Genomic DNA, 55,807 nt, shown 5'->3' with positions numbered 1-55,807 from the left:
CGTCGGGGCGGCCCCGGCCAAGGCGCTGCCGGCCATGGCCGCCCCCGCTGTGCCGCCCGCCAAGGCGCCCCCTTCCCTATTCGTCACGCTAGACATGGTGTTGCTCCTTATCGCAAACCGGCGCTCAGGCCCTGACCTTGAAACCGTCGGCGTAGGCCGCCGGATTGCTGCCGTCCCACACCACGCCGTCGATCAGCTTCGAACTGCGCGTCTCGCTGGCGGGCAGCGCAATGCCCGCGGCCTGGGCGGCCTGCTTGTAGATATCGATGCGGTTGACCTGGCGCGCCGTGGCCAGGTAGTCGGGATGGTCCTTGAGAAGGCCCCAGCGCTTGTGCTGGGTCAGGAACCACATGCCGTCGCTCAGGTACGGGAAGTTGGCCGCGCCATCGCCCGAGAAGCGCATCGCATGCTCGTCGTTCCACTGCTTGCCCAGGCCGTCTTCATACTGGCCCAGCATGCGGCCCACGATGGCGCTGGCGTCGGTGTTGACGTAGGACTTGGCGGCGATGGTCTCGGCGGTCTTCTGGCGGTTGGCGGGCGAGGCATCGATCCACTTGCCGGCTTCCAGGATGGCGGCGGTCACGGCGCGCGCCGTGTTGGGGTTGCGCGCCACGAAGTCGGCGCTGGTGCCCAGCACCTTTTCGGGGTGATCGGTCCAGATGGCCTGGGTGGTCACGGCCGTGAAGCCGATCTTGTCGAGGATGGCGCGGGCGCCCCACGGCTCGCCCACGCAATAGCCATCCATATTGCCCACGCGCATGTTGGCCACCATCTGCGGCGGCGGCACGGTGATGACCTTGGCGTCCTTCATCGGGTCGATGCCGTACGCGGCCAGCCAGTAATACAGCCACATCGCATGCGTGCCGGTCGGAAACGTCTGGGCGAAGGTGTATTCGCGCTTGTCGGACGCCATGACCTTGGCCAGCGATTCGCCATCGCGCGCGCCGGCTTGCAGCAGCTTGTTCGACAGCGTGATGGCCTGGCCGTTCTGGTTCAGGTTCATCAGCACGGCCATGTCCTTCTTCGCCCCGCCCACGCCCATCTGCACGCCATAGATCAGGCCGTACAGCACGTGGGCCATGTCCAGTTCGCCATTGAGCAGCTTGTCGCGCACCGCCGCCCACGACGCTTCCTTGGACGGCGTGATGGTGACGCCATGCTTCTTGTCGATGCCCAGCACCGAGGCCATGACGACCGAGGCGCAATCGGTCAGCGGAATGAAGCCGATCTTGACCTCGGGCTTCTCGGGCGCATCGCTGCCCGCCGCCCAGGCGCCGGCCCGCACCAGGGGATCGACCAGCGACAAAAGGCTGGCGCCCGCCACCGCGCGCGCGGTGCCCGCCAGCCATTGGCGGCGGCCGCTGCTGGCGGGACCGGCCGAAGCGGAAGCGGCGTCGGACAGAAGGGGTTTCACAGGCGTCTTCGGTTGCGTCATACGGGGCTCCTGGCAAAAAAAAACGTCCCGCGCGCCCTGCGGGAACAACCCGTCGGCGCTGCGGAACGTCGTTGTTCCCTGCCGCGAATCGCGGCGCTTGGCGTGGGCGGGCCGCACGCGGCGCCCCCATGAACCCTTAAGCAATCGCTGTGCCAGCCTGATTGCGCCGCTGCCTGGCCCACCGCCAGCCCGCGCCGATACTGGTTTTGCGGGCGGCAGGCGGCAAATCCGCGGCCGCCACGCAACGGGCCCGGCCGCCTCCGATGGTCCACTTTGGTGCAACACACCCTGCGGCGGCGCACCATCGACGTGCGGTTTTTCGCGCCGCGACCTGCCGTTGCCCGAGCCGAGCTCGCGCCCGGCGGCCGGCATGGAACTTGCGTCACTAGCCAGGCAGGCGCGCCCGACGGGCCTGCCAAATAAGTTATGGATATATGGATTCAAGAAATCAGAAGTTGTGGGGATGAAACCCCATCCCTATGATCGACTGACCTTCTGCCGGGTGCGCCCGAGGCTGCGTGATGAAGCTTTTCCCGATTTTTGCCGATCTGAAAGACCGGCCCGTGCTGGTCGTGGGCGGCGGCGCCGTGGCCGAGCGCAAGACGCTCGCCTTGCTGCAAGCGCACGCCGACGTGGCCGTCGGCGCGCCGGACCTGACCCCCGCCCTGGCGGATCTGCTGGCCCAGGGCCGCATCCGCCACCTGCCCGGCCCGTTCGACCCGGCGTGGCTCGACGGGGTGTGGCTGGTGGTTGCGGCCACCGACGACCGCAGCGTCAATGCCGCCGTGTCCGACGCCGCCCAGGCCCGCCGGATTTTCAGCAACGTGGTGGACGACCCCGAACTGTCGTCGTTCCAGGTCCCGTCCATCGTCGACCGCTCGCCGGTCATCGTCGCCATCTCGTCGTCCGGCGTGGCCCCGGTGCTGGCGCGGCGCCTGCGCGAACGCATCGAATCCCTGTTCGACCACACCCTGGGCCACCTGGCCGGGCTGGCCGAACGCTACCGCCAACGCATCCGCGCCGGCCACCCCGACCTGGGCGCGCGCCGCCGCTTCTATGACTGGCTGCTGGACGGCCCCGTAGCCGGCCTGCTGCGCCAGCAGCAGCCCGACGCGGCCGAGGCCGCCCTGGCGGCGGCGCTGGCCCAGCCGCTGGCGCCCGCCGAAGGCAGCGTGGTCCTGGTGGGCGCCGGCCCCGGCGACCCCGGCCTGTTGACACTGAAGGCGCTGCGCGCGCTGAACGAAGCCGACGTGATTCTGTACGACCGCCTGGTCAGCGATGACATCATGTCGCTGGCGCGCCGCGACGCCGAACGCGTTTCGGTGGGCAAGCTGCCCGGTGAAGACCACCACGCCACCCAGGCGCGCATTCACGCGCTGCTGGTCGAACACGCCCGCGCCGGCCGCAGGGTGGTGCGCCTGAAAGGCGGCGACGCGTTCATTTTCGGCCGGGGCGGCGAAGAACTGGAACACCTGCGCGCCCACGGCGTGCGCTACGAGGTCGTGCCCGGCATCACCGCCGCACTGGCCTGTGCGGCCTACGCCGGCATTCCGCTGACGCACCGCGAACATGCCCAGTCGGTTCGACTGGTGACGGCGCACTGCCGCGAAGACGAAGACAACCTGGATTGGCCGGCACTGGCCCGCGAAAAACAGACCCTGGCCTTCTATATGGGAGTGGGTCAGCTCGAATTGCTGACGCAGCGCCTGATACGCCACGGCCGTGCGCCGCAGACGCCGTTCGCACTGGTCGAAAACGGCAGCCGCCCCGAACAGCGGGTGCTGTCGGGTTCGTTGCAGGACTTGCCGCAACTGGCGCGCGCCCATGCCATCCGGTCCCCCGCCCTCTTGATCGTGGGCGAAGTGGCCGGACTGGCTCAGTCATTGCATTGGTTTGGCGAGCACCTGGAAGGGGCGCCGCAGCGGCTGGCGGCCTAGGGCCCCGTCCATGAAAGCGGGCCGGGGCCACGGCGAACGGGCCCCGGACAGACGGCATCAGTCCGTCTTTTGCGTGGTGCCGAAAATGCGGTCGCCCGCGTCACCCAGGCCCGGCATGATGTAGCCGTGCTCGTTCAGGCCGTCGTCGATGGACGCCGTGTAGATATGCACATCCGGGTGCTTGGACAGCACCGCGTCGATGCCGACCGGCGCGGCCACCAGCACCAGCGCACGAATTTCCTTGCAGCCGGCGCGCTTGAGCAGGTCGATCGCGGCGACCATCGAGCCGCCGGTCGCCAGCATCGGGTCGACGATCAGGGCCAGGCGCTGGTCCAGTTCACCCACCAGGCGTTCCAGGTAGGTGTGCGCTTCCAGGGTTTCTTCGTTGCGGGCCACGCCCACCACGCTGACCTTGGCGCCGGGGATCAGGCTGAGCACGCCGTCCAGCATGCCGATGCCGGCGCGCAGGATGGGCACCACGGTGACTTTCTTGCCGGCGATCTTCTCGACCTGCACCGAGCCACACCAGCCTTCGACGGTGGCGGGCGCCAGCGGCAGGTCCTTGGACGCCTCATAAGTGAGCAGCGCGCCCACTTCCTGCGACAGTTCACGGAAGCTCTTGGTACTGAGGTCGGCGCGACGCATGATCCCGAGCTTGTGGCGGATCAGCGGATGGCGGATTTCGTGCACGGGCATGTGCGTAAATCTCCAGAATTATTGATAGACAGGGTATTTCGCCTCAGGCGCCACCGCCACGCGGTGCACGCCAGAGAATCGTAATCGGTTTAAGGGAAAAGCGGCGGATGGGCGCGCCGCGACGCGCCCATCCTGCCCGCCCTATTGTTCGGCCAGCCAGGCGATCAGCGCGTCGTCGAACGCCCGCACGGCGCCCGCCTGTTCGTGGTTGACGATGCTGACCACGACAAAGCGCTTGCCGCTGGCGCCCAGCACGTAACCGGCGATCGAGCGCACGTCGCGCAGCGATCCGGTTTTCAGGTGGGCCATGCCGGCGGTGCCGTCGCCCTTCAGGCGGCGACGCACCGTGCCATCGACGCCGGCGATTGCCAAGGACGAAATGTACTCGGGCATGACCGGCGAATTCCAGGCCACGGTCAGCATCGACGCCAGACTGTCGGCCGACACCCGGGCCTCGCGCGACAGGCCGGCGCCGTTGTCGATCACCAGTTCCGGCATGTCCAGGCCCTGCCTGGCCAAGAGGCCCTTGGCCACGGTCTCGCTGCTGGCCACCGTAGCCGGCCGGCGGCCCCGCTCGGCGCCCAGGGTCAACAGCAAGGTGCGCGCCATGACGTTGTTGCTGCGCTTGTTGATCTGGCGGATCACTTCGGCCAGGGTCGGCGAATCATGCGAAGCCAGCACCACGGCATCGCCGGGCACCACGCCCGTGCGGACCTGGCCCTTGAAGGTGCCTCCCAGCTCCTTCCAGAGCATGCGGAAGACTTCGGTGGCGTAGTCGTTCTGCGACAGCGCCAGGCGGTACAGGCTGAATTCACCGCAGGATCCGGCCACCTTGCCGCTGACGCGCAGGGTCACGCCCTGCTGGGTGATGACGGGGTCGGTCTGGACCACCGGCGCGCCGGGGCATCGCACGTCGCTCCAGTCGACCTTGCCTTCGATCTTCAGGCCGGGCAGCGGCGGGTCGATCAGGGGCACCCATTTATTGGCGGCCGGATCGGGGCTGAACAGGATGCGCACGGCGCCAAAACCCACCATCAGCGCGTCGGGGCTGGCGTTATAGGCGCGGTCGGGCGCGCCGTCGAAGGCGCCGGGGTCGGTCGCCACCTGGCCGAAGATGCTGCGGTCGATCACCAGGTCATTGATCTGCTTGACCCCGCGCAGGCGCAATTCGCGCAGCAGCGCCCACAGGTCCTGCATCAGGAATTGCGGGTCGCCGCCAGCGCGCAGGTACAGCGGACCGGGCAACACGCCGCGGGCGTCCGGCCGCGCGCCCGGCTCGGTCATGAAATCGGTGCGCCAGACGTAATTGGGCCCCAGCTCGGACAGCGCGGCCCAGGTGGTGACCAGTTTCATCACCGATGCCGGGTTGCGGGCTTCCTTGGCGTTCAGGGTCGCCAGCCGCGGGCCGCCGACCTCTTGCACCACCAGGGACAGGGCGCTGTCGGGCAGCTTGGTGGCCTTCCAGGCGTTGACCACGCTGGGCGGCAGGCCGGGCACCTGCGCGCAGGCATTGCCCGCAGCCAGGGCCAGCAACCCGCCAGCCAGCCACCGCGCCGGCCCGCTCCACCGCTTTTTCCCTGATCCTGTCATGCCCTGTCCACCTGGTTGCCTGTCCCGCGAAACCGAGAGCATACAAAACCTGCGACGGTTACGGGTGGCGGTGGGTCGATGCCTCGCGCCAAGCCGCCCCGTTCGGGACGATTCCGCGGCATCCGGGCGGCCCGGGTCGCCGACCGGCCGGTCAACGGCAGGCAGCTACTGCAGTTTCCATTTGCCGCCCGCCACGGTCGCCATGACCAGTGCGCGCTCGTCCAGGCCGTTGTGGTCGGTGGCGCTCATGTTGACCACGCCAGTGGCCGTCGGCAGGTTCTTCACGTTTTCCAGCGCCTCACGCAGCGCCGCCCGGAATTCCGGCGTGCCCGGCTTGGCCGACTTGAGCGCCACGGGGATCGCCTGCTGCAACAACAAGCCCACGTCCCAGGTATAGGCGGCGAACAGGGACACGCTGCCCGGGCCGTTGGCCGCCTCGTACTTCTTGGCGAAGGCCTGCGCCGTGGCCTTGACCGGATGGCTCTCGGGCAGCAGGTCGGCCACCATCACCGGCCCCACCGGCACCCAGGCGCCATCGCAGGCCGCCCCGCACACCCGCAGGAAATCATTGTTGGCCACGCCGTGGTTGAAATAGATCTTGCCCGGGTAGCCACGCTCGCGCAGCGCCCGGGCCGGCATCGCGGCCGGCGTGCCGGACGCGCCCACCACCACCGCATCCGGGGCGGCGCCCACCAGCTTCAGGGTCTGCGCCACGGCCGAGGTGTCGGTGGGCGCGAAACTCTCGCGGCCCACGATCTCGATGCCGTGCTGCCTGGCCGCCTTTTCCACTTCCACCCAGAAGGTCTCGCCCAGGGCGTTGTTGAAGCCGATGAAGGCCAGCTTCTTGACGCCGTTGGCGGCGGCATGGCGGGCAATGCCCTCAGCCATCAGGGAATCGGAATGCGGCGTCTTGAAGACCCAGCGGCGCTTGTCGTCCACCGGGTCGATCAGACGGGCCGACGACGCCAGCGTGATCACCGGCGTGGCGCCGCTGGCCACGGTATCCAGCATGGCCATGGTGTTGGGGGTGGTGGTCGAGCCGACGATCAGGTCGACCTTGTTCTCGGAAATCAGCTTGTGCGAATTGCTGACCGCCCGGGTGGTGTCGGACGCGTCGTCCAGCACCATGTATTCCACTTTCACGCCGCCGATCTCGGTGGGCAGCAGGCTGATGGTGTTGCGTTCGGGAATGCCCAGCGAGGCCTGGGGGCCGGTGGTGGACAGGGTGGCGCCGATCTTCACCTGCGCCAGCGCGGGTGCGGCGGCCGCGACCAGCAGGGCCGCCAACGCGGCCTTCAATGTGCAACGGGGGGTCATGCGTCGTCTCCTTTGGGGTGCGGATATCGTTATGCGTCTTGCCGATCCGCTACGGCGTCAAAAGCGTTATACGACGGGAACCTCAGCCTGCGGCAGGAAAGCGCCCTTATGGAAAACCAGTGCTCCGCCGTCATCGTCCGGGGCGTGCAGGCGCAGCACTTCGCCGATCAGCACGGCGTGGTCGCCCACTTCCAGCACCTGGCGGGTGGCGCACTCGAAGCGCGCGGCGCAGGCATCGAACACGGGAATGCCGTCCTGCCCCACATACCAGTCCAGCCCGGCGTAACGATCGGCCACCGGCTGCGAAAATACGCGCGCCAGGTCGCGTTGCGGCGCCCCCAGCACATGGATGGCAAAGCCGCCCTGTGCCATGAAATCGGCGTAGTGCATGCTGGCGCGGCGCAGGCTCCAGAGCACCAGCGGCGGGTCCAGCGACACCGGGGCGAAGGAATTGACCGTCAGGCCGATGGGCCCCTGGGCGCCCGCGGCGGTCACGACCGTGACGCCGGTGGCATAGCGCCCCAGCGCCTGCCGCAGGCGCATCGGGCTGAGATCAAGGCTGGCGCAGGTCATGGAAGGCTCCGGCGGGTCGACGATGCGGGGCGGGCAGGACAGGACGGCGCGTGCCGGCAGGCAGGCACGCGTATTGCCGTCAGGCCGGCACGGCCGCGGAGGGGCGCACGCCCGACAGCGGCACGGCCTCGTCCATCAGGCGCTGCATCGAATCCAGCACCCGGTCCTGCGGCATCAGGCCGAAATTGTGCAGGCTCATCACATGGTCCAGGCCCATGTCCGCCAGCCGCGCCAGCTTGTCGGCCACGGTGCGGGGCGAACCGAACAGCGACAGGCCGCTGGCGATGATGTCGTCGTAGACCTGCCTGCGGGCATACAGGCGCGTTTCCACATACAGGTCGAAAGCGCGGGCGGCGCGTTCGCGGGCCTCGTCGTCGGTGGCTGCCACGTGGGTATGCAGCGCCACGGCCGCCATGCCGGACGCGTCCTCGATGCCGGCTTCGGCCAGGCCGCGGCGGTAGTCCTGCATCATCAGGCCGATCTCTTCGAAGTTGTCCACCGCCGCGTAAGGCACGAACAGCATGCGGCGCCCCTGGCGGCCCACGTGGTAGGCCGCCTCGCGGCGCAGGATGGCCACATAGACGGGCACCGGCTGCTGCACCGGCTGCACGTTCAGCCGGACCTCGCGGATGGTATTGAACTTGCCTTCGTGGCTGACCCGTTCGCCGGACAGCAGGCGCTCGACCAGCATCAGGTTTTCATCGAAGCGCTCGCGCTTGATGGCCGGGTCGACGTTGTAGCCCTCGAACTCGTGCTTCAGATAGCCCGACCCCACGCCCAGCGACAGCCTGCCTTGCGAAAGCTGGTCCACCAAGGCATAGTTTTCCGCCACCGTCAGGGGGTTGTGGAAGGTCAGGATCGAAATCGCGGTCCCCAGCCTCAGGCGCGTCGTCTGCTGCGACAGGGCCGCCAGGAACACCGCCGGATTGGGTACCGCGCCGTATTCATGAAAGTGATGCTCGGCCACCCAGAAGGTGTCGTACCCCCACTGTTCGGCCTGGCGGGCCTGCTCCAGCACCTGGCTGTACAACTGGCCCAGGCTGCGGGGCTGGTCGGGGTAATGGTCCTGTACCGAGAAGATGGACAGCTTCATGGGTTGTCTCCGTATTTGTCCGCGGCGGCGCGCTGATGTATTTTTTAGTGATACACGTATTCTAATAAGAGACGAACTGATGTCAACAGAGAGCAGCACCGGAATCCAGTCCGCCGAAATCGCCCTGGACGTCCTGACCCGGCTGGCCGAACTGGGCGGCGCCGTGTCGGTGTCGGAACTGGGCCGAAGCCTGGACATGCCGCGCGCCAAGGCGCACCGCTACCTGGTGTCGCTGGAACGGCGCGGCTACGTCGAGCAGGACCCTGCCAGCGCCCGCTACCGGCTGGGGCCCCAGGCCCTGCACACGGGCCTGGCGGCGCTGGCCGAGGTGGATTTCGTGAAGCTGGCGGCCGGTTGCCTGGAAGACCTGAGCGCCGCCATCGGCCAGACCGTCTTCATCTCCGTCTGGGGCCAGCACGGCCCCACCATCGTGCAGTGGCGCGACGCCCGCCTGCCCGTCACGGTGAACGTGCGGGTCGGCTCGGTGCTGCCGCTGCTCAACAGCGCCACCGGGCGCGTGTTCGCGGCCTGGCTGCCCGAAGCGCTGGCGCTGTCACGCGCCCTGGCGGAATGGGAGGCGGCGCAACGCCAGGGCGCCGACCCGGCGAGCCTGCTGGGCGATCCCGCCGGCCCGGACCTGCCGGCTGCCACCGTGGCGGACCCTGCCGGGGTCCTGCGGCGACGCTGGCTCGCCACCCGCGAACGCGGCTATGCCAGTGTCAGCGGCCATCTGCTGCACGGCATCGACTCGGCCGCGCTGCCGGTGCTGGACGCCCAGGGCCAACTGGCCGGGGCCATCACCGGCCTGGGCCTGCACGGCGGCTTCGACCTGTCGCCAGACGGCGCGCCGCTGCGCGCGCTGGCGGCGGCAGCGGCCGACTGCTCGCGCCGGTTGGGCTGGCGCGGCGGACGCTGAATCGGCCGTGCCCCGGCCCGGCCAGCCGCCCTTTTTCCCAGCCCCTTTACAATACCGAGTTGCCCCCGAGCCGGCCCCCGGGCCGGGCTCGTATTTTTGCCGCCCCATTGCCGGCGGCCCGGCGCCCTTGCTGCGACCCTCGCCACGCCCGCCCCCTGATACCGATATCCCGTGCACGCCCTTACCGTTTCCGACTTCGACTACGAGCTGCCCCCCGAGCTCATCGCGCAGACGCCCGCCGCCCAGCGCACGGGCAGCCGGCTGCTGCACCTGGACGGCGCCAGCCAGCTGCATGACCGCCGCTTCGCCGACCTGGAAGGGCTGCTGCGCCCCGGCGACCTGCTCGTGTTCAACGACACGCGCGTGATCAAGGCGCGCCTGGCCGGCCACAAGGCCACCGGCGGCAAGATCGAAGTCCTGGTCGAACGCATCACCGACACCAACCGCGCCCTGGCGCACGTGCGGGCCAGCAAATCGCCCGGCCCCGGCATGGTGCTGCGCCTGGCCGACGCCTTCGACGCCACCGTGCTGGGCCGCGAAGGCGAGCTGTTCGACATCCGCTTTCCCGGCCCCGTGCTGGACCTGCTGGACGCCCACGGCGCCACGCCGCTGCCGCCCTACATCACGCACGAAGCCGACGCCGGCGACGACGACCGCTACCAGACCGTCTACGCCCGCGAACCCGGCGCCGTCGCCGCCCCCACCGCCGGCCTGCACTTTGACCAGCCCACGCTCGACCGCCTGGCCGCGCTGGGCGTGGACCGCGCCTTCGTCACCCTGCACGTGGGCGCCGGCACCTTCCAGCCCGTGCGCGTGGACAACCTGGCCGACCACATCATGCACGCCGAGTGGTTCACCGTGCCGCAAGCCGCGGTGGACGCCATCGCCGCGGCCCGCGCCAAGGGCGGCCGCGTCATCGCGGTGGGCACCACCAGCGTGCGCGCCCTGGAATCCGCCGCCGCGCAGACCGAAGGCCGCACCGCCCCCGGGCTGCCACTGGCCGCGGCCCAGGGCGACACCCGCCTGTTCATCACCCCCGGCTACCAGTACCGCGTCGTCGACGCCCTGGTCACCAACTTCCACCTGCCCCAGTCGACCTTGCTGATGCTGGTGTCGGCGCTGGCCGGCGTCGAGCCGATCCGCCGCGCCTATGCCCACGCCGTGGCCCAGCGCTACCGCTTCTTCAGCTATGGCGACGCCATGTTCATCGAATCCCCTGCCCCATGACCGGACTGAATTTCGAACTGCTCGCCACCGATGGCGGCGCCCGCCGCGGCCGCATCACGCTGAACCACGGCGTGGTGGAAACGCCCATCTTCATGCCCGTGGGCACCTATGGCAGCGTCAAGGCCATGATGCCGCACGAGCTCAAGGAAATCGGCTCGCAGATCGTGCTGGGCAACACCTTCCACCTGTGGCTGCGCCCGGGCACGGAAATCATGGAAAAGCACGGCGGCCTGCATGGCTTCATGCAGTGGGACAAGCCCATCCTGACGGATTCGGGCGGCTTTCAGGTGTTCAGCCTGCAAGGCATGCGCAAGATCACCGAGGAAGGCGTCAAGTTCGCCTCGCCCATCGATGGCGCGCGCCTGTTCCTGACACCCGAAGAATCCATGCGCATCCAGCGTTCGCTCAATTCGGACATCGTCATGGTGTTCGACGAGTGCACGCCGTATGAAATCGACGGCCGGCCCGCCACCGTCGAAGAGGCCGCCCGGTCCATGCGCATGTCGCTGCGCTGGGCGCGCCGTTCGCGCGAGGAATTCGACCGCCTGGAAAACCCGAACGCGCTGTTCGGCATCGTCCAGGGCGGCATGTACGAGGCGCTGCGCGACGAGTCCCTGGCCGGCCTGCAGGACATCGGCTTTCATGGCTACGCCATCGGCGGCCTGTCGGTGGGCGAGCCCAAGGAAGACATGATGCGCATCCTGGCGCATGTCACGCCCAAGCTGCCGGCCCAGGCGCCGCGCTACCTGATGGGCGTGGGCACGCCGGAAGACCTGGTCGAGGGCGTGAGCCGCGGCGTGGACATGTTCGACTGCGTCATGCCGACCCGCAACGCGCGCAACGGCTGGCTGTTCACCCGCTTTGGCGACGTCAAGATCCGCAACGCCAAGTACCGCGACGACACCCGCCCGCTGGACCCCAGCTGCGAATGCCACACCTGCGCGCACTTTTCGCGCGCCTACCTGCACCACCTGCAGCGCGCCAACGAAATCACCGGCGCGCGCCTGAACACCCTGCACAACCTGCACTTCTACCTGACCATCATGAAGGAAATGCGGGAAGCCATCGCCGAAGGCCGCTTCGACGCCTGGCGCGCCCAATTTGCCGCCGATCGGGCGCGCGGGGTGGAATAGGGCCGCCGGCGCAGGTCGGCGACCCTAGTGAAAACCACGAGGCCATGGGGGCTTTTTATTTGGCGATCCGCCCCCATCACTGCGCACAGGCCGTGACAGGTAGCCGGGAATAACCTCGCTACAATAGTCGGCTTGCCCTATCCATGGCTCGCGCGGGGATGGGCGCAGAACAAGATCGACGACAGCTCGATACAAACAAACCCAAACAGACTATACGCAGGAGAATTACATGTCCGCTATCGATACCGCCAGCCTCGTCGTGGCCCAGGCAGCCCCCGAAGGCAACGCGCTGATGGGCATGCTGCCCATCATCCTGATGTTCGTGATCCTCTACTTCCTGATGATCCGTCCCCAGATGAAGCGCCAGAAGGAACACCGCAATCTGATCGCCGCCCTCGCCAAGGGCGACGAAGTCGTCACCGCCGGCGGCATGCTGGGCAAGGTCACCAAGGTGAACGACAGCTACGTTACCGTCGAAGTGTCCGAACTGGCCGACAAGCCGGTCGAGATCATCATGCAGAAGTCGTCGGTCTCGACCGTTCTGCCCAAGGGAACCATCAAGGCCCTGTAAGCGTCCCATAGGAGCGCCGCCGGGCCCCAGGGTTCGGCGGCGCCGCTCCGCCGCCCGCCGCGCCCGTCGCCCGGGCGGCCCTTTCATCACTCTTACATGAAGTAGCCGGCAATGAACCGCTATCCCCTCTGGAAGTACATTACGGTCCTGATTGCGGTCTTTATTGGCCTGCTCTATACGCTTCCCAATTTCTACGGCGAGTCCCCCGCCGTCCAGGTTTCCAGCGCCAAGGCCACCATCAAGGTGGATACGGCCATGCTGAGCCGGGTCGAGCAGGTACTTGCCGATGCCAAGATCCCCAACGAAGGGGTGTACTACGAACAGAATGGCACGCTCGGCACCGTGCGCGCCCGCTTCACGTCGACCGACCTGCAACTGCAGGCGCGCGACCTGATCGACAAGTCCCTCAATACCATCCCGGGCGACCCCCACTACACCGTGGCGCTGAACCTGTTGCCCGCGTCGCCCACCTGGATGCGCGCGATGGGCTGGTTCGCCCCCAAGCCCATGTACCTGGGCCTGGACCTGCGCGGCGGCGTGCACTTCCTGCTGCAAGTGGACATGCAGGGCGCCCTGACCGCCCGCTACGATTCCCTGGCCGCCGACGTGCGCTCGGTGCTGCGCGACCAGAAGGTCAACGTGGCCGGCGTCGAACGCTCGGGCATGGGCGTGGCCGCCACCTTCGCCAACTCGCAGGACCGCGACCGCGCCATCTCGACGCTGCGCACCCGCCTGCCTGACCTGGAATTCACCGAAAGCGAAGAAAACGGCAAGCTGCTGCTGCTCGGCGCGCTGAACCCGGCCGCGGTCACCCGCGTGCAGGACTCGGCCCTGAAGCAGAACATCAACACGCTGCACAACCGGATCAACGAACTGGGCGTGGCCGAACCGGTCATCCAGCAACAGGGTTCGGACCGCATCGTGGTGCAGCTGCCCGGCGTGCAGGACGTGGCCAAGGCCAAGGAACTGCTGGGCCGCACCGCCACGCTGGAAATCCGCATGGTCGACGACTCCCCCGCCGCGCAAGCCGCGCTGCTGGGCGGCTCGGTGCCCTTCGGCCTGGAACGCTATTCCGACCGTGACGGTCGCCCCATCCTGGTGCGCCGCCAGGTCATCCTGACCGGTGAAAACCTGCAGGATGCCCAGCCCGGCCGCGACTCGCAGACCCAGCAGGCCGCCGTGCACCTGACGCTCGATTCCAAGGGCGCCCGCATCTTCCGCGACGTCACCCGCGACAACATCAACAAGCGCATGGCCATCCTGCTGTTCGAGAACGGCAAGGGCGAAGTCGTGACGGCCCCGGTCATCCGCAGCGAAATCGCCGGCGGCCAGGTGCAGATCTCGGGCAGCATGAGCTCGGAAGAAGCCGCCGACACTGCCCTGCTGCTGCGCGCCGGCGCGCTGGCCGCACCGATGTCGATCATCGAAGAACGCACCATCGGCCCGAGCCTGGGCGCCGACAACATCTCGAAGGGCTTCCATTCGACGCTGTACGGCTTCCTGGCCATCGCCGTCTTCATCATCCTCTACTACCACCTGTTCGGCGTGTTCTCCACCGTCGGCCTGACCCTGAACGTGCTGCTGCTGCTGGCCCTGCTCTCGATGCTGCAGGCCACGCTGACGCTGCCGGGCATCGCGGCTATCGCGCTGACACTGGGCATGGCCATCGACTCGAACGTGCTGATCAACGAGCGGATACGGGAAGAACTGCGCGCCGGGGCGTCGCCACAACAGGCGATCCACCAAGGGTTCGAACGCGCGTGGGGCACCATTCTCGACTCCAACCTCACCACGCTGATTGTCGGCCTGGCCCTGCTGGCATTCGGTTCCGGTCCCATCCGCGGCTTCGCGGTGGTGCATTGCCTGGGCATCCTGACCTCGATGTTCTCGTCCGTCGTGGGCGTGCGCGCGCTGGCCAACCTCTGGTATGGCCGCAAGAAGAAGCTCACGTCGATTTCCATCGGCGAAGTCTGGAAGCCGAAGACCAACTGAACATGAGTGCGGGCGGCCACGCCGCCCGCCACCGACAAGCCAGGGCAAAAAATGGAATTTTTCCGGATTCACCGCACCATCCCGTTCATGCGCCACGCGCTGGTGCTGAACATCATCAGCCTCGTCACCTTCGTGGCGGCGGTCTTCTTCATTCTCACGCGCGGCTTTCACCTGTCGATCGAATTCACCGGCGGCACGGTCATGGAAGTCAACTACGCCCAGACGGCGCAGCTTGAAAACGTACGCGGCGTGGTCTCCAAGCTGGGCTACACCGACTTCCAGGTGCAGAACTTCGGCACCTCGCACGACGTCATGATCCGCCTGCCCCTGCAGGAAGGCCAGACGTCCGCCACCCAGAGCGAAACCGTCATGGCCGCCCTGAAGACCGCGGACCAGGGCGTGGAATTGCGCCGGGTCGAGTTCGTGGGCCCGCAGGTGGGCCAGGAACTGCTGCACAACGGCCTGATGGCGCTGCTGGTCGTGGTCATCGGCATCATGGTGTACCTGGGCTTTCGCTTCGAATGGAAGTTCGCCGTCGCCGGCGTGATCGCCAACCTGCACGACGTGGTGATCATCCTGGGCTTCTTCGCCTTTTTCCAGTGGGAATTCTCGCTGTCGGTGCTGGCGGGCGTGCTGGCGGTGCTGGGCTACTCGGTGAACGAATCCGTGGTCATCATGGACCGGATCCGCGAGAACTTCCGCAAGTACCGCAAGGCGGACGTGCACGAGGTCATCAACAGCGCCATCACGCAGACCATCTCGCGCACCATCATCACCCACGGCTCGACCCAGATGATGGTGCTGGCCATGCTGTTCTTCGGCGGCCCCACCCTGCACTACTTCGCCATGGCCCTGACCATCGGCATCTGGTTCGGCATCTACTCGTCGGTGTTCGTCGCCGCCGCGCTGGCCATGTGGATGGGCGTCAAGCGCGAAGACCTGGTCAAGCCGGTCAAGAAAGAAGGCGAAGAAGGCGAAACCGCCTGATCTTTCGCCCTCGCCAGAAAAACCCGTCGCATTGCGGCGGGTTTTTTTATTTCACCACGACTGACGTAGCCGGGATGATGCAGAGAATGCCCCCTGATGACACGAGGGAAAGGACATTCCTACGCACCCACCGGTGTTCCCTTCTGCGCTTCGTCGAGCAGCCATTGACCAAAGGCTTGTATTGGCGCTCTGCTCAATCCGATGGGCTCGGGGAGGATGAGGCAGAAGGTCTTGGAAGTGGTTTTCCCCTCTGGCCAGGGGGCGACCAGGTTTCCTCGCGCCAGTTCGGTTTCAACGTAGAGGCGCGGCACTAGCGCAACACCGAGGCCGGCCAACGCGGCTTCTATCAACATTCCGTGAAGATCGTAGCGTGCACCCATTGCAGGATGGGTCAACGGGATTCCCGTCTCCTGGGAGTAGTGTTGCCACGCTTCAGGATTCTGTCGTCGGTGCAGGCGCGGTAATTCGTCCAGTGCGGCGGATCGTTCGTGCCCTGCCAGCAGTCCAGGATGGCAAACCGGAACCAGCACTTCATGCAAAAGGGGCTGAGTTCGCATGCCCGCCCAAGCTGGATGCTCGAAATGGATTGCAGCATCGAATCCGCTCCCAGCCAGGACGAAGGGGTCCATGCGCTCGGCCAAATGCACAGTGATGTTCGGGTGCTTTTGCTGGAATCGTGCCAAGCGAGGGATGAGCCATCGCATCGCGAAAGTCGGGATGGTGGCGATGTCCAGGCTCGCGCCGTCGTTCGGCTGCCCCATCAGGTACTGACTGTCCCGATCCAGGCGGTCAAGCGATTCGCGAACTTGGGCCGCGTAGCGCTCCCCGTTGGGCAGGAGTCGGACACGATTGCCGACACGCTCGAACAGCGTGACGCCGAGGAAGGCTTCCAGCCGACCGATCTGGCGACTGATGGCTCCTTCAGTCAGAGACAGTTCCTCTGCCGCGCGCGCGAAGCTGCCATGGCGCGCAGCTGCCTCGAATGCCGTCAGTGCCGTGCTGCTGGGGATCTTCTTTCGCATGAACATTCCTGGTTGGACGCGAGCGTTCGGTTTAGCTTGATTTTTTATCACTGAAGAATACCGAAAAATCGCTTTATCCACTAAATACCAAGCCCTACCATGATCAAACATCAACCAATAGGACCGAACGCGCGAGCGTTTCGGTGATGAGTGATCCCATGATCTATACCGTCGAGTGCAGCTATGCCGACCCAGCCAGCGAAGCAGCGTGGAATGATTTCTACAGCCAGGACAAACTGCCCGCGCTCATTTCAGTAAGCGGGTTCCATACCTCGCAGCGATTCAAGGCGTTGAACGCTGGTTGCCCCGTCTACCTTGCCATGCATTCGATCGACGGCCTGGCTGTCCTGCAGGGCGATGAGTACCGCCAGAGGGGCGGCGGCAACTTCGCACGCTGGCAGCAGAACATTACCGATTGGCACCGAAATCTTTACGGCGGCCTTGAACGTGCGCCTGCCATCGGCGAAGGCGACCATCTCATGGTGAGCGCAGTCGGCCCCGAGCCACTCATCGAAATGGGACTCACGCCTGCGCAGATCTGGGCCGTCGCATTGGAGAAGTGTCCTGAAAACAGGTGGCTGGCGAAGCTGGATAGCTCCATCAGTCTTGGTGCAGATACCCTTCCAAAGGGCGTGCACCGCTATGCCCCGATGACCGCGCAGTTGACGAATGGCAGGGGCGCAGTGCCGCAAACGCAAGGGCAAATCCGACATGCCTAACCTGACGATCTTCATCCAGGCGGAAATGATGCCGCGCGAAGCGAATCTGGCGGAGCTCACTGAAGAATGCACTCGGCTTTGCACGGACGTCCTCCAGGCAGCGTTGGACAACGTGCATGTCATCTATGTCTGCGCTCGCCAAGGACGCGGGCATCCTGCTTATGTGGAAATCAGGTACCGCCGAGAGCCATTCAGAACGCCCTCGGTCATGAACGCCTTCACGGCGGGATTGGATGAGGCCGTGACGCGCCATACCGGGCTCACGGCGCGCATCCGTTGCTTCGGCTATTCGCCCCCCGCCATCTATGCGCGGAACTGACGACGCGCAAGGAGTGCCGCAATGAACGACATGAAATTTCCAAGCCAGCAGATCGGCGAGTTTTCGATTACCGCCATCAGTGACGGATACCTTTGCGCAAGTCTGGATCTTCTCTCCAACATCGATCCTGCGCAGGCGTCCAGGTTGCAGCAGGACGCCGGCGTGAGCGCCCCCTCCTCGATCCACATCAACTGTTACCTGGTCCGTGGAATGGGCCGCACGATCCTCATCGATGCGGGGGCGGGCGGTTTCAAGCAGTGGGGCGGCAAGCTAAAGGCGAATCTCGCGCTTGCTGGCGTGCAACCCGCTGACATTGACACCATTCTTCTGACCCATGCACATCCCGACCATGTTGGGGGGCTGCTTGACTCGTCAGGGCAAGCAGCCTTTCCCGATGCAGAGTTGGTCGTCCACCAGCGTGAGGTTTCTTTCTGGGAGGACGATGGCAATCTCGGTCGAGCGAGTGAGCGTGCGCGTGGCAACTTTCTGTTTGCTCGGAAGGTGTTCGATCGGTATCGGGAGAAGACACGCACGTTTACCGCTAGCGACGTGCTCCCTGGCATTCGTGCGGTGCCCCTTCTGGGGCACACCGCAGGACACTCCGGGTATCGCCTCGATTCCAATGGTCGCAGCCTGCTGGTCTGGGGGGATATCGTTCATTTCCCCCACATCCAGATTGCTCGTCCCGACGTCTCCATCGCGTTCGACCAAGATCCGCTTCTTTCCGCCGAAACACGGTCAAAGATGTTGGATTTTGTCAGCTCGGACAAGATCCTCGTCGCCGGCATGCACCTTGGCGAACTCGGATTCGGGCACATCAAGCGCAAAGGTACGCGCTACGAGATTTTCTATGAGGCTTAGCAGCCGGTAGAGATCTTCTGGACCAGCCAGCAGTGGGAAATGAGATCAACGATCCCACGGCGCTGGCTGCCAGCGATCAAACAGAAAGTATGCCTTTCGTCATCTACATCTTCACGCTATGCGCGTTCGCCCTCGGCTTTACCGAGTTCGTCACGATCGGCCTGGTGTCCACCATTTCCGCGGATCTGCATGCCAGCGTCAGCCAGGTCGGCACGGCGGTCACGGCCTATGCGCTGGGCGCAGTGATTGGTGCGCCGGGTCTGACCGCACTGGCGATCCGCTGGCCGCGCAAGCGGCTACTGCTGGTGGCAATGGGGCTGTTCACGCTGGGCAACGCAGTCGTCAGCCTGTCCGACGCACTGACGCCCATGCTGATGGCACGTTTCGCCTCGGGCCTGGGCCATGGGGTATTTCTCGCCGTAGCCTCCAGCGTGGCAACCCAACTGGCGGGGCGGCATCGGCGCCGTCGTTGCCGTGGATGGTGCTGATGACGGGCCTGCTGGGTTCGCTGCTGGGCGGCGTCAGTCTGGAAATGACGGGCCTGGCCAATACCGCTGGGTCGGTGCGATGGCCGTGGGACTGGGAATCGCCTGGCTGCTCTGGCAGATGCAGCGTCCCGCGTTCCTGGGCGCAGGACTTCATGGCTAGGTGAATGAGGGGGCCTGACCGGAACAGAAGTCATGCCGAACGTCGGTACGCTGAATGTCTTGTACGATCTTGGCTTGAATGATGCGACCGCGCTAACCGCCAAGGCAGACTTCCCCCGCCCCGCTGCAGAGGTATGGATGCGCCGGGATTCGATACCATAGGCGTCCATGAAACCCGTCATTGATCATCTTGTCGTCGCTGCCGCCGACCTGGCCAGCGGCACGCGCTACGTGGCCGACCTGCTGGGCATCACGCCCACGGGCGGCGGAGCGCATCCGCGCATGGGCACCCATAACCGGGTGCTGGGCATGGCCGACGGCGTATACCTGGAAGTGATCGCCATTGATCCGGACGCACCCGCGCCCGAGCGGCCCCGCTGGTTTGGGCTGGACCAGCCCGCCATGCGCGCACGCCTGGCCGAAGGCCCCTTCCTGGCGCACTGGGCCGCGCGCATCCAGGCGCCCGATGACCTGACCGATTGGCAAGCTCGTCATCCGGACCGCCTCGCGCCCGCCATTGCCATGACGCGCGGCGACCTGCGTTGGCGGCTCACAGTGCCTGACGACGGCAGCCTGCCGGCCTGGCGCGAAAACGGCCTGGCCGCCGGCGACGGCCTTCTGCCCACCCTGATCCAATGGGACGTGAATGCCTATCCCGCCGTCAGCCTGCCGCGCCAGCCGCTCACGCTGCGATCGCTTACCGGCACTCATCCGCGCGCAGCGCTGCTGCGCCAAGGGCTGGCGTGGCTGGGCGCGGATCATCTGATCACTGTCGAGCAGGCCGACGGTCCGCCGCGCCTTGCCGCCACGATCGACACGGCCCTGGGTACGAAAACCCTGACCTGAACACGACCGAAGCTACGGCCTGACGCCGCCACGGCCCGATTGAACGGGCTTGAGGCCGACCGCCAGCCTCGATTACACGAAGCCCCCCCGGAGACACCCCATGACCGCCCCCATCAAGCGCTTTGACGACGAACCCTACCTGCAGCACTGCGAGGCCACGGTCACCGCCGTCACCCCCGAAGGCATCGAACTGGACCAGACCGTCTGCTACGCCCGCAGCGGCGGCCAGGCCGGCGACAGCGGCACGCTGACCTTGCCGGACGGCCAGGTGCTGGCGCTGGCCGACACGGTCTACGCCGATGATCGCAGCCGCATCCTGCACGTGCCCGTCGAAGGCGGCGCACAGCCGCAAGTGGGCGACCGCGTCACCGTCGCCATCGACTGGGCGCGCCGCCACAAGCTGATGCGCCTGCATACCTGTCTGCATTTGCTGGGGTCGCTGGTGCCGGCGCCCGTCACCGGCTGCAGCATCTCGCCCGACTCGGCACGCATCGACTTCGACCTGCCCGAATCCACGCTGGACAAGACCGACCTGACCGAACGCCTGAACGCGCTGATCAACGCCCGCACCGACGTGGCCGTCAACGCCATCACGTCCGAGGAACTGGCCGCCCAGCCCGACCTGGTGCGCACGGTGGGCGCCGCCCCGCCCGCCGGCACCGCCCGCATCCGCATCATCGAGATCCCCGGCGTGGACCGCCAGCCTTGCGGCGGCACGCACGTGGCCAACACGGGCGAAATCGGCCCCATCACGGTAACCAAGATCGAAAAGAAAAGCCGCACCAACCGGCGCGTGGTCGTGGCATTCGCCTAGGCTTTTTTCCACCAGCGCCACGGCGCGCGCAGCGGCCACTGGTAGCGGCTGCTCAGGATGCGCGGGGCCAGCAGGTGCCCGACGGCGATGGCGATGCCGGCGGCGGTCATGACGTCGGACAGGTAGTGGTCCAGGTTGACCAGGCGGCTGACGGCGACCAGCGCTCCCAGCGACAGGAACGCCCAGCGCCAGCGCGGCGCCAGGATGCCCAGCACCACGGCCACGGCAAAGGCCGCGTAGGTGTGGCTGGACGGAAAGGAATTGAACTGCTGGGCGCGCGAGAACGACTCGCCCAGCCCGTAGATGCCTTTTTCGAAGAACAGCTCGGGCCGGGCCCGCGCCACCGAGCGCTTGAGGATCAGCACGATCAGCCCGCCCACCGCCATGGTGGACAGCATCAGCAGGCTGCCGCGCGCCATGCTGGCAAAGCTCATGCGCACCGGGTTGCGCCAGCCGCGCGCCAGGCCGACCAGGCCCACGATATAGAACGCCAGCGCCACGCCGATGTAGCGGCCGCTTTCGCCCAGTTCGCCGATCCATTCGAACGATTGGTTGACGCCGTCGCTGACCGACTGCCGGATCCAGATCGCCAGCGGCAGGTCGATCCACAGGGCGCTGGCACCGGAGGCCAGCGCCAGCAACAGGCCCGCGGCCAACCACGCGCGGGTAGACAGCGGATTGCGGAATTCGTCCGCCGCGGCAGCCGGGGCAGCGGCCGCAGGCGCACCCACGGGAGGCATGAGAGGGTTCGGCGTCATCGGACCGGAGGCGTAAAGATAATTATTATCGGAAAGGGAATCGGCGAAGGCCAGCTATCGTAACGGCCCCGGGTGACCAATCCAAGAAGGAAATTTGCAGCAAGGGGTAAAATTCCGCCTTTCCCTTCTTCAGCCCCCGGGATCTACACCCGTCACGGCGACCAACATGCAAGAAACTTCCCTCAAGCGCGCGCACGCCGCGCCCGACGGCGCCCCCGCCGCCGCCCTGTCCCCCGATGCCGCCAGCGGCGCGCCCCGCAAGCTGTACATCCGCACCTTCGGCTGCCAGATGAACGAGTACGACTCGGACAAGATGGCCGACGTGCTGCGCGGCGACCAGGGGCTGGAACTGACCGACAACCCGGAAGACGCCGACGTCATCCTGTTCAACACCTGTTCGGTACGCGAAAAGGCCCAGGAAAAGGTCTTCTCCGATCTGGGCCGCGTGCAGCACCTGAAAAAGACCAATCCGAACCTGGTGATCGGCGTGGGCGGCTGTGTGGCCAGCCAGGAAGGCGAGGCCATCGTCAAGCGCGCGCCCTATGTGGACGTGGTGTTCGGCCCGCAGACCCTGCACCGCCTGCCCGACCTGATCAAGCGCCGCCGCGAACAAGGCCGTTCGCAGGTCGACATCAGCTTCCCGGAAATCGAGAAGTTCGACAACATGTCGCCCCCGCGCGTCGACGGCGCCACCGCCTTCGTGTCCATCATGGAAGGCTGTAGCAAGTACTGCAGCTTCTGCGTCGTGCCCTACACGCGCGGCGAAGAAGTCTCGCGCCCGTTCGACGACGTGCTGATCGAAGTGGCCGACCTGGCCGACCAGGGCGTCAAGGAAGTGACGCTGCTGGGCCAGAACGTTAACGCCTACCGCGGCCGCATGGCCGACAGCGACGAGATCGCCGATTTCGCCATGCTGCTGGAATACGTGCACGAGATCCCCGGCATCGAACGCATCCGCTACACGACCTCGCACCCCAAGGAAATGACCCAGCGCATGGTGGACGCCTACGCCCGCCTGCCCAAGCTGGTGTCGTTCTTGCACCTGCCGGTGCAGGCCGGCAGCGACCGCGTGCTGGCGGCCATGAAGCGCGGCTACACCACGCTGGAATTCAAATCGGTGGTGCGGCGCCTGCGCGCGGCGCGCCCCGACCTCACGCTGTCGTCGGACTTCATCGTCGGCTTCCCGGGCGAGACCGAGGAAGACTTCGAAAAGACCATGAAGCTGATCGAGGACGTGGGCTTTGATACCTCGTTCTCGTTCGTCTACTCGCGCCGTCCCGGCACGCCGGCGGCCGACCTGCACGACGACACGCCGCAAGACGTGAAGCTGCGCCGCCTGCAGCGCCTGCAGGCGCTGATCAACGAGCAGGCGGCCACCATCGCCCGCAACATGGTCGGCACGCGCCAGCGCCTGCTGGTCGAAGGCCCCTCGCGCCGCGATCCCAACGAACTGATGGGCCGCACCGAGAACAACCGCATCGTCAATTTCGCCGCGCCCGCGCGGCTCATCGGACAAATGGTCGACGTCATCATCACCGAAGCGCACACCAATTCGCTGCGCGCCCGGGTGGCTGACGTCGACCGCGATCCCCAAGAGGCCGAATGACCACTTCCCGCCCCCGCGCCCGCCGCAGCATGCCCGCCATCGTCACCCTGGACGGCGACAACACCCACCTGGCCAATCTGTGCGGCCCGCTGGACGAAAACCTGCGCCAACTGGCCGACGGCATGGGCGTGAAGCTGTCGCGCCGCGGCAGCCGCGTCACCATCGAAGGCGAACGCGCCGAGCTGGCCGGACGCGTCCTGCGGCGCTTTCACGAGCAGGCCGTGCACCGCGCCCTGTCGGTCGACGACATCCAGCTGGGGCTGGTCGAAATCGGCGTGGGCCGCCAGGAAGACAAGCTGCAGGAATCGCCGGCCCACGAGGCCGACCCGCTGCCCGCGCTGGACGACGAAAGCGACGGCATCGCCCTGCGCACCAAGCGCAGCGACCTGCGCCCGCGCACGCCGCGCCAGCGCGACTACCTGAACAACATCCTCAAGCACGACATCACCTTCGGCGTGGGGCCGGCCGGCACCGGCAAGACCTGGCTGGCGGTGGCCTGCGCCATCGACGCGATGGAACGCGACACCGTGCAGCGCCTCGTGCTGACGCGCCCGGCGGTCGAGGCTGGCGAACGCCTGGGTTTCCTGCCCGGCGACCTGGCGCAGAAGGTCGACCCCTACCTGCGCCCGCTGTACGACGCGCTGTACGACCTGATGGGCTTTGAAAAGGTGCAGCGCCTGTTCGAGAAGCAGACCATCGAGATCGCGCCGCTGGCCTACATGCGCGGCCGCACGCTGAACCACGCCTTCGTCATCCTGGACGAGGCGCAGAACACCACGCCGGAACAGATGAAAATGTTCCTGACCCGCATCGGCTTCGGCAGCAAGGCCGTCATCACCGGCGACCCCTCGCAGGTGGACCTGCCACGCGGGCAGGACAGCGGCCTGGCGCACGCGGTCAAGGTGCTGCATGACGTACAGGGCATCGCCACCACCCGTTTCACCAGCCGGGACGTGGTGCGCCACCCCCTGGTGGCCCGCATCGTCGACGCCTACGACCGCGCTTCCGAAAATGACGCCTGAGCTGTCCCTTTCCGTCCAGTACGGGGTCGAAGAACCCCGCCTGCCCCGCTGGCGCCTGCGCCGCTGGGCCGAGCGGGCGCTGGCCGCCGCAGCCGAAGACGGCCTGGTCCAGTTCTCGGCCGCCGAACTCAGCCTGCGGCTGGTGGGCGCCGCCGAGGGCCGCCGCCTGAATCGCGATTTCCGCCAGCGCGACTACGCCACCAACGTGCTGACGTTCGAGTACGGCGTGGACCCGCTGGGCGTGGCGCGTGGCGATATCGTGATGTGCGTGCCGGTGCTGGTGCGCGAGGCCCGTGAACAGCGCAAGGCGCTGCTGGACCACGCCGCCCACCTGACCCTGCACGGCGTGCTGCATTCGCTGGGCTACGACCACATCAAGGCGCGCGATGCCCGCCGCATGGAAGCGCTGGAAACCGCCACGCTGGCCCGCATGGGCATCGCCGATCCCTATCTGCCCGTCTGATTCCGCGGCCTGGGGTCAACCCTGACAAATCGGCGCGAAATGGCGTCCTACAAGGCGCAGATCGCGTCGGTTACCCCTATTTTCGAGGCTCGCGTTACAAATCGGACACCAGATTCGGTTATGCTGGCCCCTCCATAACTTGTCCTCCCGGACGATGTCTGACCCTTACCCTGCTCCCGAAGCGACGCCTGTTCGCTCAGCCAAACCCGCCACCAAATCCCTTCTAGACCGCCTGCTTTCCCTTGTGCGCCGCGAGCCCGAGGACCGTGAAGGCATCAAGGCCATCCTGGAAGCCGCCCACGACCGCAACCTGCTGGACGCGGAGTCCTACAAGATGATCAAGGGCGCGCTGGCCGTGTCCGAGGGCACCGTCGGCGACATCATGGTTCCGCGTTCGCGCATGGACCTGCTCGACGTCACGCAGCCCATCCCTTACCTGGTGGCCTCGGTGATCGAAACCGCGCATTCGCGGTTCCCCGTGTACGAAGGCGACCGCGACAACATCATCGGCATCCTGCTGGCCAAAGACCTGCTGCGCTGCATGCTGGAACCCGGCATCGAAGTGCGCACGCTGGTGCGCCCGGCCGTGTTCATTCCCGAATCCAAGCGCCTGAACGTGCTGCTGCACGAGTTTCGCGCCAGCCGCAACCACCAGGCCATCGTCATCGACGAGCACGGCGGCATCTCCGGCCTGGTCACGATGGAAGACGTGCTCGAACAGATCGTCGGGGACATCGAAGACGAATTCGACGAAACCGAAGAAGACTCGATCTTCCCCGAGGGCGAAAACCAGTGGCGCGTGCTTGCCGCTACCGACATCTCGCACTTCAACGAGGTGTTCGGCTGCCAACTGCCCGACGATGAATACGACAGCGTCGGCGGCTGGATGGGCGGCCAACTGGGCCGCATCCCGCGCCGTGGCGACACCGCCGAATTCGACGGCCTGAAGCTGGAAGTGGCCCGCGGCGACGCGCGCCGCGCCATCTGGCTGCGCGTCAAGCGCAACGCCGCCGCGCACAACGCCTCCCCCGCCGACAACGCATGACCCGCAGCACTCGCAGCCGGCTCCTGCGCGGCGCCGCCGGCCTGACGCTGGCGGGCGCCGTCCATGCCCTGACCTTCGCACCCGGCCCGCTGCCCGATTGGGCGTTGGCCATCACGCAGATCCTGGCGCTGGCGATAGCCGCCCGCGTCACCCTGTACGCCCCGACGGCCCGCCAGGCCTGGACGCGCGGCTGGTGGTTCAGCTTCGTGACGTACGCGCTGGGCCTGTACTGGATCTTCATCAGCCTGCACCGCTACGGCGACCTGGCCGCGCCGTTGGCCGTAGCCGCCGTGCTGGCGTTGTCGGCCTTCCTGGCGCTGTTTCCCGCCACGGCCGGCGCGCTGGCGCGCCGCTATGTGCCGCTGGCACACGATTCCACGCCTGCGCGTGTGCTGTCCGGCACGCTGGCCTGGGGCGCGCTATGGGCCGGCTTCGAATGGGTCCGCGCGGTGCTGCTCACCGGCTTTCCGTGGCTGAATATCGGCTATGCCCAGGTCGACAGCCCCATCGCCGGCTGGGCGCCGCTGCTGGGCGTGCACGGCATGGCGTTCGTGTCGGCGTTCGCCGCCGCCGCCATCGCCAGCCTGTGGCGTCAGGCGAGCGACCGCAAGCAGGCCCGCGACGGCCGCCGTGCGCTGGCCGCCGGCGTGGCGCTGGCGCTGGTGGCCGCGGGCTGGCCGCTGTCGCGCATCGATTGGTCCGCCCCCAGCGGCGAGCCGCTGAACGTGCGCCTGGTCCAGGGCAACATCGGGCAATCGCAGAAATTCGACCCCGCGCTGCTGGATCAAAGCATCCGGCGCCACCTGGAACTGGCGGCCTTGCCGCCCGCGCCGGGCGTGCCCGCGCCGCAGATGATCATCCTGCCGGAAACGGTGATGCCGGTCTTCCAGGACCAGCTCGATCCTCGCATCTGGGACGTCTGGCGGCAGGTGGCGGCGCGGCAGAACGCCGTGATCGCGATGGGCGTGCCGGTGCACGACGTGGTAGCCGGCCGTGACCGCTACACCAACAGCGTGCTGGGCTTTGACGGCCAGACGCCGGCCACGCAGCTGGTGGGCGGCGCCACCGCCATGCGCTACGACAAGCGCCATCTGGTGCCCTGGGGCGAATACGTGCCGCCGGGCTTTCACTGGTTCGTCGACATGCTGAACATCCCGCTGGGCGACTTCGACCGCGGCCCCGCGCGCCAGACCCCATTCGCCGTGGGGGGGCAGCACATCGCCTTCAACATCTGCTACGAAGACCTGTTCGGCCCCGACCTGCTGCCCGCGCTGCAGCCGGGTCCCAACGGTGAACCGGGCGCGACCATCCTGGTCAACGTCAGCAACCTGGGCTGGTTCGGTGATTCCTGGGCCTTGCGCCAGCACTTGCAGATCGGACGCCTGCGCACCCTCGAAACCGCCCGCCCCATGCTGACCGCCACCAACACCGGCATTACCGCGGCCATCGACGCCAAGGGCCATGTCGCGGCCCAGTTGGCACCGTTGCAGCCGGGCGTGCTGCCGGTCGTGGTGCAGGGCATGGCGGGGCTGACGCCTTACGCGCGCTTTGGCGACAAGTCGGCGCTGGCGCTGATCGGCCTGGCGCTGATCGCCGCCTTCGGCAGCGGCCGCCGCACGCGGCGCGCCTGACGCCACCGCGGCGTTCGTCCGTCTTCGCTGACAGGCCCGGCACCGCCCGGGCCCAGCGCGCCCTTCACGCAAACAGATTGGCCGGCAAGGCGCCGCTGTCGTCTTCCGGACGCAGCGGCCCGAAGCCCGCGCCGGTCAGTTCGATGGCATTGGCGATACGCGCCATGTCGTCGGTATCCAGTTCCAGTTCGGCGGCCCCCACCACGCCATCGACCTGCGCCGCGCTGCGCGCCCCGACGATGGCGCCCGTGACGCCCGGCCACGCCAGCGTCCAGGCGATGGCCACGGCAGCCTGCGTGGCGCCGTGGCGTTCGGCAATGGGCTTCAAGGCTTCGGCCAGGGCCAGGTTGCGCGACAGATTGGGCGCCTTGAACTCGGCGTTGCGCGAACGCCAATCGTCCTGGCGCAGGGCCTGTGCGCGCTCGGCGGTGAAGCCGCCGCTGAGCAATCCCGATTGCATCGGGCTGTAGACGATGACGCCGGTGCCGTTCTGCGCGCACCAGGGAATCACGTCGGCGGCGGCGCCGCGCTGGATGGCGGAAAACGGCGGTTGCAGCGAATCCACGTGGCCCAGCGCTTCTGCGTCCTGCAATTGCGCCAGGTTGTGGTTCGACAAGCCCACCGCGCGCACCTTGCCCGCCTGCTTGAGGTCGAGCAGTTCCTGCCAATAGGCTTCGAGCGGCGTGCCGTCGCCGGCCGGCCAGTGCATCTGGTAGAGATCGATGCGCTCGACGCCCAGGCGGCGCAGCGAGCCTTCGATTTCGCGACGGATGCTGGCCGGCGCACCGTTGCGGCGCGGCGTCGCCTGGCGCTGGTCGGCGGACCACGTCAGGCCGCACTTGGTGAACACATAGGGCCGTTCGCCCGGGCTCATCTGCGCCAGCGCGCGCCCCACGATTTCCTCGGAATGCCCCAGCCCGTAGACCGCGGCGGTATCGATCCAGTTGATGCCGCGGTCGACCGCCAGGCGGATGGCCGCGATCGAATCCGTGTCGTCCTGCGGCCCCCAGCCGATCGCCCAATCATTGCCGCCCATGGCCCATGCGCCCAACCCGATGCGGGTGATGGACATGTCGCTGCGCCCCAACGGACGCGTCGGAAAAGAAGTCGTTGTGCTCATGCGAAAAAAATCTCCTGCCGGCAAGACATCATGGCGGGCCGGACACCGCTGGCCCCTGGCATCCACGATAGCACTCAGCCAAGCCGTTGATTTTCCGGCGATCCTGTCGGCGAGCGCCGGCTTTTCCGAACGCGGCGGGCAAGCGCTGATGCGCATGGTTCGGGGCCTCGCGGGCGTTCATGCGTCCCCTTGAATCAAAAAACCCCTCAACTTTTTCATTTTTTGCATCACACTGACTTGCACACCCAATTTAGTTCGTGCATAATCTCGTTTCTTCGCCAACGGCACTAAATAAAACCGGCAACGAACCACGAAAAACGGCACTGAAAAGCGCCAGAAATCGTGAAAACGTTGAAGGATTTTAGAGCCGGTTGTGACCAGGGGGTATAGCTCAGCTGGGAGAGCGCTTGCATGGCATGCAAGAGGTCAGCGGTTCGATCCCGCTTACCTCCACCAGTCCAAAGCGAAGAAGTTTGTGCAGGTCCAAGTCCCCTTCGTCTAGAGGCCTAGGACATCACCCTTTCACGGTGAGTACAGGGGTTCGAATCCCCTAGGGGACGCCAGTCTTACTGGCAGCAGTATGTGAATGCAGTTGAAGTGTCACAGTAGTTGAGTATGCCGCTGCGGAGCGGTAGTTCAGTTGGTTAGAATACCGGCCTGTCACGCCGGGGGTCGCGGGTTCGAGTCCCGTCCGCTCCGCCAAGTTTGCTCTACGCAGTGCCGTTCAAGAGCTCCGTTCCGGGAGCTTTTTGCATTTATAAGGTGTAAGCCTTGTTGTTTGAAAGTGGAAACAGCAGGGACTTCTGGGGGGTATAGCTCAGCTGGGAGAGCGCTTGCATGGCATGCAAGAGGTCAGCGGTTCGATCCCGCTTACCTCCACCAGTAAAGCAGTTCGCAGTACAGTAGTTCCGTTCAGGTCCCCTTCGTCTAGAGGCCTAGGACATCACCCTTTCACGGTGAGTACAGGGGTTCGAATCCCCTAGGGGACGCCAGTTCGCTCTGGCATGTTTGACCAAGCTGCCTGACAAGCAGTGTGTTGCGCAAGTCGAGTACGCCGCTGCGGAGCGGTAGTTCAGTTGGTTAGAATACCGGCCTGTCACGCCGGGGGTCGCGGGTTCGAGCCCCGTCCGCTCCGCCAAGCACTTTGTGCTTGTCTCGCATCGCGAGACCCAGTTGTTCCGCAGGGGTACCCCTGCAATGCGCCAGAAGGCGCCCGCCAAAAGCTCCGGATTCCGGAGCTTTTTTGTTTGCTGCGGCCGATGGCCCTGCACCCTTTCCCTTGTGTGTCTCGTCCGTTTATCCTCTGGACAGGCTGGCCTTGCCAACGCATCCTGTGCGCTTGTGCCAGCCAAGCAAAGAGGCTTACGTGACCGCAAGCAATGCCGCTCCTCACGCGCACCGCCAACACCTGCAACGCATCATCGCAGGCCTGAACGAAGGCATCATCCTGATCGAGCCCGACGGCGCCATCGCCTGGGCCAACGACAGCGCCCTGACGCTGCACGGCGTCGACACCCTGCAAGGCCTGGGCCAGACGCCCGCCGGCTACCGCAAACGCTTCGCGCTGACCTACCGCAATCATCACCGCGTACCCGCCCGGCACTATCCGCTGGACCGCCTGGCCGCAGCCGACCCGTTCGACGACCTGCAATTGGACCTGACGCGCAGGGACGACGCCGATTTCCTGCGCAACATCCGGGCGCGCGGCCTCTTGCTCGAAGGCGACGGCAGCGACTATCGCGTACTGATCCTGGACGACCAGACCGGGCAGTTCAATGCCGAACAGCGCTTCGAACGCACCTTCGGCGCCAACCCGGCCCCGGCCCTGATCTGCCGGCTGTCCGACCTGCGTTACGTGAAAGTGAACCAGGGTTTCCTGGACATGACCGGCCTGACCCGCGATGCGGTGCTGGGCAAGTCCGCCTACGAACTGGACGTGCTCGACGGCGGCGACAACAAGGACGACGCGGTGGCCAAGCTGAATGCGGGCCTGACCATCACCCAGCGCGAAGGCGTGCTGAGGCTCACCGACGGCGGCGCCAAGTTCGTCATCGTGGCTGGCCAGCCGATCGACATGCATGACGAGCCCTGCATGCTGTTCACCTTCATCGACCTGGAAAAGCGCAAGCGCGCCGAAGAGGCGCTGCAACAGAGCGAAGAGCGCTTTTCCAAGGCGTTCCGCCTGGCGCCCGTGCCCATGGCGCTGTGCGAAGGCGAGTCGCTGCGCGCACTGGACATCAACGACGCCTTTGCCCTGGTCACCGGCACATCCTCCGCGGACGCCGCCGGCCAGGAACTGACGGCGCTGGGGCTGCGCCCCTTCGAAGGCATGGCCGAGAGCCTGGCCCGCGGCGAAAGCGTGCGCAACCGCGACGCCAAGCTGGTCGCGGCCGATGGCAGCGAACTGGACTGCCTGGTATCGGCCGAGCCAGTCATGATCAGCGACGAGCGCCGCGTGCTGCTGGTGATGCAGGACATCAGCGAGCGCAAGCGCAACGAGACCGAGCTGCTGACCGCGATCGAAGCGGTGATGCAGGACACCTCTTGGTTCAGCCGCGGCATCATCGAAAAGCTGGCGCAGTTGCGAGCGCCTGCCCCCGCCGCCCGCGACGTGGCCGAACTGGCGCAATTGACCTCGCGCGAACGCGAGGTGCTCAGCCTGCTGTGCCAGGGGCTCGATGACGACGGCATTGCCAAGCATCTGCGGCTGTCACGCAATACGGTGCGCAATCACGTGGCGACCATCTACAGCAAGATCGGCGTGCACCGGCGCAGCGCGGCCATCGTCTGGGCGCGCGACCGCGGCATTACCGGCTACGAAAAGCCCCGCCCGCGGAGCAAAGCGGGCAAGGCCTGAGCCCATTCAGCCAGAACTTACAAATTGAATCAAAATAATCGAGGGGTGCGCCTGCGCGAAGATGCCGCCGCGTTCGCGCCGGCACCCCCGCAAAAAGCGCCATCCCCATCAAAAACGGGGCGAACGCTCTGCTAAAAAACAGAACCGACGCCAGATTGCGCAAACCCTGCGCAGCTTCTTACGATCCGCCGATCAAGCCGCCGTCCCCCGGCGAGCGGCGCGATCCCCGCAAGCCCCTCTGGAGAGTCCGTTCATGCAGACCGCCTACGTCCCCGTTCCCAAGCCGTCCAAGACGCTGCCCCCGCCCGCCTGGAGCCGCGAGGCCGTGATGGCGCTCTACGCGCTGCCGTTCATGGACCTGGTGCACCGCGCACAACAGACGCACCGCGCCCACTTCGACCCGAACGGCATCCAGCTGTCCAGCCTGCTGTCGATCAAGACCGGCGGCTGTCCCGAAGATTGCGGCTACTGCTCGCAGTCCTCGCGCTACGACACGGGCCTGGAAGCGGAAAAGCTGATGCCGCTTGACGAGGTGCTGGCCGCGGCTCGCGCCGCGCAGGCCGGCGGCGCACAGCGCTTCTGCATGGGCGCCGCCTGGCGCAGCCCCAAGCCGCACCACCTGGAAGCCGTGGCGGAGATGGTCAGCGCGGTCAAGGCGCTGGGCCTGGAAACCTGCGTCACGCTGGGCATGCTGCGCGAAGGCCAGGCCGAACAGCTCAAGGACGCGGGGTTGGACTACTACAACCACAACCTGGACACGTCGCCGGAGTTCTACGGCAAGATCGTCACCACCCGCACCTACCAGGACCGCCTGGACACGCTGGAACGCGTGCGCGGCGCAGGCATCAACGTCTGCTGCGGCGGCATCGTCGGCATGGGCGAGTCGCGCCAGGAGCGCGCCGGCCTGATCGCGCAGTTGGCCAACATGGAGCCCTACCCCGAGTCGGTGCCGATCAACAATCTGATGCGGGTCGAAGGCACGCCGCTGGCCGACGTCGAGGCGCTTGACCCGTTCGAGTTCGTGCGCACCATCGCGGTGGCGCGCATCACGATGCCGCGCGCCATGGTGCGCCTGTCGGCCGGCCGCGAAGCCATGGACGACGCGATGCAGGCGCTGTGCTTCATGGCAGGCGCCAATTCGATGTTCTACGGCGACGTGCTGCTGACCACGGGCAATCCGCGCATGGAGGCCGACCAGCGCCTGCTGCAACGCCTGGGCATGCGCATCGACGCGGGCACGCATAACCACTCGCACGCGCACCAGGACCTGCACGCGGCCCCTGCCCACACGCATTCCCATGACTGCGCCCACCCCGGCGCGCACGACGCCCCGGCATGCCGCTGACGCCGGGCCTGTTCTACCTGCTGGCCAGCGTGGCCTGCAGCGTCGGCGTGGCCGCGCTGCTCAAGCTGGCGCGGCGCTGGCAGGTGGACGTGCGCCAGGCCGTCCTGGCGAACTACGCCGTGGCCGCCCTGCTCTCCTGGCTGGTGCTGCGGCCCGACCCGGCCGCGTTGCTGACGCCGCAGACGCCGTGGCGGGTGCTGGCGGCACTGGGCATACTGCTGCCCAGCGGCTTCATGGCGATGGCGCTGGCCGTGCGCCACGCCGGCGTGGTGCGCAGCGACGCGGCACAGCGGCTGTCGCTGTTCATTCCGCTGCTGGCGGCGTTCCTGCTGTTCGGCGAGCCCGTCACCGCCCGCAAGCTGGGCGCGATCGCACTGGCGTTCGGCGCGTTGTTCTTCCTGCTGCGCCGGACGACAGCCAGGGCCGACGCACCGGCATCGAGCATGGCCGACCGTCACGCCCTGTGGCTGTGGCCGCTGGCGGTGTGGGTAGCCTATGGCCTGGTGGACATCCTGTTCAAGCAGATGGCGCGCGCCGGCACGGCGTTCGCGGGCGGCCTGCTGTTGGCCTTCACGCTGGCGGGTGTGCTGACGCTGGCCTACCTGCTGTGGCGCCGCGTGGCCTGGGCGCCGCGCCATCTGGTGGCGGGCGTGGCGCTGGGCGGGCTGAACTTCGCCAACATCCTGACCTATATCCGCGCCCACCAGGCGCTGCCCGAGCATCCTGCGCTGGTGTTCGCGTCCATGAACATGGGGGTGATCACGCTGGGCACGCTGGTCGGCGCCCTGGTGTTTCGCGAGCCGCTGAGCCGCTGGAACGGCCTGGGGCTGGCGCTGGCATTGGCGGCCATCGTGCTGATGGCCCCCTGGTGACGTGCGGTGCTGGCGGTCAGGATGCGCTGGAGTGTAGCGGTCCTGGCTGGACCCGCGCCGGGTCCTGAATACCGGCACGGCCCCGCCTGGCTCACGTGCCAGTGCGCTGGCCCCGCGCGGCCTCGGCCTGATCCCGTTCGGCGTCGCTGGCATCCGGCTCCTGCGCAGGCGTCGGCGCGGGGTTCGAGACCACGCCGGCAATCGGAGGCAATGCGGCAGCGGGTTCGACCGGGTCGGCTGCGGGGTCGGCAGCCAGTTCCACGGCAGGTTGCGCTGCCGATTCGCCGGTCCCCGCGTCGGCCGCCGGCTCGGTGATGGGGGGATCGACCGCCCCTGCCCCTTCGACCGGCGCGGCCGCCGCCGACGGATCGGGCTGGACCATTTCGATATTGAGGTCGTTTTCGACGTCGACCCGCGGATCGAGCACCGCGGCGGCGGGCGAGCTTTGCAGCGTGTCCGGCATAGGCACGAAGTGCACCGGGGCCTCGTCGACCTGGTGCGCGCCGGTGACGCGGGTGGGCCGCACCTGCCACACCAGGATCAGGGCGCAGGCGGAGATGAAGACGTAGTACATGCTGGGCCCGGCCAGCGACATCAACAGGCCCGCGATCATGGGGCCGACACAGGCGCCCACGCCGTAGGTCATGAGCAGGACGGCCGACAGGCTGACGCGGCGCTCGGATTCGACGTGGTCGTTGGCAAAGGCGGCGCCCAGGGGGTACAGGGTGAACTGCAGGATGCCGAAGATGCAGGACATGGCCACCAGGGCCCAATACGGCAAGGTCAGCCAGCCCCACATGACGGTGGGCAGCACGACGAGCAACAGGGCGTTGAAGCGGATCAGGCCGGCGCGGTTGATGCGGTCGGACAGCCAGCCCATGGGCCACTGCGACAAGAGACCGGCGGTGACGGCGGCGGCGACGAAGATGGCGGCTTGCGAGGTGGACAGGCCATGCTTGGCGCCGTACACGGCGGCCAGGCCGTAGAAGGCGCCGGACAGGTTGCCGGCCACGAACAGCACGGTCATGGACAGCGGCACGCGCCGCAGGAAGAAGCGGATGTCGAGCGGGGCCGGCAGCGGCGTGGGCGGGTGCGAGCGCGCGGTGACGGCAATGGGCACGAGGCACAGCACCAGGCACATGGCCACCAGGGTGAGGGGCCGCAGGTCGAGCGTGGCATAGGCGGTGAGGGCCAGCTGGCCCAGCACGGTGCCCAGGCCGGACACCACCATGTAGACGGAGAAGACGCGTCCGCGCTGGTGGTTTTCGGTCTGTTCGTTGAGCCAGCTTTCGATGACCATGAATTCGGTCACCATGACGATGCCCGAGATGACGCGGAACACCAGCCACAGCGGCATGGAATCGACCAGCGTCTGGGCCAGGATCATGCTGGTGGCAATGGCCGCACAGGCGACGAAGGCGCGGATGTGGCCGACGCGGATGATGAGTTTGTGCCCCAGCCGGGCGCCGCAAACCAGTCCCAGGTAGTAGCCGGCGATGAGGGTGCCGATCCAGATTTCGCTGACGGACTGCGCAGTGAGCCTCAACCCCATGTAGGTGTTGAAGAGACCGGTGCCGATGAGCATCAGCAAGGTCGCGAAATACAGCGAGGAAAACGAGGAGAGGGTAGCGAGCATGGCGTTGGGCAACCGCTGCTGGCGGTAGCGCGGCGAGCCGCCGGAGCGGCCCGCGCGTTAAGCAGTGAAACGAGACGACGCGGGGAACATCAGACCTGCGACAGCAGGGTGGCGGCGTCGCTGACTTCGAACTTGCCAGGGCCTTCGATGTTCAGCTGCTTGACCACGCCGTCGACGATGAGGGCGGAGTAGCGCTGCGAGCGCACGCCCATGCCGCGCTGGATGAGGTCGAGTTCCAGGCCCAGGGCCTTGGTCCACAGGGCGGAACCGTCGGCGAGCATGCGAACCTTGCCTTCGGTCTTTTGTTCACGGCCCCAGGCGCCCATGACGAAGGCGTCGTTGACGGACACGCACCAGATTTCGTCGACGCCTTTGGCCTTGAGGGCGGCGGCTTGCTCGACGTAGCCCGGCAGGTGCTTGGCGGAGCAGGTGGGGGTGAAGGCGCCGGGCAAGGCGAACAGGGCGATGGTCTTGCCACGGGTCAGGTCGGCGACCTGGAAGGCGTTGGGGCCGAGGGAGCAGCCTTCGCTTTCGGTTTCGATGAATTCGGTCAGGGTGCCATCGGGCACGCGGTCGCCGACTTTGATGGTCATGGGGAGATCTCCAGTAGGTGATGGGGGTGTTGCATTGGGGCAAGGCGCCCCACACCCGCCATCATAGTTCCTGCGCGCAGAGGCTGCAGGCGGGTTGGGCTGAATGAGAAAAAAAGAAGCACAGTCTGAAACGACTCCACACGCTGGATGAAACTGCATGCAACGTGCATCGTTGCCATAATGTGACTGTGATCAATGGCCCTGGCGCGCTGCCGCGCGGGGGCGCTTTGTGGAGGGATATCGATGCGTAAGTTGCTGATCGGCCTGGCCTGGATGATGGCCGCGGCCACCTCGGCCTGGGCCGCTCCGGATGCGGCGGAGCAGGCGCAATTTGAATCGTTCGTGGTGGCGGCGGGCGCGTCCAACGGCGCCGCCCGGGCTTGCGGGGCGTCTGAACCGGACCTGGCGCAGCACGAGGCAACGTCCCGCAAGAACCTTGAGCGCTATGCCAAGGAATATGGGTTTTCTGCTTCGGGGTACGACGGGCTTTATCAGAAGGGGCTTTCTGATGGGACGACGATGATGGAAGAAATGAAACGCTCGGGGGTGGATGGTTGCCGGGGGGTGCTCGGCAGCTTTCAGAATGAGCGGGTGATTTCCTATGAGGATATGAAGGCGGCTCTGGCTGAGGTCAGTGATGGGTTGCCTGGGGAGAGTGCTGAGAAGTAGAGGTGTTTTTGCTGGCTTCGGGCTGATTTCTTATGCCGCCCGGAGCGCCGGGGGCAGGCGGTGGGCGGGGCTACGATTGCGGTCCGGAGCCTTCGCTCCGGACTGCCCCTTCGTCATCCTCGTACGCCTTCGGCTCCCTACGGATTCCCTCGGGCGCATCTACACGCCCCGCCCACCGCCTGCCCCCGACGCTCCGGGCTCCGTTGTCTCGGGTTTGGGCGCTGCTCAAACACGAGGCAGGCTTCATGGATCGCAGTCTTTATGCAGGCTAATGGGATCAGCGCGGTATTGAAGGCCGGCTTTCTTTCCGACTGAGTGGATCTTCGCCGCGGCCTTGCAGAGCGGCCACAGTACCTTCGCGCACACTTCCCCGCAATCGCGAAGCGCCAGCGTCACGACGCAGCACGATGCGTAAGCCGGGGCCGGCTGCCCGCGCAGCCGGTTTCGGCGGGCGACGCAAACCTCGCCCCTCCCCTCCGGCCTGGCGGCCTCACATCAGCCGCTACTGCCAGCCCCTGGCGGCGGGGTTGCTCGGGGGGCGCAACCTCGATGCGCCCGAGGGAATCCGTAGGGAGCCGAAGGCGTACGAGGATGACGCAGGGGCAGTCCGGAGCGAAGGCTCCGGACCGCAATCGTGGGCGCGCCCCCCGAGCAACCCCGCCGCCAGGGGCGACCTACGAAGCACACCTCCAAGCATTAAACCAATCTACACGCCCAGTCCGTTCTGCTTGAACCAATCGAGCATTCTTTGCCACGCCTGTTCGGCCTCCACCTTTCGGTAACTCGGCCGGTAGTCGGCGTGGAAGGCGTGCGGGGCTTCGGGGTAGACGTCGATGCGCGAGGCCTTGGCGGCGGCGGGGCCCTTCGCGAGTTCGATGCGCATCTTGTCGACGTCGGTCAGGGGGATGCCGGCGTCCTTGCCGCCGTAGGCGCCCAGGACGGGGGCCTTGAGGTCGTTGACCAGACTCAGGACGGACTTGGGCTCGAGGTCGCTGGGCTCGCCGCCCAATTGGCCGTAGAAGGCGGCGCCGGCTTTGAGCTTGGGGTTGTGGGCGGCGTAGAGCCAGACCTGGCGGCCGCCCCAGCAGAAGCCGACGATGCCGAGCTTGTCGGCGCTGCCGCCGTTGGCGGCGGCCCAGGCGGTGGTGGCGTCGAGGTCGGCCTGGACCTGTTTGTCGGGGACCTTGCTGATGATCTCGGCTTGCAGCTTGGGGATTTCGGTGTATTTGGAGGGGTCGCCCTGGCGGGCGAAGAGTTCGGGGGCGATGGCCAGGTAGCCCAGGTGGGCCAGGCGGCGGCAGACGTCCTGGATGTATTCGTGGACGCCGAAGATTTCGGAGATGACCAGGACGGTGGGCAGGTTTTTCTTGCCGGCGGGGGCGGCGCGGTAGGCCGGCATCTTGCCGTCGGGGGTGGGGATGTCGACCTTGCCGGCGGTGAGGCCGTTGGCGTCGGTGTGGATGGCGGTCTGGGCGACGGCGGGGCCGGCGGCCAGGGAGAAACCGGCGGCGACGGTGGTGGCGATGAAGCCTCGCCGGTTCAGTCGCAGGGGCGGCAGCAGGCTGTCGAAGTGGGCGTCCTGGTCTTTCATCATGAATCTCCGGGCAAAGGGCGGGCTGCCGGACGCCCGCTGTCTTGGCTGGGCGTCGCGGCGGACCGTCGGGTTTACTTCAGGGAGAAGTCCACGCGCGAGGGCTGGCCCTCGTCTTTGATGCCATCGGCGTTCAGTTGCGGGGCAACGATGAACACGCGATCCGCGAGTCCTTCCTGGGCTTGCAGCTTTTCATAGACCGCTTGCGCGCGGGCGTCGGCCAGTTGGCGCAACTGTTCGTCGCCGACCTGGGCGACGCTGCGCAGCATCTCCTCCATTTCTGCCGGCGGCACGGACTTGGCCATGCCGATGAAATTGCGGGGCTTGTCCTTGATGTCGGTGTCGTCGTAGACCTTTTCAAGGTATTTGGTGCGTTCGGCGCCGGATACCTCGACGCCGGCGGGGTCGGGCTTTTTGCCGCGGGGGGCGACGTCGCGGGCCTTGGCGGCGCGGATCTTGGCGTCGACCCAGGCTTGGCGCAGGCCGTCCATGTCGGTCTTGGGATCGGCGCGGCCGCTCAGGTCCATCTTGAGCGCGGGGCGGTCGGCCAGGGCCTTGGTGAGGGTTTCGATGCGCTGGAGCGAGTCTTCGGTGAGCGCGGCGCTGCCCGGGGCGAATTCGACGTAGGACAGTTCTTCGCCGCCGCCAAAGGCGGATGCGAGCAGGCTGAAGGGCGAGGTGACGGCTTTGACGACGAGGTTGAGCAGCACGCGCACGACGATGCCACCGACGGAGAATTCGGGATCGTCCAGCGAGCCGGAGATGGGCAGGTTGATGTCGATGTTGCCGCGCGAGTCCTTGAGCAGGGCCACGGCCAGCAGCACGGGCAGCTTGGTGGCGTCGGGGCTGTTGGTCTTGTCGCCGAAGGTGAGCTGGTTCAGCACGACGTGGTTGGTGGCGAGCAGCGCGCGGTCCTTGATCTTGTATTCCAGGTCGACGGAGAGCTTGCCGCGCTTGATGGGGTAGCCGACGTATTTGGCCGAATAGGTGTTGAAGCGCGGCAGGTCGACGCCCTTGGCAGTGGCCTTCAGGTCCAGCGTCAGGAACTTGGCGAAGGGCTGCACGATGCCGCTGATGGAAAGCGGCGCGGTGGTGTAGACGCGGCCAGTGACCTTGACCTTGGCGGGCTGCGGGTTGGTGGACGAGACGGCGGTGATGGAACCGTCGATGCTGGAGAGCTCGGCGACGTAGTTGGGTTTGACGAAGCGGTCCGTGAAGGTCATGCGGCCGCGTGACAGGGTGACGCTGTTGAGCGAGATGTCGGGCATGCCGCCGCCCTTGGCGCTGGGTGCGGCGGCCGCCGCGGCGGCGGGCGGCGCGGCGTTGCGGCCGGGGGTCTGGGTGTCCTGGGTGATGGAGCCGCCGGCCTGGCCGGGCGCGGCGACGAGGTCCATGACGTTCAGGCGGCCCTGGGCGTTGAGCAGGATGCGACCGTAGAAATCGTCGAGCGCGATGTCGCCCAGGGCGGCGCCGATCTTGTCACCGGCCACCGAGATGTTCATGCCCGAGAAGGCCAGGCGTTTCCAGTTCAGGAAGTCGTCTTTGTTGACGCGGTCCTGCAGGTCGACGTCGGTGATGTCGATGCCGCCTTTCCAGCCGGCCTTCATGGGGGCGTTGCCGGCGGCGGCTGCGAATTCGGCGTCGCCCTTGGCGGCCAGGGTGATGGCGCGGACGGTGGCATTGAGGCTGGATGCGGCGTAGGGCGCGAAGGACGCAACGTTCAGGCCGGCCAGGTCGACGGAGGTCTTGACGGTGAGCGGCTGCGGGGTGAAGACGCCCTTGAGGTCGAGCTTGCCATCGCCCTGGATGCCGGCGGCGGCCAGGGTGAAGTTGCTTTGGCCGGGGCCCATGGCCAGGCGGTCGGCGGTGACGGCAAGCTTTTGCAGCGCGATGTCCAGCGCGGGGCTCAGGGTTTCGTCGCGGGCCTTGAATTGGGCCAGTTCGGCGCGCACGCCGGTGGCGGACGCGTCGATGGCGCCGTTCTTGTCCAGGACGTGCACCTGGGCGGTCAGGCCAAGGCGGCCGTCCAGCAGTTGCAGGGGCGAAAGACTGCGCACGGCCGGGGCGAACGGGGCCAGGGCGACGTTGCCCAGCCGGACCGACAGTTCGAGCGACAGGGGCTGGAGCACGAGCGGGCCCTTGGCGCGAATCCAGCCGCCGTCGGTGCTGTTGTCGACGGTGAGCCACAGGTTGATGGGCTGGTCCTTGACCTGCGGCAGCGCCACGCCTTCGACGGTGACGGCCAAGCCGGTCATGGCGTAGTCGAGTTTGCTGATGGCGTCGGTGACGTAGAGCTCGCCTTCGTGGATGTTGAAGGCGTCGAGCGTGACCTTCCATTCGGCGGGCGCGGCGGGGGCGGCCGGGGTGCCGTCGGGGGCGGGGACGGCGCCTGCGGCGGGGGCAGATGCCGTGGCCGCGGCAGGGACGCCGCCCGGTGCAGCCGCTGGCTTGCCAGAGGCTGCGGTGGCGGCAGGCGTACCAGCGGCAGGCGTTGCCTGGCCGGGCGCCGCGGTGGTCGGCGCGGCGGAGGCGCTGGCGGCGGGCGTAGCGGCTGCGGGGGCGGCGCCCTTCCCGGCTTCTGCGGCAGTGGCGGCCGGTGCCGCGTCGGCGGGTGCCGCGGCTACCTTGGCGGGGGCTTGCTTGGCGGCATCGAGCTTGGCGGCGTCGGTCTTCGCGGGTTCGGCTTTGGACGAGCCACCTTTCGCCGCGCCGGGCTTGGCGGCGGCGGGCTTGGCCGCCGGGGCCGGGCCGCCAAGCGCCTTGAGCTTGTCGACCACGTCCTGCCAGTTCAGGTGCTGGTTGCTGTAGCGGCGGGCATAGACCTGCGGGGCCCACAGGCCGACGTCGCCGACGTAGACCTGGCGGGCGATGGGTTCGAGTTCGAGGCGGCTGACGGTCAGGGCGCTCCAGGCGGCCAGGCTTTCGCCGGCCGTGTCGCGCAGGTCGAACTGCCGCAGGCCCAGGTCGCCGACGACGCGGATCTTGGGTGGGGCGTCCTTGGGTTGTTCGAACACGACCTGCAGGTTGGAATCGAGCAGCGCGCGTTCCAGCTTGAAGGGCAGCGGCATGGGCCAGACGTCGGCCCATTTCTCGAGTTGCAGGCCGGTGAAGGCCACCCGCAACGTTGACGAGGGGACCTTGTCGAAGGGCCGCGCGACGCCGGTCAGGTCGAACGGGCTGCCGTTGATGCGCAGGTGCAGCCGGGGCTGCACGTCGATGTCGGTGGCATAGCCGAAGGTGGAAATGAACGGCACGCCCACGGCCAGTTCGTCGATGACCTGCTTGCGGCCGGTGACCTTGTCGTCCAGCGTGACGACGCCGCCTTCGATCACCATGTTGTTCAGGGAGAAGCGCGGCGGGCCTTCGTCGGGCTTGGGCGGCTCTTCGGGCTTGGCGGCCGTCATCTCGGCCACGCGCTGCTGGATGTCGGAGAAATTGAAGCTGGTGACGTCTTCGCGCACGATCGAGACGGTGGGCGCGCGCAGGGTGAAGCGGTCGACCACGGGGGCGAACCAGAACAGCGACGACCATGCGGCGCTGACGTCCAGTTCGGCGGCGGTGAGCAGCGGGGTCTGCGAGCCGGGCTGGGCCACGGCGAGATCGCGCGCGCGCACGGTCAGGGTGAAGGGATTGAAGCTGATCTTGCCGACGGAGACGTCGCGGCCGATCATCTTGGCCACGTCCTGGGTCAGGACGTCATGCAGGACCTTGGGGACTTGCCATGCTGCAACGCCGCACAGGATCAGCGCCACGGCCACGACGCCCAAGAGAATCTTGCCTAAGCGGCGGGTGAACCGGAACTTGGGCATCCGCAAGGGCATTACGCGTCTCCTGATACGAATTGAAGGCCATTATCGCGTCCTTCGAGCAAATGTGGGGTGCTTTTTGCGGCCCGTCCCGAAAAGCAAAATGCCCCCGCAGGGGCATGAAAACATAGGGTTCTTTTATTCTTCAGCAAGGCCGGGCCGATAAACCCTCGTTATCATAGGCGTATCGATGGCCCCGCCACGGCCTGCCGGGGCCGGGCTTTTCAATCATTAACAATTTTCGCTCCCGATTCCCATGTCCACGCCCACCCCCACCTTGAGCCACCTGGATGAAGCCGGCCAGGTCCGTATGGTCGATGTGATCGCCAAGACGGACACCGAACGCGTGGCGGTTGCCGCCGCCAGCGTCCGCATGAACGAGGTGGCCTATGGCCTGTTGACACAGCCGGGCCGCGGCAAAGGCGAGGTCCTGAACACCGCGCGCGTGGCCGCCATCCTGGCCGCCAAGCGCTGCGCCGAACTGATTCCCCTGTGCCACAGCCTGCCGCTGTCGTTCGTGGGGGTGGAATTCTCGCTGGACGACGCCGCGCATCGCATCGACATCCAGGCGACCTGCCGCACCAGCTACAAGACCGGCGTCGAAATGGAAGCCATGACGGCGTGCAGCGTGGCCGCCCTGACCATCTACGATATGTGCAAGGCGGCGGACAAGGGCATCGTGATCGAACAGGTACGCCTGAAGTACAAGGCGGGAGGAAAAAGCGGTGAATGGCGCAACGATTGATCTGCTGTACTTTGCCCGCGTGGCCGAACTGGTCGGCAAGCGGACCGAAGCCTGGACGCTGGATGGCGAATCCACCGGCGCGCAGTTGCTGGCCGCGCTGGAGGCGCGCTATCCGCAGCTGGAACCGGCCTCGCGGCTGAAGCTGGCCATCAACCAGACCCACGCCAAGCCGTCGGCGCCGATCCGCGCAGGCGACGAGGTGGCGGTGTTCGAACCGGTCACGGGAGGCTGAGCGCCATGGTCATCGTGCAGGAAGCCGACTTCGACGCCGCCGCACTGACGGCGGCCCTGCGCGCCAGCGCCGGCCCGGGCGTGGGCGGCATCGTCACGTTCGTGGGCTATGTGCGCGACTACGCACCGGACACTCCCACCGACACGCTCTACCTGGAACACTACCCCGGCATGTGCGAGCGCGAGCTCGAAGACATAGCCGCCACGGCGCGCGCGCGCTGGAACCTGGACGGCACCGTGATCGTGCACCGGGTGGGCGCCTTGGCCCGCAACGCGCAGATCGTGTTCGTGGCCGCCGCCAGCGCCCACCGCGGCGACGCCTTCCGCGGCTGCGAGTTCATCATCGACGCGCTCAAGACCCGCGCGCCCTTCTGGAAGCGCGAAACGCTGGCAGGCGGCGACAGCTTCTGGGTCGAGCAGCGCCAATCCGACCAGGACCGCACGCAGTCCTGGGACGCCGACACCCCGCCCCCCAAGGAGACCGCATGAACGACGTCACCCCCGTCTCGCTGGCTTGCGCCGTGCTGACGATCAGCGACACCCGCAGCGCCGGCGACGACACGTCCGGCAACCTGCTGGCGCACAGCCTGGCACAGGCCGGGCACCAATGCGTACGGCGCGACATCGTCAAGGACAACCTCTATCAGATCCGCCGCGTCATCAGCGACTGGATTGCCGATCCCGAGGTGCAGGTGATCCTGACCACCGGCGGTACCGGCTTTTCGCACGGCGATCATGTCCCCCAGGCCGTCCAGCCCCTGCTGGATCGCGAGATCCCGGGCTTTGGCGAACTGTTCCGCCAGTTGTCCTACGCCGAGATCGGCAGCTCGACCATCCAGTCGCGCGCCTTTGCCGGGTCGGCCAACCAGACGCTGCTCTTCTGCCTGCCGGGATCCAACAACGCCTGCGAAACGGCCTGGACCAAGATCATCCGCGAACAGCTGGACAACAGCCATCGCCCCTGCAATTTCGCCACGCATCTTCAACACCGCGAACAAGACCACTGACCCCATGCTGGATTTCGATCAAGCCCAGACCCTGTTGGCCAATGCGGCCGCCCCGCTCGCCCGCCGCGAGCATGCCAGCCTGGCCGACGCCCCCGGGCGCGTGCTGGCCGCCGACCTGGACGCCACGGTGGACATTCCCCCGGCCGACAACAGCGCCATGGACGGCTACGCGGTGCGCCTGGCCGACTGGCAGCCCGGCGCGCGCCTGCCCATCCAGCAGCGCTGCTATGCCGGCGATACGCCCGAACCGCTCAAGCCCGGTCATGCCATCCGCCTGTTCACGGGCAGCCTGGTGCCGCAAGGCGCCGACACGGTGGTGATGCAGGAAGACACGCACGAAGCCGATGACCAGGTCGAGATCACGCGCGAGCCGCGCCTGGGCCAGCACATCCGCCTGCGCGGCGAAGACACGCTGGCCGGCGCCCCGCTGCTGCCCGCCGGCACGCAACTGCAGGCCGCCCACATTGCCCTGCTGGCCTCGCAGGGCCTGGCCAGCGTGCCGGTGGTGGGCCGCCTGAAGGTCGGCATCCTGACCACCGGCGACGAACTCGTGCCGCCGGGCGGCGCGCGCGAGCCGGCGCAGATCTACAACTCCAACGGCCCGATGCTGGCCGCGCTGGTGCGCGGCATGGGCGCGGATCCGGCGCGGGTGCTGCACGCTCGCGATACCGAGGCCGAGCTGCTGGCCGCCTTCAAGACCCTGCTGGCCGAGTGCGACCTGGTGCTGAGCGTGGGTGGCGTGTCGGTGGGCGAGCGCGATCTGGTCAAGCCGGCCCTGGCCGCGCTGGGCGGTGAATTGTCGCTGTGGAAGGTGCGCATGAAGCCGGGCAAGCCGGTGGCGCTGGCGCAGATCGACGGCAAGCCGGTGGTGAGCCTGCCGGGCAATCCGGTGTCGGCCTACGCCGTGTTCACGCTGCTGGTGTCGCCGCTGGTGCGGCGCATGCAGGGCCGCGAGGAACTGTTCCCGCCGGTCAGCCGGCTGCCGCTGCGCACCGAGCATCCGCGCCAGGATGCGCGCGAGGAATTCCTGCGGGTGCAGCGCCGCACGGCCGACGACGGCAATGCCGAACTCGTGCCTTACGGCCATCAAGGGTCCGGCGTGATCAGTTCATTGCCTTGGGCCACGGGGCTGGCGCGCCTGCCGGCCGATGTGAAGGTGCAGGACCGCGACCGCGTGCCCTACTACGACCTGCGTCACTGGCTGGCGTAACGTTCGGCCGCAGCCAGATCGTCGGGCGTATTCAGGTTCGTGAACGCGCCGTCGGCATCGTCGAAGGCAGCGGCCACGCCGCCCGCCTGCGACTGCCACAGGCCGACCTTGCGTTCACCGCTGGCCAGGTAAACGCGCAACGCCGGCAACAACGCCGGGCGCACGGCCATGCAGGCCGGATGGCGCCGGCCGCCAGCCACCGCGTAGGCCAGCGCTGCGCCGGCCGCGTGCGCCGCGGCGATCAGGCGGCTGGCCAGATCGCCCGGCAGAAAAGGCGTATCGCACGGCACGGCCACCAGCCAATCGCAGGCGGCAGCAATATCCAGCCCGGCGGCAAGACCCGCCAAGGGCCCTTGCCAGGCGCCCAGCGCGGCGGTGTCGTCGGCAACGACCTGTCCGTAACGGGCGTAGACGTCGGCGTTGCGGTTGGCGCTGATGATCAACGTGCCGACCTGCGGCGCCAGGCGCCGCGCCACGTGCGCCACCAGCGGCTCGCCGCCCAGCAGCGCCAGGCCTTTGTCGCGGCCATCCATGCGCGAGCCCTGCCCGCCGGCCAGGATCAGGCCGGCAACGCGTTGCGGATCGACATGGGGAACGGGATCAGCCACCGATGTAGCTCATTTCGACTTTGCGGGCCGGGTCGGCCATGTGGCGGCCGCGCTGTTCGGAATAGTTGTCGCCACGGCCGGCCCAGATGCCCGTGAGGATGGCGGCCAGTTCGTCGTCGCTGGCGCCATCGCGCAGCGGCGCGCGCAGGTCGTAGCCCTGGTGCGCGAACAGGCACAGGAACAGCTTGCCTTCCGGCGACAGGCGCGCGCGCGTACAGCCGCCACAGAAGGCGTGCGAAACGCTGGAGATGACGCCGATCTCGCCGCCGCCATCCAGGTAACGCCACCGTTCGGCCACACGGCCCATATCGTCGGCGGCCACGGGCGCCAGGGGATGGATCGCGCCGATGCGTGCCAGCACTTCCTGGCTGGGCACGACCTCGGTGAGGTTCCAGCCGTTGGTGTTGCCGACGTCCATGTATTCGATGAAGCGCAGGATGTGGCCGCTGTGGCGGAAGCGTTCGGCCATGGGCAGGATCTGCGCGTCGTTCAGGCCGCGCCGGACCACCATGTTGACCTTCACGGGGGCCAGGCCCGCGCGGGCGGCGGCCTCGATGCCGCGCAGCACGTCGTCGGGGGTGAAGCCGCTGTCGCTCATGTCCTGGAACATGGCGGCGTCCAGCGCGTCCAGGCTGACGGTGACACGGGTCAGGCCCGCGGCCTTCAGGTCGGCGGCCTTGCGTTCGAGCACGCTGCCGTTGGTGGTCAGGGTCAGTTCCAGCGGCTGGCCGGCGGGCGTGCGCACGTCGGCCAAGAGGCCCACCAGGTTTTCCAGGTGCTTGCGCAGCAGCGGTTCGCCGCCGGTCAGGCGGATCTTTTCGACGCCCAGGCGAGTGAACACGCCGGCCAGGCGCGCGATTTCCTCGAACGACAGCAGGTCGGAATGCCGCATGAAGGTGTAGTCGGCATCGAAGACCTCGCGCGGCATGCAGTAGGTGCAGCGGAAGTTGCAGCGGTCGGTGACCGAGATGCGCAGGTCGCGCAGCGGCCGCGCACGCAGATCGAGCGCCGGCTGGCCCGGCGCGGGGGGCGCGACTGGGGCCGGCAGGTCGTTGCGACGGTCAGCAAGAAGGATCACTTTGCTCATGGAATCATCATAGCCCGGTGCGCTCAGGCAAAGGCCTCGTCCAGGGTTTGCAGTTGGCCGGTGTGGCTGGCGTCGTAGCCGACCAGCTGGCCGACATAGCCGACGTAGTCGGGGCTGCGCATGAGGGTCAGCAGGTCCTGCATGGCGGGCGTATCGAGCGAGGTCTTGCGGATGGCGAAGAAATAGCGCTCGCGCACCAGCGGGATGAAATCCAGGCCGAAGCGGCAGGCGGCCGTTTCCACGCCCACGCCGGTGTCGGCCATGCCGCTGGCAATGTGCGCGGCAATGGCCATGTGGGTGAATTCGTTGGTTTCGTAGCCCTGCACCTCGCTGATCGACACGCCGGCGCGTTGCAGCATCAGGCCCACCAGATAGCGCGTGCTGGAGCCGATCTGGCGGTTGACGAAGCGCACGTCCTGGCGCGCCAGGTCAGCCATGCCGCGGATGCGCTTGGGGTTGCCGGCAATGACGAACAGGCCCGTATTGCGCACCGCCAGGTGGATCAGCAGGTATTCGTCGGCGTGCAGCCACTGGGCGTAGCGCTCCATGATGGGCGCTTCGAAGTCGCCCAGCGGCACCTGGAAGCCGGCCAAGTCGCATTCGTGGCGTTCCAGCGAGGCCAGGGCCTCGATGGCCGTGCGGTAGCGCAGTTCCAGCCCCGGTTTGCGCGTGCCCATGTGTTCCATCAGCGATTCCACGGCAAAACCGTGGCTGGCGTGCAGCCGCAGGTGGGGGCCGTTTTCGGGCAGGAGCCGCGCCAGCTCTTCCTGCAGTTCGGACGCCATGCTGTCCAGCGTGGGCATCAGGCGCGCCTCGATGCGGCGGTTGGCCCACAGCAGGCGCTGCGCGAAGGGCGACAGCTGCGTGCCCTGGCGCCGGTTGGTGATCAAAAGCTGGGTGCCGAAGATGCCTTCGAAACGGCGCAGCACGCCCCAGGCGTGGCGGTACGACAACCCGCAGGCGCGGCAGGCGCCGGCGATGTTGCCGGTGGCGTCGATGGCGGCCAGGAGCGCCAGCATGTCCTGCAAGGGCACCGGCGCCGCGTCGTCTCCGCCCAGGGTCCATTGGGGCCGCAGGCCGATCTTATATGTCATTTATTTCTTATTGAACGGGTTCAATTACCTGTTTAGAGTACACAAATAACGCGGCGCATGGGCATTTAATATGTTTTTTCAAACATATTAAGTGCCGCCGACGCCCCACCACGACTAAGCCCCTGCAATGGGGTCCAGCACACAACTGGAGGAGACCGCCATGCGTCAGCGCGAGGCAAAATCCGATCTGGCGTCCAGCGGGGGCGCCCGAGGCGGCCCGTTGGCCCTTGATGCCGCCCAGGCATCGGCCAGCCCGTCCATCGCCGCCACGGCTCGCATCCTGGCCCAGCTGCAAGACCAACCCGGCCCGCTCCTGCCGGTGCTGCACGCCGTGCAGCACGAATTGGGCTGTATCCCGGCCGAGGCGGTGCAGACCATCGCCGAGGCCCTGAACCTGTCCCGCGCCGAAGTGCATGGCGTCATTACCTTCTACCCGCACTTTCGCAGCGAGCCGGCCGCACGCCACTCGCTGCAAGTGTGCCGCGCCGAGGCCTGTCAGGCCATGGGCGGCGAGCACCTGGCCGCCCACGCGCGCCAGGCGCTGGGATGCGATTTCCATGCCAGCACGCATGACGGCGATTTCACGCTGGAGCCGGTGTATTGCCTGGGCCTGTGCGCCCAGTCGCCGGCGGTGATGATCGACGGCCAGCCGCATGCCCGGGTCACCCCGGACAAACTGGACCGGCTGCTGCGCCGCACGCGGGAGGCCGGCCAATGACCGCCCCCATCACGATCTACGTGCCGCGCGACGCCGCGGCCCTGGCCATGGACGCAGACGCCGTGGCCCAGGCCATCGAGCAGGCCGCCGACGAACGCGGCCTGGCCGTGCAGGTGGTGCGCAATGGTTCGCGCGGCCTGTTGTGGCTGGAACCGCTGGTGGAAATCGCCACGCCCGACGGCCGCCTGGCGTATGGCCCGGTGCAGCCCGAAGACGTGCCCGCGCTGTTCGAGGCCGGCTGGCTGACGGGCGGCGAACATCCGCTGCGCCTGGGACTGACCGAAGAAATTCCCTACCTGAAGCGGCAGGAACGGCTGACGTTCGCCCGGGTCGGCGTGATCGACCCGCTGTCGCTGCAGGACTACGCCGCGCACGGCGGGCTGCAGGGCCTGAAACGCGCGCTGGCCATGGAACCGGCCGCCATCGTCGACGAGATGGTGGCATCGGGCCTGCGCGGCCGCGGCGGCGCCGCGTTTCCCACGGGCATCAAATGGAAGACGGTGCTGGGCTCGCCCGCCGACCGCAAATACATCGTCTGCAATGCCGACGAAGGCGACTCGGGCACCTTTGCCGACCGCCTGCTGATGGAAGGCGACCCCTATGTGCTGATCGAGGGCATGACCATCGCCGGCCTGGCAGTAGGCGCGACCTGCGGCTACATCTATGTGCGGTCCGAGTACCCGCATGCCATCGCCACATTGGAAGCCGCCATCGAGCGGGCCCGCAATGTGGGCTGGCTGGGCGACGACGTGCACGGCAGCGGCCGCCGCTTCGACCTGGAAGTGCGCAAGGGCGCGGGCGCCTACATCTGCGGCGAAGAAACGTCATTGCTGGAAAGCCTGGAAGGCAAGCGCGGCGTGGTGCGCGCCAAGCCGCCGCTGCCGGCGATTTCGGGCCTGTTCGGCAAGCCCACCGTCATCAACAACGTGATTTCGCTGGCCACGGTGCCCATCATCCTGGCCAAGGGCGCGGCCTATTACCGCGACTACGGCGTGGGCCGCTCGCACGGCACGCTGCCGTTCCAGCTGGCCGGCAACCTCAAGCAAGGCGGCCTGGTGGAAAAGGCCTTCGGGCTGAGCCTGCGCGACCTGCTGTATGACTTTGGCGGCGGCAGCGCGTCCGGCCGCCCCTTGCGCGCGGTGCAGGTCGGCGGCCCCTTGGGCGCCTACCTGCCGCAATCGCAATGGGATGTGCCGCTGGACTACGAGGCCTATGTGCAGATCTCGGCCATGATCGGCCACGGCGGCCTGGTGGCGTTCGACGACACGGTCGACATGGCGCGCATGGCGCGCTATGCGATGGAATTCTGCGCCATCGAGTCCTGTGGCAAGTGCACGCCTTGCCGCATCGGCTCGACCCGCGGCGTGGAAACCATCGACAAGATCTCGGCCGGCGGCCCCGACCGCGCGCAGCAGGTGCACCTGCTGCGCGATCTGTGCGACACGATGCTGGGCGGTTCGCTCTGCGCGCTGGGAGGCATGGCGCCCTACCCCGTGCTGTCGGCGCTGAACCACTTCCCGCAGGACTTCGGCATCGATACCCCTCAGCCCGCCGCTCACCCGGCCTGACCCCGAGACCGCCATGCTAGAAACCGTCATCAAGCGCGACCGCGATCTGGGCACCCCGGCACGGGTGTCCGAGCAGACCGTCACCCTGACCATCGATGGCCAGGAAATCACCGTGGCCGAAGGCACCTCGCTGATGCGCGCGGCCGCCGAGGCCGGCATCAACATCCCCAAGCTGTGCGCCACCGACAGCCTGGAACCCTTCGGTTCCTGCCGCCTGTGCCTGGTGCAGATCGAGGGCCGCCGCGGCTATCCCGCGTCGTGCACCACGCCCGCCGAAAACGGCATGGTGGTCTACACCGAAACGCCCAAGCTGCACGACCTGCGGCGCGGCGTGATGGAACTGTATATATCCGACCACCCGCTGGACTGCCTGACCTGTCCGGCCAACGGCGACTGCGAACTGCAGGACATGGCCGGCGTGGTGGGCCTGCGCAACGTGCGCTACGGCTACGACGGCGCCAACCACTTGAAGAGCGAGAAGGACGAGTCCAACCCGTACTTCACCTACGACGCATCCAAGTGCATCGTCTGCAACCGCTGCGTGCGCGCCTGCGAGGAAACCCAGGGCACCTTCGCGCTGACGATTTCGGGCAAGGGCTTCGAATCGCGCGTGTCGCCAGGGCAGGACCAGCCCTTCCTGGAAAGCGAATGCGTGTCCTGCGGCGCCTGCGTGCAGGCCTGTCCCACGTCCACCCTGCAGGAAAAGACCGTCATCATGATGGGCCAGGCTGAACACTCGGTCGTGACCACCTGTGCCTATTGCGGCGTGGGCTGCGGTTTCAAGGCCGAGATGAAGGGCCAGGAAGTGGTGCGCATGGTGCCCTGGAAGGACGGCCAGGCCAACCGCGGCCATTCCTGCGTGAAGGGCCGCTTTGCCTGGGGCTACGCCACGCACAAGGAACGCGTGCTCAAGCCCATGATCCGCAAGCACATCACCGATTCCTGGAAGGAGGTGTCCTGGGACGAGGCGATCAACTACGCCGCGTCGGAGTTCCGCCGCATCCAGGGTGAATTCGGTCGCGACGCCGTTGGCGGCATCACGTCGTCGCGCTGCACCAACGAAGAAACCTGGCTGGTGCAGAAGCTGGTGCGCGCCGCCTTCGGCACCAACAACGTCGACACCTGCGCGCGGGTCTGCCATTCGCCCACCGGCTACGGCCTGAAGCAGACGCTGGGCGAATCGGCCGGCACGCAGACGTTCGACTCGGTCATGCATACCGACGTGGTGATCGTGATGGGCGCCAACCCGTCCAGCGGCCACCCGGTGTTTGCCTCGCGCCTGAAGCGCCGGCTGCGCCAGGGCGCGCGCCTGATCGTGATCGACCCGCGCCGCATCGAACTGGTAAGTTCGCCGCACATCAAGGCCGACTTCCACCTGCAGGTGCGCCCCGGCACCAATACCGCGCTGCTGTCGTCGCTGGCCCACGTAATCGCCACCGAAGGCCTGATCGACGAGGCCTTCGTGGCCGAGCGCTGCGAAACCAAGGCATTCAATGAGTGGCGCGATTTCGTCTCGCTGCCCGAGAATTCGCCCGAAGCCATGGCCGAGATCACCGGCGTGCCGGCGCAGGCCGTGCGCGGCGCGGCCCGCCTGTTCGCCACCGGCGGCAACGGCTCGATCTATTACGGCCTGGGCGTGACCGAGCACAGCCAGGGTTCGACCACCGTCATGGCGATCGCCAACCTGGCCATGGCCACGGGCAACGTCGGCCGCGAGGGCGTGGGCGTGAATCCGCTGCGCGGGCAGAACAACGTGCAGGGTTCGTGCGACATGGGTTCGTTCCCGCACGAACTGCCCGGCTACCGTCACATTTCCGACAATGCGGTGCGCGCGCAGTTCGAGGCCGATTGGGGCGTGACCTTGCAGCCCGAACCCGGCCTGCGCATTCCGAACATGTTCGAGGCTGCGCTGGGCGGCTCGTTCAAGGGCCTGTACTGCCAGGGCGAAGACATCGTGCAGTCCGACCCCAACACGCAGCACGTGGCGGCGGCGCTCGCGGCAATGGAATGCATCGTGGTGCAGGACCTGTTCCTGAACGAAACCGCCAAATACGCGCACGTGTTCCTGCCCGGCTCGTCGTTCCTGGAAAAGGACGGCACCTTCACCAATGCCGAGCGCCGCATTTCGCGGGTGCGCAAGGTGATGGAACCCAAGAACGGCAAGTCGGACTGGGAAGTGACGGTGGCGCTGTCCAACGCGCTGGGCTACCCCATGAACTACCGCCATCCGCGCGAGATCATGGAAGAGATCGCGCGCCTGACGCCGACCTTCAGCGGCGTCAGCTACGAAAAACTGGACAAGCTGGGCAGCCTGCAGTGGCCGTGCAACGATGACGCACCGGAAGGCACGCCCATCATGCACATCGACGCCTTCGTGCGCGGCAAGGGCAAGTTCATGATCACCAAGTACGTGCCCACCGACGAGCGCAGCACGCGCCGCTTCCCGCTGCTCTTGACCACCGGCCGCATCCTGTCGCAATACAACGTGGGCGCGCAGACCCGCCGCACGCCCAACGTGATGTGGCACAGCGAGGACGTGCTGGAAATCCACCCGCAGGACGCGGAAGACCGTGGCGTGCAGGACGGCGACTGGGTCGGCGTGCAAAGCCGCGCCGGCGAGACCGTGCTGCGGGCGACGCTGACCGACCGGGTGCAGCCGGGCGTGGTATACACCACGTTCCACTTCCCCGAGTCCGGCGCCAACGTCGTCACGACCGACAACTCCGACTGGGCCACCAACTGCCCCGAATACAAGGTCACCGCGGTGCAGCTGACGCGGGTGTCCCAGCCTTCGGAATGGCAGCGGCAATGGTCGCGTTTCGCGGATATCCAGCAAAAGCTGCTGCGTGAACGGTCACGCGAAAGCGAGGCCGCGCTGACGGGGAAATAACCCCGACCGCCCCGGAACCGCCATGGATCTACGCCCCCCTTCCCCCTCCGACCGCGCCGACAGCGTGACGGCCCAGGTGACCCGCGTGCGGGCCGGCGCCATCGCGGCCGGCGCCCAGGCCGATCACCTGGCCGAGGAAACGCCGGTGGCGCTGGAATTCAACGGCATCAGCCACGCCACCATGCTGGCCACGCCGGCCGACCTGGAAGACTTCGCGGTGGGCTTTTCCTTGTGCGAAGGCATCGTCGATAGCGTGGCCGACGTGCGCGGCATCGACGTGCTGCCGCAGTGCGACGGCATCGTGGTGCAGGTGGAAATCTCCAGCGCCTGCGAAGTGCGCCTGAAGTCGCGCCGCCGCGCCATGGCCGGGCGCACCGGCTGCGGCCTGTGCGGCGTGGAAACGCTGCCGGAAGTGCTGCGGCCGGTGGACCCGGTGCCGGCGGGCGCGCCGCTGGCCATCGGCGCGGTGCTGCGCGCCATGGGCGACATGCGCGCACGCCAGACGCTGCACGACCTGACCGGCGCCACCCATGCCGCCGGCTGGGCAGGCGCCGACGGCACGGTCGCACTGGTGCGCGAAGACGTGGGCCGCCACAACGCGCTGGACAAGCTGGTGGGGGCGCTGGCGCGCCAGGGCGTCGACGCCCGCGGCGGCATGGTGCTGGTGTCCAGCCGCGCCAGCTTTGAAATGGTGCAGAAGACGGCGGCCGCCGGCGTCGGCGTGCTGGCGGCGGTATCGGCCCCCACGGGCCTGGCCGTCCGTCTGGCCGACCGCGCCGGCATCGCGCTGCTGGGCTTTCTGCGCGGCCATGACGCCACCCTGTATTCCCACCCCGAACGCATCACCTCCTAGACCGGACGCGACACACGCATGGAAATCGGCAACCTGATCCGCATGGCCAACCGCATCGGCCAATTCTTCGAAGCCATGCCGCTGCGCCCGGAAGCGGTGGAAGGCGTGGCCAACCACATCCACAAGTTCTGGGAGCCCCGCATGCGCAACGAGCTGCTGGACTTCCTGGCCCGGCAGCCCGATGGCGATGCCGGCGAACACCAGTTGCATCCCCTGGTGCTGGAAGCGGTCACGCAGAACCGCCAGCGCCTGACGCCGCTTGCCCGCGTGTCGTAGACCGGGCAGGCCGCCGCCGCCGCAGCACGCTTTACCGCAGCAAAGGGTTCACAACAAGCGCGGGACTGGATTTTCCGGTCTGACGCGCGCTATAAAGCCGCACCCCGAGGAGACCTCATGGAAAGCACTGCAACACTGGACCTGCCTGGCGCCAAGCCCGGCTTCCTGGACAAAGAACGCACCATCGCCGGACCGGGCTTTTCCCGCTGGCTGGTGCCCCCGGCCGCCCTGGCCATCCACCTGTGCATCGGGATGGCCTATGGCTTCTCGGTGTTCTGGCTGCCCTTGTCCAAGGCGATCGGCGGCGCCCAGCCGCTGGCCTGCCCGGCCGACATGAGCCTGGTCGCCGAGCTGTTCACCACCAGCTGCGACTGGCGGATCTCGACCATGGGCTGGATGTACACCCTGTTCTTCGTGCTGCTGGGCTGTTCCGCGGCGCTGTGGGGCGGCTGGCTCGAACGTGCCGGCCCGCGCAAGGCAGGGGTGGTGTCGGCGGTGTGCTGGTGCGGCGGCCTGGTGATTTCGGCCTTCGGCGTCTATCTGCACCAGATGTGGATGCTGTGGCTGGGGTCCGGCGTCATCGGCGGCATCGGCCTGGGGCTGGGCTATATCTCGCCGGTCAGCACCCTGATCAAGTGGTTCCCCGACCGCCGCGGCATGGCGACCGGCATGGCCATCATGGGCTTTGGCGGCGGCGCCATGATCGGCGCGCCGCTGGCCGACCTGCTGATGCGCCACTTCGCCACGCCGACCTCGCCGGGCGTCTGGCAGACCTTCCTGACCATGGCGGTGGTGTATTTCGTCTTCATGATGTCCGGCGCCATGGGCTACCGCGTGCCGCCCACCGGCTGGAAGCCCGCGGGCTGGACGGCGCCCGCCAAGCAGGCCAACAACGCCATGATCACCAAGGGCCACGTCCACGTGAAGCGGGTCTGGGGCGTGCCGCAGTTCTGGCTGGTGTGGCTGGTGCTGTGCCTGAACGTGACCGCCGGCATCGGCATCCTGGGCATGGCCTCGCCCCTGCTGCAGGAAGTGTTCGGCGGCGGCCTGATCAACAAGCCTGAATTGGGCTATGGCCAGCTCGACAAGAGCCAGCTGGCCGCCATTGCCGCCATCGCCGCCGGCTTTACCGGGCTGCTCAGCCTGTTCAACATCGGCGGCCGCTTCTTCTGGGCCAGCCTGTCGGACAAGCTGGGCCGCAAGCTGACCTACCTGATTTTCTTCGTGCTGGGCTTCGTGCTGTACGCCGCCATTCCCTGGACGGCGCACATGGGCGCGCTGGCGCTGTTCGTGGCCGCCTTCTGCGTGATCCTGTCGATGTACGGCGGCGGCTTCGCCACGGTGCCCGCCTACCTGGCGGACCTGTTCGGCACCCAGATGGTGGGCGCCATCCACGGCCGCCTGCTGACGGCCTGGTCGGCGGCGGGCATCTTCGGCCCGGTCCTGGTGAACTACATCCGCGAATACCAGCTGTCCATCGGCGTGCCGCGGGCACAGGTGTACGACATCACCATGTACATCCTGGCCGGCATGCTGGTGCTGGGCTTCCTGTGCAACCTGGCAATCCGCCCGGTGAACCCCAAGTACTTCATGACCGACGAGGAACTGGCCCGCGAAAAGGCCCTGGCGCACGAGCGCGCCGCAGCGGCCGAGACCCACGGATCCGGTACGTCCACCTTCCGCACGCCGCTGGCGCTGGTGCTGTTTGCCTGGGCCTGCGTGGGCATTCCGCTGGCCTGGGGCGTCTGGATCACGTTGCAGAAGGCCGTGGTGCTGTTCCACTGGCCCCGTTTGCCGGGCCGGCGCCCCGC

General features: G+C 67.2%; 50 protein-coding genes and 6 tRNA genes (1 of these 56 cut by a window edge). 39 read left to right on the top strand and 17 right to left on the bottom strand.

Translation table 11 applies throughout. The features are described 5' to 3' along the window. Positions 1–36, bottom strand: partial view of a nitrate ABC transporter permease gene (gene ntrB / locus AC6LJ2_RS18170; RefSeq protein ID WP_498151862.1) — the start only. The gene continues 822 nt to the left of window position 1, outside the view; only the first 36 of its 858 coding nucleotides appear in the window; its start codon is at positions 34–36; its stop codon lies beyond the left edge, outside the window. An 88-nt stretch (positions 37–124) separates the two neighbouring features. Next, on the bottom strand, positions 125–1,435 hold the full coding sequence (locus tag AC6LJ2_RS18165; protein WP_498151859.1) for a CmpA/NrtA family ABC transporter substrate-binding protein: 1,311 nt from the start codon (positions 1,433–1,435) through the stop codon (positions 125–127). Positions 1,436–1,956: 521 nt separating this feature from the next. On the opposite strand from AC6LJ2_RS18165, the gene cysG reads away from it, so the two are divergent. Next, on the top strand, positions 1,957–3,372 hold the full coding sequence (cysG, locus tag AC6LJ2_RS18160; RefSeq protein WP_263911324.1) for a siroheme synthase CysG: 1,416 nt from the start codon (positions 1,957–1,959) through the stop codon (positions 3,370–3,372). 57 nt (positions 3,373–3,429) lie between these two features. Here cysG and upp read toward each other — a convergent pair whose 3' ends face one another. The 5 genes from upp to AC6LJ2_RS18135 form a co-directional block, all read right to left on the bottom strand. Beyond that, positions 3,430–4,068, bottom strand: coding sequence for a uracil phosphoribosyltransferase (gene upp, locus AC6LJ2_RS18155; RefSeq protein WP_175194101.1), 639 nt, complete (start codon positions 4,066–4,068; stop codon positions 3,430–3,432). Positions 4,069–4,209: 141 nt separating this feature from the next. Then, the gene (gene dacB, locus AC6LJ2_RS18150; RefSeq protein WP_263911323.1) at positions 4,210–5,658 is read right to left on the bottom strand and encodes a D-alanyl-D-alanine carboxypeptidase/D-alanyl-D-alanine endopeptidase; all 1,449 of its coding nucleotides are present in this window, start codon (positions 5,656–5,658) and stop codon (positions 4,210–4,212) included. A 165-nt stretch (positions 5,659–5,823) separates the two neighbouring features. Next, entirely contained in the window at positions 5,824–6,975 is a 1,152-nt protein-coding gene (locus tag AC6LJ2_RS18145) for an ABC transporter substrate-binding protein (RefSeq protein ID WP_263911321.1), read from the bottom strand. Between the two features lie 66 nt (positions 6,976–7,041). Then, complete coding sequence (locus AC6LJ2_RS18140) at positions 7,042–7,548, bottom strand: flavin reductase family protein (protein WP_445657303.1); 507 nt, start codon at positions 7,546–7,548, stop codon at positions 7,042–7,044. A 79-nt stretch (positions 7,549–7,627) separates the two neighbouring features. Then, positions 7,628–8,641 carry an LLM class flavin-dependent oxidoreductase gene (locus AC6LJ2_RS18135; protein ID WP_263911317.1) on the bottom strand — a complete coding sequence of 338 codons (1,014 nt, stop codon included), beginning with the start codon at positions 8,639–8,641 and terminating at the stop codon, positions 7,628–7,630. Between the two features lie 79 nt (positions 8,642–8,720). On the opposite strand from AC6LJ2_RS18135, the gene AC6LJ2_RS18130 reads away from it, so the two are divergent. From AC6LJ2_RS18130 to secF, 6 genes are all read left to right on the top strand, one after another. Beyond that, the gene (locus AC6LJ2_RS18130; protein WP_445657304.1) at positions 8,721–9,557 is read left to right on the top strand and encodes an IclR family transcriptional regulator; all 837 of its coding nucleotides are present in this window, start codon (positions 8,721–8,723) and stop codon (positions 9,555–9,557) included. A 171-nt stretch (positions 9,558–9,728) separates the two neighbouring features. Then, positions 9,729–10,784 carry a tRNA preQ1(34) S-adenosylmethionine ribosyltransferase-isomerase QueA gene (gene queA / locus AC6LJ2_RS18125; protein WP_498151858.1) on the top strand — a complete coding sequence of 352 codons (1,056 nt, stop codon included), beginning with the start codon at positions 9,729–9,731 and terminating at the stop codon, positions 10,782–10,784. Continuing rightward, positions 10,781–11,917, top strand: a complete 1,137-nt coding sequence (gene tgt, locus AC6LJ2_RS18120) for a tRNA guanosine(34) transglycosylase Tgt (RefSeq protein ID WP_025137318.1) — start codon at positions 10,781–10,783, stop codon at positions 11,915–11,917. The genes queA and tgt overlap by 4 nt, the downstream gene beginning before the upstream one ends. 229 nt (positions 11,918–12,146) lie before the next feature. Beyond that, a complete protein-coding gene (gene yajC / locus AC6LJ2_RS18115; protein ID WP_006390891.1) occupies positions 12,147–12,488 on the top strand; it encodes a preprotein translocase subunit YajC in 342 nt (113 codons plus the stop codon). Positions 12,489–12,599: 111 nt separating this feature from the next. Then, on the top strand, positions 12,600–14,480 hold the full coding sequence (gene secD / locus AC6LJ2_RS18110) for a protein translocase subunit SecD (RefSeq protein ID WP_263911313.1): 1,881 nt from the start codon (positions 12,600–12,602) through the stop codon (positions 14,478–14,480). A 51-nt stretch (positions 14,481–14,531) separates the two neighbouring features. Continuing rightward, a complete protein-coding gene (gene secF, locus AC6LJ2_RS18105; protein WP_445657305.1) occupies positions 14,532–15,467 on the top strand; it encodes a protein translocase subunit SecF in 936 nt (311 codons plus the stop codon). A 119-nt stretch (positions 15,468–15,586) separates the two neighbouring features. Here secF and AC6LJ2_RS18100 read toward each other — a convergent pair whose 3' ends face one another. Beyond that, positions 15,587–16,489, bottom strand: coding sequence for a LysR substrate-binding domain-containing protein (locus AC6LJ2_RS18100; RefSeq protein ID WP_498151857.1), 903 nt, complete (start codon positions 16,487–16,489; stop codon positions 15,587–15,589). 158 nt (positions 16,490–16,647) lie between these two features. Here AC6LJ2_RS18100 and AC6LJ2_RS18095 point away from each other — a divergent pair, with 158 nt between their 5' ends. From AC6LJ2_RS18095 to AC6LJ2_RS18070, 6 genes are all read left to right on the top strand, one after another. After that, positions 16,648–17,208: a sugar ABC transporter gene (locus tag AC6LJ2_RS18095; protein WP_263911307.1), complete on the top strand. Its 561-nt coding sequence runs from the start codon at positions 16,648–16,650 to the stop codon at positions 17,206–17,208. Further along, complete coding sequence (locus tag AC6LJ2_RS18090; protein WP_498151856.1) at positions 17,201–17,527, top strand: hypothetical protein; 327 nt, start codon at positions 17,201–17,203, stop codon at positions 17,525–17,527. Before AC6LJ2_RS18095 ends, AC6LJ2_RS18090 begins: the two co-directional genes overlap by 8 nt. A gap of 21 nt (positions 17,528–17,548) precedes the next feature. Continuing rightward, a complete protein-coding gene (locus tag AC6LJ2_RS18085) occupies positions 17,549–18,388 on the top strand; it encodes an MBL fold metallo-hydrolase (protein ID WP_263911305.1) in 840 nt (279 codons plus the stop codon). Positions 18,389–18,477: 89 nt separating this feature from the next. Continuing rightward, positions 18,478–18,876, top strand: coding sequence for an MFS transporter (locus AC6LJ2_RS18080; protein WP_498151855.1), 399 nt, complete (start codon positions 18,478–18,480; stop codon positions 18,874–18,876). 327 nt (positions 18,877–19,203) lie between these two features. Further along, positions 19,204–19,881, top strand: coding sequence for a VOC family protein (locus AC6LJ2_RS18075; RefSeq protein WP_498151854.1), 678 nt, complete (start codon positions 19,204–19,206; stop codon positions 19,879–19,881). A gap of 100 nt (positions 19,882–19,981) precedes the next feature. Further along, complete coding sequence (locus AC6LJ2_RS18070) at positions 19,982–20,695, top strand: alanyl-tRNA editing protein (protein ID WP_498151853.1); 714 nt, start codon at positions 19,982–19,984, stop codon at positions 20,693–20,695. Here the strand turns inward: AC6LJ2_RS18070 and AC6LJ2_RS18065 are convergent. Then, entirely contained in the window at positions 20,692–21,453 is a 762-nt protein-coding gene (locus tag AC6LJ2_RS18065) for a phosphatase PAP2 family protein (RefSeq protein ID WP_498151852.1), read from the bottom strand. The two genes, AC6LJ2_RS18070 and AC6LJ2_RS18065, sit on opposite strands and share 4 nt — an antisense overlap. Positions 21,454–21,619: 166 nt before the next feature. Here AC6LJ2_RS18065 and miaB point away from each other — a divergent pair, with 166 nt between their 5' ends. The 5 genes from miaB (at position 21,620) to lnt (ending at position 27,220) form a co-directional block, all read left to right on the top strand. Then, positions 21,620–23,059: a tRNA (N6-isopentenyl adenosine(37)-C2)-methylthiotransferase MiaB gene (miaB, locus tag AC6LJ2_RS18060; RefSeq protein ID WP_498151851.1), complete on the top strand. Its 1,440-nt coding sequence runs from the start codon at positions 21,620–21,622 to the stop codon at positions 23,057–23,059. Further along, positions 23,056–24,081: a PhoH family protein gene (locus AC6LJ2_RS18055; protein WP_263911294.1), complete on the top strand. Its 1,026-nt coding sequence runs from the start codon at positions 23,056–23,058 to the stop codon at positions 24,079–24,081. The genes miaB and AC6LJ2_RS18055 overlap by 4 nt, the downstream gene beginning before the upstream one ends. Further along, complete coding sequence (gene ybeY / locus AC6LJ2_RS18050; RefSeq protein WP_263911293.1) at positions 24,071–24,544, top strand: rRNA maturation RNase YbeY; 474 nt, start codon at positions 24,071–24,073, stop codon at positions 24,542–24,544. The genes AC6LJ2_RS18055 and ybeY overlap by 11 nt, the downstream gene beginning before the upstream one ends. A 154-nt stretch (positions 24,545–24,698) precedes the next feature. Further along, a complete protein-coding gene (locus tag AC6LJ2_RS18045; protein ID WP_263911291.1) occupies positions 24,699–25,589 on the top strand; it encodes a CorC family transporter in 891 nt (296 codons plus the stop codon). After that, positions 25,586–27,220 carry an apolipoprotein N-acyltransferase gene (lnt, locus tag AC6LJ2_RS18040; RefSeq protein ID WP_263911289.1) on the top strand — a complete coding sequence of 545 codons (1,635 nt, stop codon included), beginning with the start codon at positions 25,586–25,588 and terminating at the stop codon, positions 27,218–27,220. Before AC6LJ2_RS18045 ends, lnt begins: the two co-directional genes overlap by 4 nt. Before the next feature lie 64 nt (positions 27,221–27,284). Here the strand turns inward: lnt and AC6LJ2_RS18035 are convergent, their stop codons facing one another. Then, positions 27,285–28,340, bottom strand: a complete 1,056-nt coding sequence (locus tag AC6LJ2_RS18035) for an aldo/keto reductase (protein ID WP_263911288.1) — start codon at positions 28,338–28,340, stop codon at positions 27,285–27,287. 380 nt (positions 28,341–28,720) lie between these two features. Between AC6LJ2_RS18035 and AC6LJ2_RS18030 the strand changes: the two genes are divergently transcribed. The 9 genes from AC6LJ2_RS18030 (at position 28,721) to AC6LJ2_RS17990 (ending at position 33,414) form a co-directional block, all read left to right on the top strand. Next, positions 28,721–28,796 (top strand) — tRNA-Ala (locus tag AC6LJ2_RS18030). Positions 28,797–28,827: 31 nt separating this feature from the next. Next, a tRNA-Glu gene (locus AC6LJ2_RS18025) sits at positions 28,828–28,903 on the top strand. Between the two features lie 62 nt (positions 28,904–28,965). Further along, positions 28,966–29,042: transfer RNA gene (locus AC6LJ2_RS18020), tRNA-Asp, on the top strand. A gap of 104 nt (positions 29,043–29,146) precedes the next feature. After that, a tRNA-Ala gene (locus AC6LJ2_RS18015) sits at positions 29,147–29,222 on the top strand. A gap of 34 nt (positions 29,223–29,256) precedes the next feature. Then, positions 29,257–29,332 (top strand) — tRNA-Glu (locus AC6LJ2_RS18010). Positions 29,333–29,401: 69 nt separating this feature from the next. Continuing rightward, positions 29,402–29,478: transfer RNA gene (locus AC6LJ2_RS18005), tRNA-Asp, on the top strand. Positions 29,479–29,706: 228 nt separating this feature from the next. Continuing rightward, on the top strand, positions 29,707–31,197 hold the full coding sequence (locus tag AC6LJ2_RS18000) for a PAS domain S-box protein (RefSeq protein ID WP_498151850.1): 1,491 nt from the start codon (positions 29,707–29,709) through the stop codon (positions 31,195–31,197). Between the two features lie 253 nt (positions 31,198–31,450). Further along, positions 31,451–32,542: a biotin synthase BioB gene (gene bioB / locus AC6LJ2_RS17995; RefSeq protein ID WP_263911286.1), complete on the top strand. Its 1,092-nt coding sequence runs from the start codon at positions 31,451–31,453 to the stop codon at positions 32,540–32,542. After that, complete coding sequence (locus tag AC6LJ2_RS17990) at positions 32,539–33,414, top strand: EamA family transporter (RefSeq protein ID WP_263911604.1); 876 nt, start codon at positions 32,539–32,541, stop codon at positions 33,412–33,414. Before bioB ends, AC6LJ2_RS17990 begins: the two co-directional genes overlap by 4 nt. 91 nt (positions 33,415–33,505) lie before the next feature. Here AC6LJ2_RS17990 and AC6LJ2_RS17985 read toward each other — a convergent pair whose 3' ends face one another. Beyond that, positions 33,506–35,050 carry an MFS transporter gene (locus AC6LJ2_RS17985; protein ID WP_498151849.1) on the bottom strand — a complete coding sequence of 515 codons (1,545 nt, stop codon included), beginning with the start codon at positions 35,048–35,050 and terminating at the stop codon, positions 33,506–33,508. An 89-nt stretch (positions 35,051–35,139) separates the two neighbouring features. Further along, complete coding sequence (locus AC6LJ2_RS17980; RefSeq protein ID WP_263911283.1) at positions 35,140–35,643, bottom strand: peroxiredoxin; 504 nt, start codon at positions 35,641–35,643, stop codon at positions 35,140–35,142. Between the two features lie 243 nt (positions 35,644–35,886). Here AC6LJ2_RS17980 and AC6LJ2_RS17975 point away from each other — a divergent pair, with 243 nt between their 5' ends. After that, positions 35,887–36,312 carry a hypothetical protein gene (locus AC6LJ2_RS17975; protein WP_263911282.1) on the top strand — a complete coding sequence of 142 codons (426 nt, stop codon included), beginning with the start codon at positions 35,887–35,889 and terminating at the stop codon, positions 36,310–36,312. 706 nt (positions 36,313–37,018) lie between these two features. Here the strand turns inward: AC6LJ2_RS17975 and AC6LJ2_RS17970 are convergent. Together AC6LJ2_RS17970 and AC6LJ2_RS17965 are read right to left on the bottom strand one after the other, a co-directional pair. After that, entirely contained in the window at positions 37,019–37,903 is an 885-nt protein-coding gene (locus tag AC6LJ2_RS17970; RefSeq protein ID WP_498151861.1) for a dienelactone hydrolase family protein, read from the bottom strand. 74 nt (positions 37,904–37,977) lie between these two features. Further along, the gene (locus AC6LJ2_RS17965) at positions 37,978–41,724 is read right to left on the bottom strand and encodes a DUF748 domain-containing protein (RefSeq protein WP_498151848.1); all 3,747 of its coding nucleotides are present in this window, start codon (positions 41,722–41,724) and stop codon (positions 37,978–37,980) included. Between the two features lie 241 nt (positions 41,725–41,965). Here AC6LJ2_RS17965 and moaC point away from each other — a divergent pair, with 241 nt between their 5' ends. Genes moaC through AC6LJ2_RS17940 form a run of 5 tightly spaced genes read left to right on the top strand, consistent with a single transcriptional unit; the run spans position 41,966 to position 44,902 of the window. Beyond that, complete coding sequence (gene moaC, locus AC6LJ2_RS17960) at positions 41,966–42,454, top strand: cyclic pyranopterin monophosphate synthase MoaC (RefSeq protein ID WP_263911279.1); 489 nt, start codon at positions 41,966–41,968, stop codon at positions 42,452–42,454. Next, complete coding sequence (locus AC6LJ2_RS17955) at positions 42,435–42,686, top strand: MoaD/ThiS family protein (RefSeq protein ID WP_263911278.1); 252 nt, start codon at positions 42,435–42,437, stop codon at positions 42,684–42,686. Before moaC ends, AC6LJ2_RS17955 begins: the two co-directional genes overlap by 20 nt. A gap of 5 nt (positions 42,687–42,691) precedes the next feature. Then, positions 42,692–43,174 carry a molybdenum cofactor biosynthesis protein MoaE gene (locus AC6LJ2_RS17950; RefSeq protein ID WP_498151847.1) on the top strand — a complete coding sequence of 161 codons (483 nt, stop codon included), beginning with the start codon at positions 42,692–42,694 and terminating at the stop codon, positions 43,172–43,174. Beyond that, positions 43,171–43,692 carry a molybdenum cofactor biosynthesis protein B gene (gene moaB, locus AC6LJ2_RS17945; protein WP_263911276.1) on the top strand — a complete coding sequence of 174 codons (522 nt, stop codon included), beginning with the start codon at positions 43,171–43,173 and terminating at the stop codon, positions 43,690–43,692. The genes AC6LJ2_RS17950 and moaB overlap by 4 nt, the downstream gene beginning before the upstream one ends. Before the next feature lie 4 nt (positions 43,693–43,696). Further along, positions 43,697–44,902 (top strand): molybdopterin molybdotransferase MoeA, encoded by a 1,206-nt coding sequence (locus tag AC6LJ2_RS17940; RefSeq protein ID WP_445657316.1) that lies wholly within the window; start codon positions 43,697–43,699, stop codon positions 44,900–44,902. Here AC6LJ2_RS17940 and mobA read toward each other — a convergent pair. Genes mobA through AC6LJ2_RS17925 form a run of 3 tightly spaced genes read right to left on the bottom strand, consistent with a single transcriptional unit; the run spans position 44,887 to position 47,691 of the window. Continuing rightward, positions 44,887–45,510 carry a molybdenum cofactor guanylyltransferase MobA gene (gene mobA / locus AC6LJ2_RS17935; RefSeq protein ID WP_498151846.1) on the bottom strand — a complete coding sequence of 208 codons (624 nt, stop codon included), beginning with the start codon at positions 45,508–45,510 and terminating at the stop codon, positions 44,887–44,889. The genes AC6LJ2_RS17940 and mobA overlap by 16 nt on opposite strands. Next, a complete protein-coding gene (gene moaA, locus AC6LJ2_RS17930; protein ID WP_263911272.1) occupies positions 45,503–46,597 on the bottom strand; it encodes a GTP 3',8-cyclase MoaA in 1,095 nt (364 codons plus the stop codon). The genes mobA and moaA overlap by 8 nt, the downstream gene beginning before the upstream one ends. A 23-nt stretch (positions 46,598–46,620) precedes the next feature. After that, positions 46,621–47,691 carry a substrate-binding domain-containing protein gene (locus AC6LJ2_RS17925; RefSeq protein WP_025137290.1) on the bottom strand — a complete coding sequence of 357 codons (1,071 nt, stop codon included), beginning with the start codon at positions 47,689–47,691 and terminating at the stop codon, positions 46,621–46,623. 160 nt (positions 47,692–47,851) lie between these two features. Between AC6LJ2_RS17925 and AC6LJ2_RS17920 the strand changes: the two genes are divergently transcribed. From AC6LJ2_RS17920 to AC6LJ2_RS17895, 6 genes are all read left to right on the top strand, one after another. Then, positions 47,852–48,409 (top strand): formate dehydrogenase subunit gamma, encoded by a 558-nt coding sequence (locus tag AC6LJ2_RS17920; protein ID WP_445657318.1) that lies wholly within the window; start codon positions 47,852–47,854, stop codon positions 48,407–48,409. Continuing rightward, complete coding sequence (locus AC6LJ2_RS17915) at positions 48,406–49,977, top strand: formate dehydrogenase beta subunit (RefSeq protein WP_498151845.1); 1,572 nt, start codon at positions 48,406–48,408, stop codon at positions 49,975–49,977. Before AC6LJ2_RS17920 ends, AC6LJ2_RS17915 begins: the two co-directional genes overlap by 4 nt. 13 nt (positions 49,978–49,990) lie before the next feature. After that, positions 49,991–52,867 (top strand): formate dehydrogenase subunit alpha, encoded by a 2,877-nt coding sequence (fdhF, locus tag AC6LJ2_RS17910; protein ID WP_445657320.1) that lies wholly within the window; start codon positions 49,991–49,993, stop codon positions 52,865–52,867. Between the two features lie 22 nt (positions 52,868–52,889). Next, positions 52,890–53,720, top strand: a complete 831-nt coding sequence (fdhD, locus tag AC6LJ2_RS17905; protein ID WP_498151844.1) for a formate dehydrogenase accessory sulfurtransferase FdhD — start codon at positions 52,890–52,892, stop codon at positions 53,718–53,720. A gap of 18 nt (positions 53,721–53,738) precedes the next feature. Next, entirely contained in the window at positions 53,739–53,996 is a 258-nt protein-coding gene (locus tag AC6LJ2_RS17900; protein ID WP_263911263.1) for a formate dehydrogenase subunit delta, read from the top strand. Positions 53,997–54,113: 117 nt separating this feature from the next. Continuing rightward, positions 54,114–55,807 (top strand): OFA family MFS transporter (locus AC6LJ2_RS17895; RefSeq protein WP_498151843.1); only part of this gene is annotated, 1,694 nt, incomplete at its 3' end.

This window comes from Achromobacter sp. 1014246743, from assembly GCF_059760725.1.
This window is presented reverse-complemented; position numbering and strand designations above follow the sequence as displayed.

What these genes read in the sequence shown, in the direction of transcription:
- AC6LJ2_RS18165 (WP_498151859.1), bottom strand. Translation starts at nt 1,435, where the DNA reads ATGACGCAACCGAAGACGCCTGTGAAACCCCTTCTGTCCGACGCCGCT.
- cysG (WP_263911324.1), top strand. Translation starts at nt 1,957, where the DNA reads ATGAAGCTTTTCCCGATTTTTGCCGATCTGAAAGACCGGCCCGTGCTG.
- upp (WP_175194101.1), bottom strand. Translation starts at nt 4,068, where the DNA reads ATGCCCGTGCACGAAATCCGCCATCCGCTGATCCGCCACAAGCTCGGG.
- dacB (WP_263911323.1), bottom strand. Translation starts at nt 5,658, where the DNA reads ATGACAGGATCAGGGAAAAAGCGGTGGAGCGGGCCGGCGCGGTGGCTG.
- AC6LJ2_RS18145 (WP_263911321.1), bottom strand. Translation starts at nt 6,975, where the DNA reads ATGACCCCCCGTTGCACATTGAAGGCCGCGTTGGCGGCCCTGCTGGTC.
- AC6LJ2_RS18140 (WP_445657303.1), bottom strand. Translation starts at nt 7,548, where the DNA reads ATGACCTGCGCCAGCCTTGATCTCAGCCCGATGCGCCTGCGGCAGGCG.
- AC6LJ2_RS18135 (WP_263911317.1), bottom strand. Translation starts at nt 8,641, where the DNA reads ATGAAGCTGTCCATCTTCTCGGTACAGGACCATTACCCCGACCAGCCC.
- AC6LJ2_RS18130 (WP_445657304.1), top strand. Translation starts at nt 8,721, where the DNA reads ATGTCAACAGAGAGCAGCACCGGAATCCAGTCCGCCGAAATCGCCCTG.
- tgt (WP_025137318.1), top strand. Translation starts at nt 10,781, where the DNA reads ATGACCGGACTGAATTTCGAACTGCTCGCCACCGATGGCGGCGCCCGC.
- yajC (WP_006390891.1), top strand. Translation starts at nt 12,147, where the DNA reads ATGTCCGCTATCGATACCGCCAGCCTCGTCGTGGCCCAGGCAGCCCCC.
- secD (WP_263911313.1), top strand. Translation starts at nt 12,600, where the DNA reads ATGAACCGCTATCCCCTCTGGAAGTACATTACGGTCCTGATTGCGGTC.
- secF (WP_445657305.1), top strand. Translation starts at nt 14,532, where the DNA reads ATGGAATTTTTCCGGATTCACCGCACCATCCCGTTCATGCGCCACGCG.
- AC6LJ2_RS18100 (WP_498151857.1), bottom strand. Translation starts at nt 16,489, where the DNA reads ATGCGAAAGAAGATCCCCAGCAGCACGGCACTGACGGCATTCGAGGCA.
- AC6LJ2_RS18095 (WP_263911307.1), top strand. Translation starts at nt 16,648, where the DNA reads ATGATCTATACCGTCGAGTGCAGCTATGCCGACCCAGCCAGCGAAGCA.
- AC6LJ2_RS18090 (WP_498151856.1), top strand. Translation starts at nt 17,201, where the DNA reads ATGCCTAACCTGACGATCTTCATCCAGGCGGAAATGATGCCGCGCGAA.
- AC6LJ2_RS18085 (WP_263911305.1), top strand. Translation starts at nt 17,549, where the DNA reads ATGAACGACATGAAATTTCCAAGCCAGCAGATCGGCGAGTTTTCGATT.
- AC6LJ2_RS18080 (WP_498151855.1), top strand. Translation starts at nt 18,478, where the DNA reads ATGCCTTTCGTCATCTACATCTTCACGCTATGCGCGTTCGCCCTCGGC.
- AC6LJ2_RS18075 (WP_498151854.1), top strand. Translation starts at nt 19,204, where the DNA reads ATGAAACCCGTCATTGATCATCTTGTCGTCGCTGCCGCCGACCTGGCC.
- AC6LJ2_RS18070 (WP_498151853.1), top strand. Translation starts at nt 19,982, where the DNA reads ATGACCGCCCCCATCAAGCGCTTTGACGACGAACCCTACCTGCAGCAC.
- AC6LJ2_RS18065 (WP_498151852.1), bottom strand. Translation starts at nt 21,453, where the DNA reads ATGACGCCGAACCCTCTCATGCCTCCCGTGGGTGCGCCTGCGGCCGCT.
- miaB (WP_498151851.1), top strand. Translation starts at nt 21,620, where the DNA reads ATGCAAGAAACTTCCCTCAAGCGCGCGCACGCCGCGCCCGACGGCGCC.
- AC6LJ2_RS18055 (WP_263911294.1), top strand. Translation starts at nt 23,056, where the DNA reads ATGACCACTTCCCGCCCCCGCGCCCGCCGCAGCATGCCCGCCATCGTC.
- ybeY (WP_263911293.1), top strand. Translation starts at nt 24,071, where the DNA reads ATGACGCCTGAGCTGTCCCTTTCCGTCCAGTACGGGGTCGAAGAACCC.
- AC6LJ2_RS18045 (WP_263911291.1), top strand. Translation starts at nt 24,699, where the DNA reads ATGTCTGACCCTTACCCTGCTCCCGAAGCGACGCCTGTTCGCTCAGCC.
- lnt (WP_263911289.1), top strand. Translation starts at nt 25,586, where the DNA reads ATGACCCGCAGCACTCGCAGCCGGCTCCTGCGCGGCGCCGCCGGCCTG.
- AC6LJ2_RS18035 (WP_263911288.1), bottom strand. Translation starts at nt 28,340, where the DNA reads ATGAGCACAACGACTTCTTTTCCGACGCGTCCGTTGGGGCGCAGCGAC.
- bioB (WP_263911286.1), top strand. Translation starts at nt 31,451, where the DNA reads ATGCAGACCGCCTACGTCCCCGTTCCCAAGCCGTCCAAGACGCTGCCC.
- AC6LJ2_RS17985 (WP_498151849.1), bottom strand. Translation starts at nt 35,050, where the DNA reads ATGCTCGCTACCCTCTCCTCGTTTTCCTCGCTGTATTTCGCGACCTTG.
- AC6LJ2_RS17980 (WP_263911283.1), bottom strand. Translation starts at nt 35,643, where the DNA reads ATGACCATCAAAGTCGGCGACCGCGTGCCCGATGGCACCCTGACCGAA.
- AC6LJ2_RS17975 (WP_263911282.1), top strand. Translation starts at nt 35,887, where the DNA reads ATGCGTAAGTTGCTGATCGGCCTGGCCTGGATGATGGCCGCGGCCACC.
- AC6LJ2_RS17970 (WP_498151861.1), bottom strand. Translation starts at nt 37,903, where the DNA reads ATGAAAGACCAGGACGCCCACTTCGACAGCCTGCTGCCGCCCCTGCGA.
- AC6LJ2_RS17965 (WP_498151848.1), bottom strand. Translation starts at nt 41,724, where the DNA reads ATGCCCTTGCGGATGCCCAAGTTCCGGTTCACCCGCCGCTTAGGCAAG.
- moaC (WP_263911279.1), top strand. Translation starts at nt 41,966, where the DNA reads ATGTCCACGCCCACCCCCACCTTGAGCCACCTGGATGAAGCCGGCCAG.
- AC6LJ2_RS17950 (WP_498151847.1), top strand. Translation starts at nt 42,692, where the DNA reads ATGGTCATCGTGCAGGAAGCCGACTTCGACGCCGCCGCACTGACGGCG.
- moaB (WP_263911276.1), top strand. Translation starts at nt 43,171, where the DNA reads ATGAACGACGTCACCCCCGTCTCGCTGGCTTGCGCCGTGCTGACGATC.
- AC6LJ2_RS17940 (WP_445657316.1), top strand. Translation starts at nt 43,697, where the DNA reads ATGCTGGATTTCGATCAAGCCCAGACCCTGTTGGCCAATGCGGCCGCC.
- moaA (WP_263911272.1), bottom strand. Translation starts at nt 46,597, where the DNA reads ATGAGCAAAGTGATCCTTCTTGCTGACCGTCGCAACGACCTGCCGGCC.
- AC6LJ2_RS17925 (WP_025137290.1), bottom strand. Translation starts at nt 47,691, where the DNA reads ATGACATATAAGATCGGCCTGCGGCCCCAATGGACCCTGGGCGGAGAC.
- AC6LJ2_RS17920 (WP_445657318.1), top strand. Translation starts at nt 47,852, where the DNA reads ATGCGTCAGCGCGAGGCAAAATCCGATCTGGCGTCCAGCGGGGGCGCC.
- AC6LJ2_RS17915 (WP_498151845.1), top strand. Translation starts at nt 48,406, where the DNA reads ATGACCGCCCCCATCACGATCTACGTGCCGCGCGACGCCGCGGCCCTG.
- fdhF (WP_445657320.1), top strand. Translation starts at nt 49,991, where the DNA reads ATGCTAGAAACCGTCATCAAGCGCGACCGCGATCTGGGCACCCCGGCA.
- fdhD (WP_498151844.1), top strand. Translation starts at nt 52,890, where the DNA reads ATGGATCTACGCCCCCCTTCCCCCTCCGACCGCGCCGACAGCGTGACG.
- AC6LJ2_RS17900 (WP_263911263.1), top strand. Translation starts at nt 53,739, where the DNA reads ATGGAAATCGGCAACCTGATCCGCATGGCCAACCGCATCGGCCAATTC.